48 protein-coding genes, 1 pseudogene and 1 riboswitch (1 of these 50 running past the window's edge) are annotated in these 57,671 nt (G+C 65.5%); of the genes and pseudogenes, 19 read left to right on the top strand and 30 right to left on the bottom strand.

From position 1 onward, the window contains the following. A protein-coding gene (locus QDT69_RS35015; RefSeq protein WP_279711022.1) for an iron-containing alcohol dehydrogenase crosses the window boundary here: on the bottom strand, positions 1-596 show its 5' portion. The gene continues 559 nt to the left of window position 1, outside the view; 596 of the gene's 1,155 nt are visible here — the first part of the coding sequence; its start codon is at positions 594-596; its stop codon lies off the left edge, out of view. Between the two features lie 415 nt (positions 597-1,011). On the opposite strand from QDT69_RS35015, the gene QDT69_RS35010 reads away from it, so the two are divergent. Then, positions 1,012-1,314 (top strand): hypothetical protein, encoded by a 303-nt coding sequence (locus QDT69_RS35010; protein ID WP_279711021.1) that lies wholly within the window; start codon positions 1,012-1,014, stop codon positions 1,312-1,314. On the opposite strand, the gene QDT69_RS35005 is transcribed toward QDT69_RS35010, so the two are convergent. The 5 genes from QDT69_RS35005 to QDT69_RS34985 form a co-directional block, all read right to left on the bottom strand. Further along, complete coding sequence (locus tag QDT69_RS35005) at positions 1,296-1,772, bottom strand: GNAT family N-acetyltransferase (protein ID WP_279711020.1); 477 nt, start codon at positions 1,770-1,772, stop codon at positions 1,296-1,298. The genes QDT69_RS35010 and QDT69_RS35005 overlap by 19 nt on opposite strands. Before the next feature lie 88 nt (positions 1,773-1,860). Beyond that, complete coding sequence (locus QDT69_RS35000; RefSeq protein ID WP_279711019.1) at positions 1,861-2,394, bottom strand: tail fiber protein; 534 nt, start codon at positions 2,392-2,394, stop codon at positions 1,861-1,863. A gap of 12 nt (positions 2,395-2,406) precedes the next feature. Beyond that, complete coding sequence (locus QDT69_RS34995) at positions 2,407-2,901, bottom strand: tail fiber protein (RefSeq protein ID WP_279711018.1); 495 nt, start codon at positions 2,899-2,901, stop codon at positions 2,407-2,409. Positions 2,902-2,943: 42 nt separating this feature from the next. Beyond that, the gene (locus QDT69_RS34990; RefSeq protein WP_279711017.1) at positions 2,944-3,444 is read right to left on the bottom strand and encodes a tail fiber protein; all 501 of its coding nucleotides are present in this window, start codon (positions 3,442-3,444) and stop codon (positions 2,944-2,946) included. 270 nt (positions 3,445-3,714) lie between these two features. Continuing rightward, complete coding sequence (locus QDT69_RS34985) at positions 3,715-11,118, bottom strand: hypothetical protein (RefSeq protein ID WP_279711015.1); 7,404 nt, start codon at positions 11,116-11,118, stop codon at positions 3,715-3,717. Between the two features lie 874 nt (positions 11,119-11,992). Between QDT69_RS34985 and QDT69_RS34980 the strand changes: the two genes are divergently transcribed. From QDT69_RS34980 to QDT69_RS34970, 3 genes are all read left to right on the top strand, one after another. Beyond that, positions 11,993-13,168, top strand: a complete 1,176-nt coding sequence (locus tag QDT69_RS34980) for an efflux RND transporter periplasmic adaptor subunit (RefSeq protein WP_279711033.1) — start codon at positions 11,993-11,995, stop codon at positions 13,166-13,168. Continuing rightward, positions 13,165-16,335 (top strand): multidrug efflux RND transporter permease subunit, encoded by a 3,171-nt coding sequence (locus QDT69_RS34975; RefSeq protein WP_279711014.1) that lies wholly within the window; start codon positions 13,165-13,167, stop codon positions 16,333-16,335. Before QDT69_RS34980 ends, QDT69_RS34975 begins: the two co-directional genes overlap by 4 nt. Before the next feature lie 282 nt (positions 16,336-16,617). Beyond that, on the top strand, positions 16,618-17,808 hold the full coding sequence (locus QDT69_RS34970) for an ABC transporter substrate-binding protein (RefSeq protein ID WP_279711013.1): 1,191 nt from the start codon (positions 16,618-16,620) through the stop codon (positions 17,806-17,808). 168 nt (positions 17,809-17,976) lie between these two features. Here the strand turns inward: QDT69_RS34970 and QDT69_RS34965 are convergent, their stop codons facing one another. The 5 genes from QDT69_RS34965 to QDT69_RS34945 form a co-directional block, all read right to left on the bottom strand. Further along, positions 17,977-18,366, bottom strand: coding sequence for an MAPEG family protein (locus QDT69_RS34965; protein WP_279711012.1), 390 nt, complete (start codon positions 18,364-18,366; stop codon positions 17,977-17,979). Between the two features lie 107 nt (positions 18,367-18,473). Continuing rightward, entirely contained in the window at positions 18,474-19,559 is a 1,086-nt protein-coding gene (locus QDT69_RS34960) for a lipocalin-like domain-containing protein (protein WP_279711011.1), read from the bottom strand. Further along, on the bottom strand, positions 19,549-22,020 hold the full coding sequence (locus QDT69_RS34955; protein WP_279711010.1) for an ABC transporter permease: 2,472 nt from the start codon (positions 22,018-22,020) through the stop codon (positions 19,549-19,551). Before QDT69_RS34955 ends, QDT69_RS34960 begins: the two co-directional genes overlap by 11 nt. Next, positions 22,017-22,670, bottom strand: a complete 654-nt coding sequence (locus QDT69_RS34950; RefSeq protein WP_279711009.1) for an ABC transporter ATP-binding protein — start codon at positions 22,668-22,670, stop codon at positions 22,017-22,019. Before QDT69_RS34950 ends, QDT69_RS34955 begins: the two co-directional genes overlap by 4 nt. Positions 22,671-22,706: 36 nt before the next feature. Continuing rightward, positions 22,707-23,468, bottom strand: a complete 762-nt coding sequence (locus QDT69_RS34945) for a class I SAM-dependent methyltransferase (protein ID WP_279711008.1) — start codon at positions 23,466-23,468, stop codon at positions 22,707-22,709. A gap of 222 nt (positions 23,469-23,690) precedes the next feature. Here QDT69_RS34945 and QDT69_RS34940 point away from each other — a divergent pair, with 222 nt between their 5' ends. After that, entirely contained in the window at positions 23,691-25,001 is a 1,311-nt protein-coding gene (locus tag QDT69_RS34940; RefSeq protein ID WP_279711007.1) for an MFS transporter, read from the top strand. Positions 25,002-25,215: 214 nt separating this feature from the next. Here QDT69_RS34940 and QDT69_RS34935 read toward each other — a convergent pair whose 3' ends face one another. The 3 genes and pseudogenes from QDT69_RS34935 to QDT69_RS34925 form a co-directional block, all read right to left on the bottom strand. Then, a complete protein-coding gene (locus QDT69_RS34935; protein WP_279711006.1) occupies positions 25,216-26,934 on the bottom strand; it encodes an amidohydrolase family protein in 1,719 nt (572 codons plus the stop codon). 163 nt (positions 26,935-27,097) lie between these two features. Further along, a pseudogene (locus QDT69_RS34930) lies at positions 27,098-28,595 on the bottom strand (chloride channel protein). 353 nt (positions 28,596-28,948) lie between these two features. Next, complete coding sequence (locus tag QDT69_RS34925) at positions 28,949-29,167, bottom strand: hypothetical protein (RefSeq protein ID WP_279711034.1); 219 nt, start codon at positions 29,165-29,167, stop codon at positions 28,949-28,951. Here QDT69_RS34925 and QDT69_RS34920 point away from each other — a divergent pair. Then, entirely contained in the window at positions 29,063-30,538 is a 1,476-nt protein-coding gene (locus tag QDT69_RS34920; protein WP_279711032.1) for a CYTH and CHAD domain-containing protein, read from the top strand. The genes QDT69_RS34925 and QDT69_RS34920 overlap by 105 nt on opposite strands. A gap of 72 nt (positions 30,539-30,610) precedes the next feature. Here the strand turns inward: QDT69_RS34920 and QDT69_RS34915 are convergent, their stop codons facing one another. Further along, the gene (locus QDT69_RS34915) at positions 30,611-30,799 is read right to left on the bottom strand and encodes a hypothetical protein (RefSeq protein ID WP_050419894.1); all 189 of its coding nucleotides are present in this window, start codon (positions 30,797-30,799) and stop codon (positions 30,611-30,613) included. Positions 30,800-30,933: 134 nt separating this feature from the next. Further along, complete coding sequence (locus QDT69_RS34910) at positions 30,934-32,160, bottom strand: MFS transporter (protein WP_279711005.1); 1,227 nt, start codon at positions 32,158-32,160, stop codon at positions 30,934-30,936. A 172-nt stretch (positions 32,161-32,332) separates the two neighbouring features. On the opposite strand from QDT69_RS34910, the gene QDT69_RS34905 reads away from it, so the two are divergent. Next, the gene (locus tag QDT69_RS34905) at positions 32,333-33,580 is read left to right on the top strand and encodes a hypothetical protein (RefSeq protein ID WP_279711004.1); all 1,248 of its coding nucleotides are present in this window, start codon (positions 32,333-32,335) and stop codon (positions 33,578-33,580) included. A 165-nt stretch (positions 33,581-33,745) separates the two neighbouring features. Here QDT69_RS34905 and QDT69_RS34900 read toward each other — a convergent pair whose 3' ends face one another. Further along, positions 33,746-33,919 (bottom strand): hypothetical protein, encoded by a 174-nt coding sequence (locus QDT69_RS34900; RefSeq protein WP_167351836.1) that lies wholly within the window; start codon positions 33,917-33,919, stop codon positions 33,746-33,748. 111 nt (positions 33,920-34,030) lie between these two features. Beyond that, positions 34,031-36,244 carry a TonB-dependent receptor gene (locus QDT69_RS34895; protein WP_279711003.1) on the bottom strand — a complete coding sequence of 738 codons (2,214 nt, stop codon included), beginning with the start codon at positions 36,242-36,244 and terminating at the stop codon, positions 34,031-34,033. A 158-nt stretch (positions 36,245-36,402) separates the two neighbouring features. After that, positions 36,403-36,601: riboswitch (cobalamin riboswitch) on the bottom strand. Between the two features lie 112 nt (positions 36,602-36,713). Here QDT69_RS34895 and QDT69_RS34890 point away from each other — a divergent pair. The 3 genes from QDT69_RS34890 (at position 36,714) to QDT69_RS34880 (ending at position 39,543) form a co-directional block, all read left to right on the top strand. Continuing rightward, on the top strand, positions 36,714-37,757 hold the full coding sequence (locus QDT69_RS34890; RefSeq protein WP_279711002.1) for an iron ABC transporter permease: 1,044 nt from the start codon (positions 36,714-36,716) through the stop codon (positions 37,755-37,757). Then, the gene (locus QDT69_RS34885; protein WP_279711001.1) at positions 37,754-38,527 is read left to right on the top strand and encodes an ABC transporter ATP-binding protein; all 774 of its coding nucleotides are present in this window, start codon (positions 37,754-37,756) and stop codon (positions 38,525-38,527) included. The genes QDT69_RS34890 and QDT69_RS34885 overlap by 4 nt, the downstream gene beginning before the upstream one ends. A gap of 224 nt (positions 38,528-38,751) precedes the next feature. Beyond that, positions 38,752-39,543, top strand: a complete 792-nt coding sequence (locus QDT69_RS34880; protein WP_279711000.1) for an ABC transporter substrate-binding protein — start codon at positions 38,752-38,754, stop codon at positions 39,541-39,543. Between the two features lie 172 nt (positions 39,544-39,715). Here the strand turns inward: QDT69_RS34880 and QDT69_RS34875 are convergent, their stop codons facing one another. The 9 genes from QDT69_RS34875 to soxX all read right to left on the bottom strand — a co-directional run bounded on the left by QDT69_RS34875 (position 39,716) and on the right by soxX (position 46,434). Further along, positions 39,716-40,756 carry an MBL fold metallo-hydrolase gene (locus tag QDT69_RS34875; protein ID WP_279710999.1) on the bottom strand — a complete coding sequence of 347 codons (1,041 nt, stop codon included), beginning with the start codon at positions 40,754-40,756 and terminating at the stop codon, positions 39,716-39,718. A 323-nt stretch (positions 40,757-41,079) separates the two neighbouring features. Beyond that, on the bottom strand, positions 41,080-41,523 hold the full coding sequence (locus tag QDT69_RS34870; protein ID WP_279710998.1) for a DsrE family protein: 444 nt from the start codon (positions 41,521-41,523) through the stop codon (positions 41,080-41,082). 162 nt (positions 41,524-41,685) lie between these two features. Next, on the bottom strand, positions 41,686-42,141 hold the full coding sequence (locus QDT69_RS34865; RefSeq protein WP_279710997.1) for a hypothetical protein: 456 nt from the start codon (positions 42,139-42,141) through the stop codon (positions 41,686-41,688). Further along, positions 42,138-43,886: a thiosulfohydrolase SoxB gene (gene soxB / locus QDT69_RS34860; RefSeq protein WP_279710996.1), complete on the bottom strand. Its 1,749-nt coding sequence runs from the start codon at positions 43,884-43,886 to the stop codon at positions 42,138-42,140. Before soxB ends, QDT69_RS34865 begins: the two co-directional genes overlap by 4 nt. Positions 43,887-43,920: 34 nt before the next feature. After that, positions 43,921-44,235 (bottom strand): hypothetical protein, encoded by a 315-nt coding sequence (locus QDT69_RS34855; RefSeq protein ID WP_279710995.1) that lies wholly within the window; start codon positions 44,233-44,235, stop codon positions 43,921-43,923. Continuing rightward, positions 44,232-45,089, bottom strand: a complete 858-nt coding sequence (gene soxA, locus QDT69_RS34850) for a sulfur oxidation c-type cytochrome SoxA (protein WP_279710994.1) — start codon at positions 45,087-45,089, stop codon at positions 44,232-44,234. The genes QDT69_RS34855 and soxA overlap by 4 nt, the downstream gene beginning before the upstream one ends. Continuing rightward, positions 45,086-45,397, bottom strand: a complete 312-nt coding sequence (gene soxZ, locus QDT69_RS34845; RefSeq protein ID WP_050419904.1) for a thiosulfate oxidation carrier complex protein SoxZ — start codon at positions 45,395-45,397, stop codon at positions 45,086-45,088. Before soxZ ends, soxA begins: the two co-directional genes overlap by 4 nt. A 219-nt stretch (positions 45,398-45,616) precedes the next feature. After that, on the bottom strand, positions 45,617-46,111 hold the full coding sequence (gene soxY / locus QDT69_RS34840) for a thiosulfate oxidation carrier protein SoxY (RefSeq protein ID WP_279710993.1): 495 nt from the start codon (positions 46,109-46,111) through the stop codon (positions 45,617-45,619). Positions 46,112-46,143: 32 nt separating this feature from the next. Continuing rightward, on the bottom strand, positions 46,144-46,434 hold the full coding sequence (gene soxX / locus QDT69_RS34835) for a sulfur oxidation c-type cytochrome SoxX (RefSeq protein ID WP_279711031.1): 291 nt from the start codon (positions 46,432-46,434) through the stop codon (positions 46,144-46,146). Between the two features lie 407 nt (positions 46,435-46,841). Here soxX and QDT69_RS34830 point away from each other — a divergent pair, with 407 nt between their 5' ends. The 5 genes from QDT69_RS34830 (at position 46,842) to QDT69_RS34810 (ending at position 51,693) form a co-directional block, all read left to right on the top strand. Then, positions 46,842-47,516 carry a DUF938 domain-containing protein gene (locus tag QDT69_RS34830; protein ID WP_279710992.1) on the top strand — a complete coding sequence of 225 codons (675 nt, stop codon included), beginning with the start codon at positions 46,842-46,844 and terminating at the stop codon, positions 47,514-47,516. A gap of 129 nt (positions 47,517-47,645) precedes the next feature. Then, on the top strand, positions 47,646-48,101 hold the full coding sequence (locus QDT69_RS34825) for a hypothetical protein (RefSeq protein WP_279710991.1): 456 nt from the start codon (positions 47,646-47,648) through the stop codon (positions 48,099-48,101). Between the two features lie 161 nt (positions 48,102-48,262). Beyond that, positions 48,263-48,760, top strand: a complete 498-nt coding sequence (locus QDT69_RS34820) for a type II toxin-antitoxin system HicB family antitoxin (protein WP_279710990.1) — start codon at positions 48,263-48,265, stop codon at positions 48,758-48,760. Positions 48,761-49,061: 301 nt separating this feature from the next. Then, positions 49,062-50,306: an MFS transporter gene (locus QDT69_RS34815; protein WP_279710989.1), complete on the top strand. Its 1,245-nt coding sequence runs from the start codon at positions 49,062-49,064 to the stop codon at positions 50,304-50,306. Positions 50,307-50,475: 169 nt separating this feature from the next. Next, positions 50,476-51,693 carry an MFS transporter gene (locus tag QDT69_RS34810; protein WP_279710988.1) on the top strand — a complete coding sequence of 406 codons (1,218 nt, stop codon included), beginning with the start codon at positions 50,476-50,478 and terminating at the stop codon, positions 51,691-51,693. An 85-nt stretch (positions 51,694-51,778) separates the two neighbouring features. Here QDT69_RS34810 and QDT69_RS34805 read toward each other — a convergent pair whose 3' ends face one another. Further along, complete coding sequence (locus tag QDT69_RS34805; protein WP_279711030.1) at positions 51,779-52,219, bottom strand: helix-turn-helix domain-containing protein; 441 nt, start codon at positions 52,217-52,219, stop codon at positions 51,779-51,781. A gap of 82 nt (positions 52,220-52,301) precedes the next feature. On the opposite strand from QDT69_RS34805, the gene QDT69_RS34800 reads away from it, so the two are divergent. Both QDT69_RS34800 and QDT69_RS34795 read left to right on the top strand, forming a co-directional pair. Then, positions 52,302-53,165, top strand: a complete 864-nt coding sequence (locus QDT69_RS34800; protein ID WP_279710987.1) for a class I SAM-dependent methyltransferase — start codon at positions 52,302-52,304, stop codon at positions 53,163-53,165. Continuing rightward, entirely contained in the window at positions 53,158-53,661 is a 504-nt protein-coding gene (locus QDT69_RS34795) for a DUF2938 domain-containing protein (RefSeq protein WP_279710986.1), read from the top strand. The genes QDT69_RS34800 and QDT69_RS34795 overlap by 8 nt, the downstream gene beginning before the upstream one ends. A 107-nt stretch (positions 53,662-53,768) precedes the next feature. Here the strand turns inward: QDT69_RS34795 and QDT69_RS34790 are convergent, their stop codons facing one another. Continuing rightward, a complete protein-coding gene (locus QDT69_RS34790; protein WP_279710985.1) occupies positions 53,769-54,263 on the bottom strand; it encodes a VOC family protein in 495 nt (164 codons plus the stop codon). A 132-nt stretch (positions 54,264-54,395) separates the two neighbouring features. Continuing rightward, positions 54,396-54,941 (bottom strand): carboxymuconolactone decarboxylase family protein, encoded by a 546-nt coding sequence (locus QDT69_RS34785; protein WP_074130966.1) that lies wholly within the window; start codon positions 54,939-54,941, stop codon positions 54,396-54,398. A 168-nt stretch (positions 54,942-55,109) separates the two neighbouring features. On the opposite strand from QDT69_RS34785, the gene QDT69_RS34780 reads away from it, so the two are divergent. Both QDT69_RS34780 and QDT69_RS34775 read left to right on the top strand, forming a co-directional pair. Beyond that, entirely contained in the window at positions 55,110-56,294 is a 1,185-nt protein-coding gene (locus tag QDT69_RS34780; protein ID WP_279710984.1) for an acyl-CoA dehydrogenase family protein, read from the top strand. Positions 56,295-56,423: 129 nt separating this feature from the next. After that, positions 56,424-57,563, top strand: coding sequence for an acyl-CoA dehydrogenase (locus QDT69_RS34775; RefSeq protein ID WP_279710983.1), 1,140 nt, complete (start codon positions 56,424-56,426; stop codon positions 57,561-57,563). Positions 57,564-57,671 lie beyond the last annotated feature (108 nt).

Here is a 57,671-nt window from a genome sequence, read left to right as displayed (position 1 = left end):
GTCGACAGGAACAGCCAGTCCGGCGTGTGCACCGACAGCTCCGGATCGAGGATGGTGGCGCGCGGCATCACCAGGGGATGGCGCAGCATCTCCTTCTGCCGCTTGGCCTCGTTGGTGACGCCAGCGATCGACGAGAACTCGCCGCCCGCGATCGTGGTCGGCACGCTGATCTGACGCACGGCCGGCGGATTCATCTCGGGCGAGACGCCGCCACGGGTGCGGATCGCGTCGATGCCGTCGGATGTCGTGACATTGTTGGCGAGGCAGAGCTGCACCGCCTTGGCGCCATCGGTGATCGAGCCGCCGCCGATGGTGACGATCAGATCGGCCTTCGCATCACGCGCCTGTTCCGTCGCCGCGATGACCGCGGCACGCGGCGTGTGCGCCGGCATCTTGTCGAAGGTGCCGATGCAGCGGGCGCCGAGCGCCTCGCGGATCTTTTCGATCTCATCGGTCTCGCGGTTCAGCGTGCCCGATACCATCAGGAAGGCGCGCTGTGCGCCCAACCGGTCCAGTTGCTCGACGATGGCCTCACGGGCGGGCCGCCCGAACACGACCTCGTCCATGGCGCCGAATACGACACGGCCTCGATGCACGCGCCTCTCCCTCAAAATGCTCCGCCTTGCCGGCGGTGGCTTGGGCGGAGGTTAGCGGAGGAAAGCGGGGCCGTCATCAGTCCTTGGGCCGGTGGTTTGGCAGGGTCGTGCCGCTTGTTCTGCTGTCATCACCAGCGAAGGCGGGTGATCCAGTATTCCAGAGACGGTCGTTATTGAACCGATGGGCCGCGGCGTACTGGATCGCCCGGTCAAGCCGGGCGATGACGGATGAAAATGGGATACAGCTTCGCATTCTCGCGACATGATCTGTCCGAGTCTTGCGTTTACTTGCCCCGCTCTTGGAACAGAGGGTGCAGAGAGAGCAGCTCCGGAATGACCGCGAGAGAGCGCGGCAGAAACCTTGACCGCATCGTCGCGGCGTGTGTTACACGTCGGCAGCAACAGGGACGTGCGCATGTCATCCACCGTCGATCTCGCAAAGCTGCATATTGATGACTTCACGCCGCACCAGCATGCCGGGTTCGAGATGCAGGCGGCGGATCGCGTCGTCGATTTGAAGCTCGCCAAGGTCGAGCCCGCGGGCAACAGCGGCCGGCCGGGTGGCGCGTTCTCTCTGCTGTTCGTGGGGCCGAAGGGCGCATGGCTGCCGCAGGCGATCTATCCGGTGCGGCATCCCGCGCTCGGCGTGATCGAGATCTTCCTGGTACCGATCGGCCCGCTCGGCGACGGCAACGGCTATCAGGCGATCTTCACCTGACGCTCGGTTCCTCCGGCTGCGCGCCAGCGCATCAGGTCGTAGACGCCCTTGTCTTCCTCGGTGACGAAGCCAAGCCGACGGTAAAGCCGCATCGCCGGGTTGAGCTTCTCGACATGGATCGAGACGTCCTTGCCGGCGGCGTCAGCCTCGTCCATCGCATCGCGCAGCAACGCCTCGCCATAGCCTTTGCCGCGATGCGCCGGCATGAAGGCGATGTCGATGATGCGGTGCTGGCTCGGCCAGCGCTCGATGTAGAACCGGCCGATGTCCTCAGCGCCATGGGTGATCACCAGCCAGTCGGAGTTCGGATAGTATTGTTGATAGTGTGTGTGCTGGGCGCGGAATTGCTGCTCGAGGAATGCCGCCTTGTCCGCCTCGCTCCACGGCACCACCGCCAACTCCTCGGCACGCGTCGAAGCATAGAGCCGGCCGAGGAACGGCAGGTCTGCCTCTGACATCCGACGAAAGCCGCAACCGGCTTCGGCCGCACGCACCCAACCGAACGCGGGCATGCCAGTGGCGGGAACGTGGAGCGTCAAGGCGATCTCAGCTCCGTGGCGGATACACGCCCTGCAGCGCGATGCAGAAGTTCAAGGTGAGGTAAGGCTGCATGTTGTTGTGTGGGAGGCTTCCGCCCGTCATGCCGATCATGGCGACGTTCATCTGAACCAGGGTTGGTGCCGGGCTCGCGGGCACATAGGCGAAGGCGTTGGCCGACTTGCCCAGGATGCGGCTCGGGCTGGGCACCTGGATGTCGGCAACGTCCTGGGTGCCGACGTTCACGAGATGGTTGTGAGACGGTATTTCGCTTTGCAGCAGCGTCACATTGGGAGTGCCGGTGGTCTCCCCGAGGTCGTACAGCGACAGCCCCGGGCCCTGTCCGGGCGCCACTGCGGCGTTGCCCTGCATGTTGGGCAGCGCGAAGTTCGACTTGCCGTCACCGCCATAGGTGGTGCCGAGCAGCGAGAACAGCGCCGTATTCTGCGAGAGCGGCAAGATCTGACCGGCGCAGAAGGCCCAGCCCTTGGGGGCAAAGTTGAACGGAAAGATGCGGATTTCCGCGACGAAGGGATCGGCCATGTTGTCGCGCTCCTAGGTCTGGCTCGGGAAAATGCCGAACAGCGAAATGATGAAGGTGACGCAGAGGAGCGGCTGCAGATTCTCGTGCGGCTGGCTTCCGCCGGTATTCGTCAGCATACCGCTTGCCATCGGGCCATCGGGCGGCTGGCCGTCGATGTATATGGCGATGGTGCCGGACACCTGATCGAGGACATTTCCTTGCGGGTTCTGCCCGGTGCCGGTCTGCGTCGAGGCGACGAAGGCGTGCGAATGCTGCGGGATGGTCTGCGTCGTGAGCGTTACGGTCTCGACGCCGCCCGTCTCCCCGATGTTGTAGCTCGTGCCGCTGCTGGCAGTGCCCATGTGAATCGGCACGCGGCCACGCAGATCGGGTACTTGGAAGGTCGACTGGCCGTCGCCGCCATAGGTGGTGCCGATCAGATTGAAGAGCGTCTCGTATTCGGAAATCGCCAACAGGCTGCCATCGCAGAATTGCCATCCCGCCGGGGCAAAACTGCCGCCGAACATACGGATCTCGCCTACATAAGGTTGTGCCATCGGCGCTTCTCGTCAGGTCTGCGAGGGGAAAATACCCTGGAGGGCAATGCTGAAATTGATCGTCAGGAACGGCTGCATGTTCTGATGGGGCTGGCTGCCGCCGACATTGCCCACGGTCAGGGGATTGAGCGTGGTGATGTTGGTCGTCGACGTGCTGTAGCCGTTGTTGAAGGCGCCGAGATAGGCGCCCGCATCGATCGGCTGGGTACCGTTGCTGTTGGTGGCGTTGGCCAGATGATTGTGCTGCGCCATCTCGCTGATGGTGAGCGTGTGGCCCTCCTCACCGCCGCGTTGGCCGAGCGTGTAGCCATTGCCCGTACTGATCGGCACCCGGCCCTGCAGGTCGGGCAGACCAAAATTGACGCGCCCGTCGCCGCCATAGGTGGTGCCCAGCAACGAGAACAGCGCCTGATTCTGATTGATCGGGAGCAACTGGCCGTTGCAGAACGCCCAGCCCTTGGGCGGAAAGTTGAACGACATCATGCGGACTTCGGAAAGAAACGGATCGGCCATCGGTCCTCCGCGAATAAGTCGTACGATTTGTGAAAAATGCGAGACAATGAATGCAGCGTTGATACGCTGAGCACGATAGCGTGTTTTATGCCAAGTGCAACCTCAACGATTGTCGGGCCTTTGTGAATTTTTTGTTTGGCGCGCGATCTTCCGCGTCGTTATTCCGACGCGGAAGATCGCTATCGTTCTCGGCTCGAATGCGTTCCGACCGATTGAACGACGCCCGCCGGATAGCTCCGGCGGGCGTGTCCTCGTCGGCGTGACGTTCGATCAAACCACCAGATCGTGATGGGTCTGGAGATGATTGTCGGTCGGCGTGCCGCCCATGGCGACGAACGTCGTCTCGTGGCCGAGCCACCAAGGGGCGGCGACATTGGAATGCCCGCTGAACAAATCAGACAGGGTCTGGTTGTTCGCGGCCAGATCCACCTGGCTGGTGTTGGTCTGCGACGACGTCTGGGTGAACGACGAGAAGTCGAAGCCGCCGCTGTTGGTCGCCTGCTGACCTGAGGTTGCGTCGCTTTGCGTCGGCATCGCCTTGACCGATCCGACGTTGGCTTGAGCGACATCCGTAGCAGTCGGCAGCCGCCGCTCGCCGTCGGCGAGATCGATATACATCAGGTCGTTGGCATCGGATGCCGACGTCAAGTCGGGGAGCCCGAGCACGTGTCCCAATTCATGGACCACGGCGGTCAGCAGATCGAGATGTCCCGCCGCTGCTGTTGACGGATCAGTCTGCAGGCTGGAGCCGGAAGCATTCAGCGCGTGCGTGAACTCGAAATTGTCCGACGGTGTCGGATCGACGAACCAGCCGTGGCCCGCGGCATCGGTATCGATCGTAATGTGGCCGGCGCTTTCCAGGCCGACGATCTGGCCGGCGAGGTCCGCGACGCTGAAGGTGACCGCATGCAGCGCGGCGAGTTGATCCGAATCGACGCCTGCTTTCACCCATTGGGCAATGGCCGCCGACACGACCGAGTTGAGCTCGCTCTGCGTCAGGTGGGTTTCGCCCGGCGTCGCGACAGCGGCCTGCACGCCGCCATCCGCCGCGAGCATCGGCGATGCGCCGAACCCGTTGACGCTGCCCGCCGTGACGCTGAATGTGGGCGCCGTGGTGACGGTATTGTGCGCCAGCACATAGGCCGAGATCGCGGCGGTATCGGTCGAGCCGCCGCTGTAGGACGTACCGTCGCCGGCGTGCAGGCCGACCGTGGTGTCGAAGCGATCGCGCAGCCGGATATCGGTGCCGCCATTGGCGCCCGAACCCAGGAACTGATTTTCCTGGGCGCCGGTGCCGCCCATCGTCAGAGAGACACTCTGCGCATCACCCGTTACCGTGCCGGCGTTGAGCTCGAAGCCGTGATTGCCGAACGTGCCGGGGTTGGACACCGTGTTGCCCATGACGATCGCGGTCAATCGCGCGTTGCCGCCATCCACGGCGTCGCCGGTCTGCACCTGGATGCCGTCGTTATTGTACTGATACAGATGGTTGTTGGTGATCGTGACGCTGGAATTGGCGCCGCCGTCGGTGATGAAGCCGATGTCGCTGCCTTGGGAGGAGCCGCTGTTGGTGACGCCGGCCACGCCGATCGTGTTGGAATCGATCGTGCCGGTGAACGAGCTTGCTCCCGATCCGGTGCTGATGCCGAGCGCCGTGCCGACGGCATCGCGCATGGTGTTGTTTGCAATGTTGAAGGTCAGGTTGGCGTGGTCGCCGGTTCCGCCGGAACTGATGGTGATGCCGCCGCCGCCCGAGACGATGTTCTGGTTGTTGTTCGAGAAGCTGTTTCCGAGACCGGCACTCGCGCCGCCCAGCGCGAGGTCCGAGCTGACGCCGCCATGCAGATCGAGCTGGAACAGGTCGCCGCGCGCCGACGTGAATGTCGAGCTCTGGATCGTCGCGTTGAATGTTCCGTCGGTGGCTTGAAACACCAGGGCATCGCCCGACTGATTTCCCGCCGCCGTATTGGTCGCGAAAGTCGAGCCGGTAATGGTGATGCGGTTGAGCGTCTGGCCAGAGTTGTTGAAGACATGGAACGCATCGAGCGCCGCGCCCGTGAAGGTCGAGTTGGTCACCGATGCCGTACCGGAAAGGCCGGTGAAGTAGACGTCGCCTTCGCCGATACCGCCGACATTGTCGCCGTTGGTGCCGGTCACCGTGGTGTTGCCGAGCGTGAAGCCGGTGACGTTGGTGCCGACGATGCCGTAGTTCTGGAAGTCGTGCATCGCCAGGTAGGAGATCTGAACGTCCTTGGTGTTGTTCAGGAAGATGCCGCTGCCCTGCGTGGTGCTGCCGTCGGCGCCGGTCTTGCTGGCGATCGTGCCGCCGCTGCCGGCGGTCGAGCCATCGCCGGTGACGTGCAGGCCGCCATTGCCGGCGGCGGTGCCGGTGTTGGAGAGGATGATGCCGTCGTTGGAGCCGCCGCTCGAGGTGATGCTCTTGAAGGTGAGGTTGCTCGAGCCGATCTGGGTATTCTCGACATCGAGCGCGGTGCCGGTCGTCGACGTGATGGTGTTGCTGCTGCCCGTGACGGTGATCGTGCCGCCATGGGTGAAGCTCATGCCGGCGCCGCTGGCGGTCTTGACCGCGATGTCGGACATCGCGACGGTGCCGACATTGTTGCCGTCGTCGCTGATGCCGATGCCGGTCGAGGCCGAGGTGTCGATGCTGACACCGGTAATGGTGTGGCCCGACGTGCCGAGCAGGTCGATGCCGTTGTGGGCGCCGGTCACCTGGATGACTGGATCGGTGCCAGAACCGACATTGGCGGTGACCGTTACGCCGGTCACCGGATTGGTGAACTGCAGCGTGTGGCTGCCGCCGATCAGGTTGACGCCGTTGGCGAGACTGATGCCGTTGGCTTCGCTGTAGGTGCCGGTGCCGTGTTCGAGCACGACGTAGTCGCCGGAGCCTGCCGGGTTCGCCGCGTTGAACGCTGCGATCGAGGTGTAGGGGTCGGCCTGGGTGCCGAGGTTGTGGCTCGTGGTGGCCGAGTTGTCGATGTAGAACACCTGGGGGACGACGCCGACATGGAAGCTCTGGCTCGCCGAGAGCGGACCGCCGACGCCGGTGTGGTCGTTGTCGTTGATGTTCAGCGTGACGGTGTCCGAGCCGGTGAAACCGTCGTCGCTGTTGTAGTTCAGCGTCGCCAGCGCGGTGTTGATCTGGGCGATCGTGCCTGTGAGCGTGACGGTGTGGGTGCCGTTGTTGGTGAAGCTGGCGAGACCGGTGGTGTCGAAGTTCAGCGCACCGTGGTTGGACGTGATCGTTGCGGTTTCATTGCGGCCCGCGGAATCGATATCGCCGACCGAGAGCCCCGAAATCGCGAGGTTGGTGTGCGAGAATGCAGTCCCGACCGATGAATCCGACGGCACGGTCGCGGTCGGCGGATCGTCGATCGCGGTGACGGTCTGGGTTGCGCCTGCCGAGCCGGTGTCGTGGCCACCATTGGCGGTGCCGCCATCGTCTTGCGCGGTCACGGTATATGTGCGCGCCGTGGTGTCGGGGGGCTCGCCGGTGTTGTTGAACTGCACGGCATCGAGCACGGAATTGTAGTGCGCGATCGTGTCGGTGCCGGTCAGGGTGACGGTTTCGGTGGTGGCCGTGCTGCTGATGGCGAAGTGGATGTTGCCGATGTCGCCGCTCGAGCCGGAATGGCCCGCGATCGAGAGCGCATCGGACGGCTTGAGGTCGTTCAGCACGAAGGTCGCGCTGATCAGGTTCGTGCTGTCGACGTCGGTGATCGTGAGATTGGGGGCGATCGTGACCGGGACGGAATTCGCCGGCGGCGTGCCGACTGGCGGCTCGCTGAAGTTGGTGATCGCGCCGAATGTCACCACCGGCGGGTTGTTGACCGGCGTGACGTCAATGGTGTCGGTCACAGGCGTGCTGTCGACGATGCCATCGTTGGTGATGATGGTGACCGTGCGAGCGAGGCCGGACGGGTTGTTGCTGGTGTTGAAATAGGTCACCGCCTCCAGTGCCGCCTGGTAATGCGCGACGGTGTCGCTGCCGGTCAGCGTCAGAATGCCGTGTACGGCATCAAACGACCCGGTGATGGCGCCGATGGTGCTGAAGGCGAGCACGTCCTGGCCGGCGACATAATTGCCGGTGATCTGGACGGTGGCGTGAGCGAGATTGGCCGAATCGGAATCCGTCACGGTCAGCGCCGGATCGAACGCGGTCGCAGGCTGCGCCTCGATGTAGCTCAGGGTATGGCCGGCGGTGACGACGGGCGGCGCGTCCGGAGGCGCCACCGTCTCGGAATTCGAGGTGCCGGTGATGCCGGAATTCACCGTGTCGGTCGCGGTGATGGTCTGGGTGCCGGCGGTTCCGAAGGTCTCGCTGAAGCTGCCGGTGCCGTTGGTCAGCGTCATGTTGGAGGGCAGCACCGCGCTGCCGTCGCTCGAAGTGAAGTGCACGGTGCCTGAATAGCCGGTGGCGACGTTGTTATGGGCGTCGAGCGCGGTGACGGTGACCGTGCCGGGAATGTCCGCCCTGCCGTTGGCCGGGATGGTGACCACAAAATGCGTGGCGGCACCTGGCGCGACGGTTTCAGTATTCGAGGTGCCGTTGATGGCGGTGGCGACCGTATCGGTCGCGGTGATGGTCTGGCTGCCTGCGGTGTCGAAAGTCTCGCTAAAGGTGGCGATGCCATTGGTCAGCGTCATGTCGGCCGGCAGCACGGCGCTGGCGTCGGTCGACGTGAAGTGGACGGTGCCCGAATAACCGGTGACGACATTGTTGAAGGCATCAAGCGCGGTCACGGTGCCCGAACCGGCCGTTCCGGCCGTTCCGTTGGCAGGGAGGGTCACCGCAAAATGCGTGACGGCGGCGGCCGTGACCGTCTCCGTGTTCGAGGTGCCGGTGATGGCCGAACTAACCGTGTCGGTCGCGGTGATGGTCTGGCTGCCGGCGGTGTCGAGCGTTTCGCTGAAGCTGGCGGTGCCATTGGTCAGAGTCATGTTGGCCGGCAGCACGGCCTGGCCGTCGGTCGACGTGAAATGCACCGTGCCTGTGTAGCCGGTGGCGATGTTGCCGAAGGCATCATATGCGGTGATCGTCGCCGATCCGGCGACACCAGCCGTTCCGGCGGCCGGGAGGGTGACCACGAAATGCGTGGCCGGGCCCGGCGCCACCGTTTCGGCGTTCGAGATGCCGGTGATGCCGGCACTGAGCGTGTCGGTCGCGGTGATGGTCTGGCTACCGGCGGTCTCGAAGGTCTCGCTGAAGCTGCCGGTGCCGTTGGTTAGCGTCATGTTGGCCGGCAGCACCGCGTGGCCGTCGCTCGAGGTGAAATGCACCGTGCCCGTGTAGCCGGTGGCGACGTTGCCGAAGGCGTCGAGCGCGGTGACGGTGACCGTGCCCGGCGTGCCGGCGGCGCCGTTGCCCGGAATGCTGACCACGAGGAGCGTGGCGGCCGCTCCCGCCACCGTCTCGGTATTCGACGTGCCGGTGATTGCGGCATGGAGCGTGTCGGTTGCGACGACGGTCTGGCTGCCTGCGGTTTTGAACGTCTCGCTGAAGGTGCCGGCGCCATTGGTCAATGTCATGTCGGCCGGCAGCACAGCGCTGGCGTCGGTCGACGTGAAGTGGACGGTTCCCGTGTAACCGGTGACGACATTGTTGAAGGCATCGAGGGCGGTCACGGTGCCCGAACCTGCCGTTCCCGCCGTTCCGCCGGCCGGGATGGTCACCGCAAAATGCGTGACGGCACCGGCCGCGACCGTCTCGGCGTTGGACGTGCCGGTGATGGCCGAGCTTACCGTGTCGGTCGCCGTAATCGTCTGGCTGCCGGCGGTGTCGAGCGTCTCGCTGAACAAGGCGGTGCCGTTGGTCAACGTCATATCGGCCGGCAGAACGGACTGGCCGGTCGACGTGAAATGCACCGTGCCAGCGTAGCCGGTGGCGATATTGCCGAAGGCATCATATGCGGTGATCGTGGCCGAGCCGGCAACGCCCGCGGTTCCACTGGGTGGGATGCTGATCACGAAATGTGTGGCGGCACCCGCCGTCACGGTCTCGGCGTTCGACGTGCCGGTGATGCCGGCGGTAACCGTGTCGGTCGCGACGATGGTCTGACTGCCGACGGTCTCGAAGGTCTCGCTGAAGCTACCGACGCCGTTGGTTAGCGTCATGTTGGCCGGCAGCACCGCATGGCCGTCGCTCGATGTGAAATGCACCGTGCCCGTGTAGCCGGTGGCGACGTTGCCGAAGGCATCGAGCGCCGTAACGGTGACCGTGCCCGGCGTTCCCGCCGCGCCGTTGGCCGGGATGCTGACCACCAGATGCGTGGCGGCGCCCCCCTTCACCGTCTCGGCGTTCGACGTGCCGGTGATGGCGGCGGCGACCGTGTCGGTCGCGGTGATGGTCTGGCTGCCGGCGGTATCGAGGGTCTCGCTGAAGGTGCCCACCCCGTTGGTCAGCGTCGTGTCAGCCGGCAACACGGCGATGCCGTCGGTCGAGGTGAAGTGCACGCTTCCCGTGTAACCGGTGGCGACGTTGCCGAAGGCGTCGAGCGCGGTGACGGTGACCGAGCCCGGCGTCCCCGCCGTGCCGTTGGCGGGGAGACTGACCGAAAAATGCGTGGCGACGCCGGGCGTCACGATTTCGGCATTCGACGTCCCGGTGACGGTGTGGTCGACCGTGTCGGTCGCGGTGATGGTTTGGCTGCCGGCGGTATCCAGCGTTTCGCTGAAGCTGCCGGTGCCGTTGGTCAACGTGACGTCGGCCGGCAGCACGGCGTGGCCGTCGCTCGACGTGAAATGCACCGTGCCTGTGTAGTTGGTGACGACGTGGTTCAACGCATCGAGCGCGGTGACGGTGACCGTGCCTGGCGTGCCCGCCGCGCCGTTGGCCGGGATGCTCACGGTAAAGTGCGTGGCGGCGCCCAGCGTCACCGCGATCGTGAAGGTCTGCGAGCTGGACAGGGTGCCGTCGCTGGCCGTTGCGGTGACGGTGTAGGCGTGACCGGGCGCAGTCGCGTAGTCGATCTTGCTCGGATCGGCGACGGTGATGACGCCGGTGTTGGGGTCGATCTTGAACCCGCCGCCGGAGGTGTCGCCGGTCAGGGTATAGGTCACGGCGTTCATGTCGGCCGCGGACGCCGTGATGCCGACAAGCGTGCCGGCGGCGGATCCTTCCGCGACCTTGTTGGGGGCTGCGTTGCTGTCGACCGGTGTCGACGGCGCAACGTCAGTGACGCCGATGACGAAACTCTGCGAGCTCGTCGCGATGCCGTCGCTCGCCTGAACCGTGATGGTGTAGGCGTGACCCGGGCTGGTCACGTAATTGACCTTGGTGGGGTCGGCGACCGATACCACGCCGGTGTTCGGATCGATCTTGAAGCCGCCATGGGAGGTATCGCCGGTCAACGAATAGGTGACGGGATTGCCGCTGCTGCCAACGGCTTGCGCGGTGATGTTGACCAGCGTGTTCGCTGCGGCACCCTCGCTGACCGTGTTGTTTCCCGAATTGGCGTCAAACGGCGTCGACAGCGAGTCGCCAACCGGCGGCCATGGCGTGCCGGGAGGGCAGCCGAGATAGAGATATTGCAGACCATATGTGTCGGCGAACGCCTGCGCGGCCGAGTCGAGGATGATATGACCGGTCGAATCAAGCTGAAGTTCGGGGCGCGTTAAACCACCGATTGTATAGGCAGGTATGGTCGTCATGAGCGCTCCTGCGACCGGCGTGGAAGCCGATCAATAATTACAATTGTTGGGGACGATGACGTGTGAAGCCGTTCACACGCTGAAGTTGATCGCCCGCGACCGGGGTTGGCACCGAGTCGCCTGCAACATGGGAAAACCGCGATGTCCGCGGAGCCGTGACATCAGCAAGATCAAATGCGCTTGCCATTACGTAGTCGCCTTTACACACTCACGCCGCGACGAAAACACAATGAATGTTCGAGAAATATGCGGCGGCCAAGAATATTCATGCTTTGGCAACCATGACCGTATTGGCGATGCTTCCGAGTGTCAATGTGCGCACGGATGACAACCGCGCAGTTAATGATGATTCTTGCTGTACAGCGGGAGGTAGAGTGATGGAACCTGGCCGGTCGTGACGTCCGCGGGCCGGAGGTTCTGTGTCAAAGGTCGAATCAGGGGCGGTGTGACGAATCTGTGAAGCGAATTCGCGTTGTGATTGATTCCGGACGATCCGTCTGTGACCTCACGCCTCGGATAGGCCAGCGAATCTGCCCCTTTTCGTCGTCACGGTTTCGCGAGCGTGTCGTAAGGCTTTCAGACTCCGCAACTATTCGCTTGATCCGGCGGCCATCTTGAACAGACTGGGGTGCGGCTACATCTGTGACGTCCGCCGCCGCGGCATCGCGGTGGTCCATCCGCGCTGAAACACCGCAAATTCAATTGCGACTTTCGTAGCCCTGCTTTGGTCGGCGTGCTTCGTGGTCTTTTGGGGGAGAGTGAATTGAGTTCGATTGACAGAGCGGAGCGTCCGGCTCCGGTGACCGGCGTCGGGCCTCATTCGCTTCGCCGCCATGCAGCGCTCGGCCCTTGGCGCGGCCTTGCGCCGCTCGGGCTGTTGGCCGCGCTGGCGCTCGGCGGCTGCGACAACAAGAGCGCGCAATCGCAGGCCGCGCCGCCGGCGCCGCCCGTGACCGTCGCGCAGCCGGTCAAGCGCACTGTCACCGATTGGGACGAATTCACCGGCCGGTTCGAGGCGATCGAGGAGGTTCAGGTCCGCGCCCGCGTCGGCGGCTTCGTCAACAGCGTCGAGTTCAAGGATGGTGCGATCGTCCATGCCGGCGATCTGCTTTACATCATCGACCCGCGGCCGTTCGAGGCGGTGGTGCTGCAGGCCGAAGGCCAGCTCGCCGACGCACGGGCCAAGGGCGAGCTTGCCAAGCGCGATCTCGAGCGCGGGCTGAACCTGGTGCAGACCAGCGCGGTCTCGGAGCAGGTCGTCGACCAGCGCCGCCAGGCGTTGCAGGCGGCGCGCGCCGCCGAGACGCAGGCCGAGGGTACGCTGAAGGCCGCGCAGCTCAATGTCGAATTCACCCACGTGCTGGCGCCGATCACCGGCCGCGTTAGCCGGCATCTGGTGACCCCGGGCAATCTGGTGCAGGGCAGCGAGGGCGGCGCGACGCTGCTGACCTCGATCGTGTCGCTCGATCCGATCTACATTTATTTTGACGTCGACGAGGCGACCTATCAGCGCAACAGCAAGCTGTGGTTCGAAGGCCGGCGGCCGAGCTCGCGCGACACCGCGAACCCGGTGCAGGTATCGCTGACCGGCGAGACCAAGCCCTCGCATGAGGGCAAGATGGACTTCCTCGACAACCGCCTCGACGTCTCGACCGCAACGCTGCGCAGCCGCGCGGTGATCCCGAACAAGGATCTCTCGATCCTGCCCGGCCAGTTCGGTCGCGTCCGCTTGATCGGCTCCTCGCCCTATGAGGCGCTGCTGATCCCGGACACCGCCATTGCCACCGACCAGTCGCGCAAGATCGTGTTCGTGGTCAAGGACGACAACACGGTGGAAGCGAGGACCGTCGAGCTCGGTCCGCTCGATGAGGGCCTGCGCGTGATCCGCGAGGGCCTCAAGGCCGAGGACCATGTGATCGTCGACGGGCTGCAGCGCGCCCGAGTCGGCGCCAAGGTGACGCCGAAGATGGCGCAGGCGGCCCCGGCCGACACCAAGGCGGGCGACAAGCCCGCGGCAGCAGACAAGCCTGCGGCAGGTGCGAAGCCATGAATCTCGGCAGGCTCTCCATCAACCAGCCCATCCTCGCGATGGTGCTGTCGATCGTGCTGCTGATCGTCGGCGCGATCGCCTATCCGACGCTGCCGGTCTCGGAATATCCGCAGGTCGTGCCGCCGACCGTCACCGTCACCACGCAATATCCCGGCGCCTCGGCGCAGACCGTGTCCGATACCGTCGCGGCTCCAATCGAGCAGGAGATCAACGGCGTCGAGGACATGCTGTATCTCTACAGCCAGGCGACCTCGAACGGCCAGCTCACCATCACGGCGACCTTCAAGCTCGGCACCGACCTCGACAAGGCCCAGGTGCTGGTGCAGAACCGCGTCGCGATCGCGCAGCCGCGGTTGCCTGAAGAGGTGCAGCGCAACGGTGTCGTCACCCGCAAGAACTCGCCCGACATCCTGATGGTCGTGTTCATGCTGTCGCCCGACGACACGTTCGACCAGCTCTATATTTCCAACTACGCGCTGCTGCAGGTTCGCGACCAGCTGTTGCGGCTCGACGGCGTCGGCGACATCCAGATGTTCGGGGCGCGCGACTACTCGATGCGGCTGTGGCTCGATCCCGACAGGATCGCCAATCTCGGCCTGACCTCGAGCGAGGTGCTGGCGGCGATCCGGGCGCAGAACCTGCAGATCGCCGGCGGCCAGATCGCCGAGCCGCCGATCGCCGACCGCGCCTTCCAGCCCAACCTCGTGTTCACCGGCCGCCTCAAGGACATCAGGCAGTTCGAGGACATCGTGGTGAAGGCCGGCTCCGACGGCCGCACCGTGCGGCTGCGCGACGTCGCGCGCGTCGAGCTCGGCGCGCTGTCCTACGCCACCAACAGCTTCCTGCTGCGCAAATCGGCGGTCGCGCTGCTGGTGACGCAGCGGCCCGGATCGAATGCGCTGGCGACCGCCAAGAGCATCTCCGACACGATGGAGCGGATGAAGGCGAGCTTCCCGAAGGGGCTCGACTACAACATCGGCTACAACCCGACCGAATTCATCGCCCAATCGGTCCATGAGCTGATCAAGACGATCTACGAGGCGATGGCGCTCGTCGTCATCGTGGTGCTGGTGTTCCTGCAGGGCTGGCGGCCGGCGATCATCCCGATCATCGCGATCCCGGTGTCGCTGGTCGGCACCTTCGCGGTGATGGCCGCGCTCGGCTTCTCGATCAACAATCTGACGCTGTTCGGCCTGGTGCTCGCGGTCGGCATCGTGGTCGACGACGCCATCGTCGTGGTCGAGAACGTCGAGCGGCATCTCGAGCACGGCATGAGCAGGCGCGAGGCTGCGCTCAAGACCATGGAGGAGGTCGGCGGCGCGCTGGTCTCGATTGCGCTGGTGCTGTGCGCGGTGTTCGTGCCGACCGCCTTCCTCGGCGGCATCTCCGGGCAGTTCTTCCAGCAATTCGCCGTGACGATCGCGGTCGCGACCGCGATCTCCTGCTTCTGCTCGCTGACGCTGTCGCCGGCGCTGGCCTCGCAGATCCTGATCCCGCATGAGGAGAAGCGGCCGCCGGCGCGCTGGAACATCATCGCCCGCGGCTGGGACAGCTTCACCGCGCTGTTCAACCGCGCGTTCGACCGGCTGGCGCACGGCTATGCTGGTGTCGCCGACTTCGTGATCCGGCACACGGTGGTGATGGTCGCGATCTACCTCGTGCTGATCGGCAGCGCCGGCTGGCTGCTCGCGACTACGTCGCAGGGCTTCATCCCGGCGCAGGATCGCGGCTACGTCATCATCTCGGCGCAGCTGCCGGGCGCAGCGTCGCTGGCGCGGACCACGGCTGTGGTGCGTGAGATCGAGCGGATCGCGCTGGATACGCCGGGCATCGTTCGCGTCGCGGCGTTCGCCGGCTTCTCCGGCGCGACGCGCACCCAGGCGGGCAACGCCGCGGCGTTGTTCCCGGTGTTCGACGAGCCTGAGGCGCGCCTGAAGAAGGGGCTGACGGCGACCGCGATCACGGCCGAGCTGCGCAAGCGGCTGTCGGTGATCCAGGGTGCCTTTATCATCGTGATTCCACCGCCTGCCGTGCCCGGCATCGGCACCGGCGGCGGCTTCACCATCCGCGTCCAGGACCGGCAGGGGCGCGGGCCCGAACTGCTGGCATCCGCGACCGACGAACTGGTTTTGGCCGCGCGCAAGTCGCCGAGCCTGACCTCGGTGTTCTCGCCGTTCTCCGCGAACACGCCGCAATTGTTCGTCGATATCGATCGCGTCAAGGCGCAGAAGCTTGGCGTCCCGATCGCCAACATCACCGACACGATCGAGACCTATTTCGGCTCGACCTATGTCAACGACTTCAACCTGTTCGGGCGCACCTATCACGTCACGGCCCAGGCCGATCTGCCGTTCCGCAAGGAGACCACCGATCTTGCGCGGCTGCGGACCCGCAACGCCAATGGCGACATGGTGATGCTCGGCAGCGTCGTCGACTTCAAGAACATCTCGGGTCCCGACCGCGTCGCGCGCTACAATCTGTACTCGGCCTCCGAGCTGCAGGGTGAGCCGGCACCCGGCGTCAGCTCGACGACGGCGCTCAACACCATCAAGAAGCTCGCCGACGAGACGCTGCCGTCGGGCTTCTCGTTCGAGTGGACCGACCTGTCCTACCAGCAGGTCAACGGCGCCAATGCGGGCCTCTACGTGTTCCCGATCTGCGTGCTGTTCGTCTACCTGGTGCTGGCCGCGCAATATGGCAGCTGGACATTGCCGTTCGCGGTGATCCTGATCGTGCCGATGTGCCTGTTCGCGGCCACGATCGGCGTGCGCATCATGGGCCAGGACGTCAACATCCTGACCCAGATCGGCTTCGTGGTGCTGGTCGGCCTCGCCGCCAAGAACGCGATCCTGATCGTCGAGTTCGCGCGCGACATCGAACTCGAGGGCAGGCCACGGCTGGAGGCGGTCATCGAGGCCTGCCGGCTCCGCCTGCGGCCGATCCTGATGACGTCGTTCGCCTTCATCCTCGGCGTGCTGCCGTTGGTGCTGTCGACCGGCTCGGGCTCGGAAATGCGTCAGGCGGTCGGCGTCGCCGTGTTCTTCGGCATGCTCGGCGTCACCCTGTTCGGCCTCGTCTTCACGCCGATCTTCTACATGGTGGTGCGCAACCTCGCGGAAGGAAAGAACGAGGGCAAGCCGAAGGAAACGGCGGCTGTGGCGGGGTAGTGGGGCGGAGCCGGCATTCCGCAGCGGCACGTCCTTCCCCGTCATCGTGAGGAGCCTGCGAAGCAGGCGTCTCGAAGGATGTACGGCCACCAGCTGGGCCGTCGACCCTTCGAGACGCGCGTTCCGCGCTCCTCAGGGTGACGGGAAACTGCAAAGCGCGTGTCGCCCCAATCCCATACTTTTGGCTGATCGGGCCGCGGCGGAAATCGATGGGCAGCAGCTAGGTTATAAAATAATGTCGCGCCGATTTTTCCTGATAGAAACTGCTGGGAGAGCATAACAATGAAATCGGGATTTTTGGTTGCGGTCACGGCGTGCAGCGTAATGCTGGCGGCGCCGGCGATGGCCCAGGGTGTCAAGATCGGCGTCCTGAACGACCAGTCCGGCGTCTACGCGGATTACGGCGGAAAGTACTCGGTCGAAGCCGCCAAGATGGCGATCGAGGATTTCGGCGGCGAGGTGCTCGGCCAGAAGATCGAGATGGTCACTGCCGATCACCAGAACAAGCCCGATCTTGCGACCTCGATCGCGCGGCGCTGGTATGACGCCGACGGCGTCGACATGATCACCGAGCTGACGACGTCGTCGGTCGCACTCGCGGTGCAGGAGCTGTCGAAGGAAAAGAAGAAGATCGACATCGTGGTCGGCGCCGCGACCTCGGCGATCACGGGCGCGTCCTGCACGCCCTACGGCTTCCACTGGGCGTTCGACACCCATGCGCTCGCGGTCGGCACCGGCGGCGCGCTGGTGAAGGCCGGCGGCGACAGCTGGTTCTTCCTCACCGCCGACTATGCGTTCGGCTACGCGCTGGAAAAGGACACCAGCGAGATCGTCACCGCCGCGGGCGGCAAGGTGCTGGGCTCGGTGCGCGTGCCGCTGAACTCGTCGGACTTCTCCTCGTTCCTGCTGCAGGCGCAGAGCTCGAAGGCGAAGGTCATCGGCCTCGCCAATGCCGGCCAGGACACCACCAACTCGATCAAGCAGGCCGCCGAGTTCGGCATCGTCAGGGGCGGCCAGAAGCTCGCCGGCCTGCTGATGACGCTGGCCGAGGTGAACGGTCTCGGCCTCGATGCCGCGCAGGGCCTGGTGCTGACCGAAGGCTTCTACTGGGATCATGACGACAAGAGCCGCGCCTTCTCCGAGCGTTTCTTCAAGCGGACGGGGCGGATGCCGAGCATGATCCATGCAGGCACCTATTCGGCGACGCTGAGCTATCTGAAGGCGGTCAAGGCCGCCGGCACCAAGGACAGCGATGCGGTCGCCAAGAAGCTGAAGGAGCTGCCGGTCGACGACGCCTTCGCCCAGGGCAAGGTGCAGGAGAACGGCCGCATGGTCCACGACATGTATCTATTCGAGGTCAAGAAGCCCTCGGAATCGAAGAAGCCGTGGGACTACTACAAGCAGCTCGCCGTGGTGCCCGGCGATCAGGCCTTCCCCAAGGCCAAGGACTCGGGCTGCCCGCTGACGAAGTAGCGAGCCAATCCATAGGTGGTGTCGTCCTGGCGAAAGCCAGGACCCATTACCCCAACTGGATGGCGGTGCACCACGCTGTAGCCAGCGGATTGCCCATAACCGCGTCCTGTGGTTATGGGTCCTGGCTTTCGCCAGGACGACAGTAGTGGGTGTGGCGCGATCGCGCCTTCAATGCGCCAGCCGCCACACCGCGCCGCCGATCGCGCCGACCCACAGGACGATCGAGGCGACCGCCTGGATGGCGAAGCCGGGGCTGCGTTTCGCCACCGCCTCGCGATAGCCGATGAAGTAGACGATGCGGCCGATCACCCAGATCGCGCCGATCGCCGCCGCCGGGGCATCGCCGACATAGATCGCGAACAGCCAGAGCGACGGCAGGAAGATCGGCATCCACTCCAGTGTGTTCATCTGGATGCGGAAGATGCGCTCGAAATCCGGGTTGCCTGAAATCGCCGGCAGCTTGACGCCATAGGCGGCACGGGCGCGCGCGACTTGCGTGGAGGTGAAGAAATAGAACGCGACCGCAAGGCAGGTGACGATGGCCGTGAAGTGGTACATGTCAGGCGTGTCCTCTTGTTCTGTTGGCCCCGATGTCATGACGCGGCGGGGCCGCGCGGTGTGACAGGCAGGGCTGTTCTGGGCGGCGCCGATCTTCCGTCGACGTCCTAGTACCCGGTCATCTCAAGATAGCCGAATCCGGCGTGGCTGCCTGAAAAGCGGATCGGGCCTTCCCAATAGGGGAAACTGGTTCCCATCCAGCTTCGTGGATTGAGCGGCGTCGTTTCGATGGCAAGGCCGCGCGCTGGCAGGGTCACGTGCCACGAGGTCGGCAGCTTGCGGCCGTCGATCTCGGTGGTCGCCGTCGGCGTGATGCTGTTGCCGCTGGCGGCGATCTCGGTCGAGCGGCCATCCGGCGTGATCCAGTTGCCGAACAGGTTTTCGCGGCCGTCCTTCTGACGCAGCCGGTACAGCATCAGCTTTTCGTCGCCGGGCAGATGCAGCGAGAACCAGTCCCAGCCGGTTTGATCCGCCGCCAAGGGCTGGCTGCTCCACTCGCGATCCATCCAGGCGACGCCGGTGACGTCGACCGGCCTGTCGTCGATCACGATGCGGCCGGAGGCCTTGTAGAACGGCTGGCTGTAGTAATAGGAGGCCTGTCCGCGATCCGACTTGCGGCTGTAGCCATGGTCGCCCTGCAGCACCAGCGCGCGATCGGCGTCGAGGCGGAGCGTGGTTGAGAAGTCGGCGGCGGAGGCCTTGAGCTCGATCGGGGCGATGTGCTGCGCGTCGAAAGCGTCCAGCCCTCGCATCTCCCAGGCGTCGATCCAGGCGTGGAACGGCATGGCCACGACACCGGCCTGCTCGACGCCGCCGCGTGCAAACGTCTCGCTGAAACGATGCGTGGTGGCGCTGGTCACCGCGGCGTGGCCCATCCAGAGCTGCTGGTTGGCCCAGCCTTCGGCCGGTCCGCCCGGCTTCATCGTCTGGCGGAACAACGTCCATTGCGCGCCGTAGGCCGCGCCGCTGGTGTCGGACAGGTTCGCGGTGACGTACCACCATTCGATCCGGAACTCCGGATGCGGGCCGTGATCGACGGGGAAAACGAACGGCTTGCCCGGCGTGACGGCGGCAAAGCCTTCGGCATTCTCGCCGAGCCCGGCAAAGCCCTGCGCGAACGTCTTGCCGCCCAGTGCCAACGCCAGCGCGCCGCCGGCAAAGGCGCGGCGCGTGATGGTGCCGCTAGCGCTCATTGACGAAGGTCCGGATCAGGGTGGCCGGCTGCATGCGGGCCAGTCTAGCGACCGGCAGCGCCGCAGCACAGAGCGCTGCGGCCATCGCTACCGCGAGCAGCTCGATCAGTTGCAGCGGGAAGACGTGGAACGGCAGCCGCCAGCCGAACGCCTTGACGTTGACGATCGCAAGCAGGCACCACGCCACCAGTAGCCCAAGCGGCAGCGCGAACAGCGCGGTGATCAGCGCGACCGCCATGGTCTTCAACAGTTCGAGCGCAGCGAGCCGCCGCCGCGTCAGGCCGATCGCCCACAGCGGCGCCAGCTGCGGCAGCCGCGAATTGGCCAGCGTGAGCAGGCTGGTCAAGAGCGCGATGCCGGCGACGCCGAGCGTGAAGGCGTTGAGCGCTGCGGTCACCGAGAAGGTGCGGTTGAACACCCGCTTGGATTCCCGCTTCATCGTCGCCTGGTCGGCGACGCTGCGGTCGTCGAGCCCGAACGTCGCCTGCAACGCCGTGATCAGCGGCGCGATCTTGTCCGGCGCGACGCGCAGGCCAAGGCGCGTCTGCGGCGTTTGCGGGAAGCGGCGCGTCAGCGCGGCGAAGTTGACCGCGATCTGGCCCTTGGGGTTGCCGTAATCGGCATAGATGCCGACGATCTCGAGCGGCCAGTCGCCGCCGGGCGCGGGCACCTCGATGTGATCGCCGATCGCAAGCTTCATCCGCCGCGACAATTGCTCGCTGACGAGGCAGGCGTCGCCGGGGCGTAGCCTGACCCAGGCATTCGCCGTGCTTTCCAGCAACGGCCAGTTGTCGCGATAGGTGGCGTGATCGGGCAGGCCGAGCACCTCGATCGGCGCGCCGTCAAGCTGGGTGTCGGCGCGGCCGCCGGGCAGGATCGCCTCAACCTCCGGCCGGTCGTGCAGCCAGGCCTTGATCTGCTTGGCCTGCGTGTCGCTGGCGGCGCTGATATAGACGTCGGCAGCGAGCCTTCCGTCGAGCCAGACCAGGAAGGTGCGGCTGAAACTCTCCACCATGGTGCCGACGCCGACATTGACCGCGAGCGCGAGCAGCAGCGCCATCAGCGCCAGCGACAAACCGGAAAGCTGCTGGCGGCTGTCGGCCCAGAACCAGATGCCGACCGGCGCTCGCGCACTGCGCTGGCCGATCGCGAGCGCGATTTGCAGCACCATCGGCAGGATCAATGCCGCGCCGAGCATCAATGCGGCCAGCACGGCAAAGCCCGCGATCAGGGAATCGCCGAACTGAATGAGCGCTGCTGCGACAGCGAACACCGCGAGCGCCGCCGCGCTCTGGAAGATCAGCCAGCGCCGCTGCGCCTGCTGCCAGGCCTGCGGCTGCGCGGTTGCCAGCACCGGCATCCGGATCGCCTTGGCAAGGCTGGCGGCCGCGGCAGCCAGCGCGCCGAGAATGCTGATGGTGATGCCGGCGAACCACCAGACGGGTTTGAGCGAAAGCTGGCCGGCAATCTGCGCGCCATAGAGCCCGCGCAGCGAGGCCGCGACATCGGGCAGCAAGGCTGCCGCGATGAAATAGCCGCACACCAGGCCGATCAGGCCGGCGACCAGCGCCAGCGACACCAGCTCGATGACAAGCACCGTGTTGAGCATCCGCGCCGAGACCCCGCAGGCGCGGAGCGTGCGTAACATCGGCAGCCGCTGCTCGAAGGCGAGGCCGATCGCGGAGTTGACGATGAACAGGCCGACGAAGAATGACAGCAGGCCGAACGCGGTGAGGTTGAGATGGAAGCTGTCGGTGAGGCGTTCGAGATCGCTCTCCGCGCTCGGCTCGACCAGACGCAGCTTGTCACCCGCCACGCTCTCGAGCGTGGCATGCGGCGCCTTGGACTTGCCTTTGGATTTCCCGACCAAGAGGCGCGACACCTGGCCGGGCATTTTCAAAATGTCCTGCGCGATGCCGATATCGACCACCAGCACGCCGGGCGCGAGCTCGGCCTGCACGCGCAGCGGCGGCAGGCTCGTGCCGCTCGCCTGCGGCCGCTCGCCTTCCTTGAGGCCGAGATCGCGCAGCGTCTCGCCCGCCACCAGCATTTCGCCGGGCGGCGTAACGAACGTTTGCAGGCTGCCGCGCCCGACCGCCGGTGCATTCCCGACCTCGGAGGGCAGCGTCACCGGCTCGACGCCAAGCAGGCGGAAGCTGCGGCCATCGATCTGGACCCGGCCTTCCAGCATCGGCGACACCGGCCAGCCGGCGCGGCGCAGATCGACGAACAGCTGTTGCGGAAAGGTCGCGCTGTCTTTGCTGACGAGGACAGCGGTGCGCGCGCCGCCGAAGGTCGCGGCGGCGCGGTCATAGGCGATGCGCGCCTGCTGGTTCAACGCCTGCACGCCGCTCCACAGCGCGGTCGCCGATATCAGCCCGATCAAGAGCGTGGCAAGCTGCATCGGATGCCGCCGCCAGTGGCTGAGCAGCACGGCGAGGATCCACAGCGGGCGCCTCACGCAATGACTCCAGCATGCAGGTTGATCTGGCGGTCGAGCGTCGCGGCGAGCCGGGCGCTGTGGGTGACCATCAGGAAGCCGCAGCCGGTGCGAACAACCAGATCGCGCGCGAGATGCAGCACCTCGTCGGCGGTGTCCTCGTCGAGATTGCCGGTCGGCTCGTCGGCGAGCAGCAGCAGCGGCTTCGGCGCCAGCGCGCGGCCGATCGCGACGCGCTGCTGCTGGCCGCCGGACAATTGCTCGGGATAGCGCCTGAGCAGGTTCTTCAAGCCGAGACGCTCGACCAGCTCGTCATGCCAGGCCGCATCGTGCCGGCCGGCAATGCGCGACTGGAACACGAGATTGTCCGCGACCGACAGGCTCGGGATCAAATTGAACTGCTGGAACACGAGCCCAAGCCGGTCGCGGCGCAATTCGGCGCGGCCGGCGTCGCTCAGCCCGGAGACCACGGTATCGGCAAGGGCGATCTCGCCGCTGTCGGCAGCATCCAGCCCCGCGATCAGATGCAGCAGCGTGCTCTTGCCGCTGCCGGATTCGCCGGTCAACGCCACGCTCTCGCCTGTTGCAACGGCAAGATCTACGCCGCGCAGCACCGCGACGTCTTCCCCGGCAGAGCGGTAACTCTTGGTCAGGCCGGTGACGCGAAGCACCGCGGCGGTCTGGTCAGGTGAAGCGATGGCCGTGCCTCATTGCGGCTTCTGGTATTTCAGGACGAACTCGTCGATCGGCACCGGGGCCTTGAAGACGGGAATGTCCTTCGGGTCCTCCGCATGATGCAGGAAATCGCCCTCGGCTACCAGCTTGAAGCCGGCCGCCTCGATCTCCTGCTTCAAGGTGCTCTCCTCGATTCGGTGCAGGGTCTTGGCGACATTGGTGCCGTCGCCCGGCTTGGCCGAGTGGTCTGCGATGACGAGGAAGCCGCCCGGCTTGAGCGCTGCTAACATCTTCTTGTTCATCGCGGCACGATCGACCGGCAGATAGCTGATGTCGTGATAGAAAAAGAAGAAGGTGATCATGTCGAGGTTTTTGACGTCGGGCGGGATCGGGTCGTCATAGTCCCGCACCACGTGGACGACGTTCTTCATCGCGGGCGACTTGGCGCGGGTGTCGAACTTGTCCTTGACGAAGCGCTCGAGCACGCTGGCCGAATCCTGCGCGTAGACCTTGCCCGACGGGGCGACGGTGCGTGCCAATAGTTCGGTGCTGTAGCCGGCGCTCGCCGCCATGTCGAGGATGGTCATGCCGGGCGTGACGCCGGCAAAGGCGAGCATCTTGGCCGGCTGGCGGCGCTGATCGACCTGGCGATCCGCATCGCTGCGATCGGGCGCGGCCACGATCGCCGCGTAGTCGGGACTGGCGGTGCCTTCCGCGCGGACAGCCGTCGCAGCGAGGAGGGCGGTGGACGCGAGCGCAGTGCAGGCGATCGCGCGAAGCATCGATCTGTTCATGAAATAACCCCGGCTTTTCGTTGCCCCCGAGCATAGCAGCCGGCCCATGACAGATCACCGCTTCGCGGCCGCGCCGACGCGATCGTGATCGGCCGTTACAACTGCGCCGGGACCTGCGACCCCGAGGAAATGCGGTGTTGCGTTGCGCGGCGAGGCGTGGCTAGCATCGCCAATTGGGGCCGATTTTACGAAGCCAAAAAACGAAACGACGGGGAGCCAGACATGACGACGCAGCCGACGCCCAAGGGGATGTCGACGCCCAAGGGCGCTTGGACCATCACCTTCCTCCTGTTCCTGTTCATGGTGGTGAACTTTGCGGACAAGATCGTGGTCGGGCTGGCCGGCGTGCCGATCAGGAAGGAGATGGGCCTCACCCCGGAGCAGTTCGGCGATCTTGGCTCGGCCTTCTTCTATCTGTTCTCGATCTCGGCGATCGTGGTCGGGTTCATCGTCAACCGCGTTGATACGCGTTGGGTGCTGCTGATCCTGGCGGTGATCTGGTCGCTGGCGCAATTTCCGATGATCGGCACCGTCAGCCTCACGACACTCACGATCTGCCGCGTCATCCTCGGCGCCGGCGAGGGGCCGGCCTTCTCGGTCGCCGCGCACGCGATCTACAAGTGGTTTCCGGACGAGAAGCGCACGCTACCGACCGCGATCCTGTCGCAGGGCTCGGCGTTCGGCGTGATCCTCGCGGTGCCCGCGCTGAACTGGATCATCGTCAATCACAGCTGGCATCATGCCTTTGGCGCGCTCGGCATCGTCGGCCTGCTCTGGACCGTCGCCTGGTTCGCGCTCGGCAAGGAAGGGCCACTGGTGTCGACGACTACTGTCGTCGCCGACGAGCCGCGGATTCCCTATTGGAAGCTGCTGTCGTCGCGCACCTTCGTCGGCTGTGTGATTGCGACCTTCGGCGCCTATTGGGCGCTGTCGCTCGGTCTCACCTGGTTCACATCCTTCATCATCGAGGGGCTCGGCTTCTCGCAGCAGCAGGCCGGCTTCGTCTCGATCCTGCCCTGGATATTCGGCGCGACGATCGTGATTCTGACCGGCTGGATTTCGCAGTTGATGCTGGCGCGCGGCTTCACCACCCGCGGCGCGCGCGGCGTGCTCGGCTCGGTGCCGCTGATCATCGGCGGCGCCATTCTCGCGACCTTGCCCTACGCGCCTCCGGGCGGGCTGATGATCGCATTGCTGGTGATCGGCTCCGGCCTGTGCGGCTCGATCTACGTGGTGTGTCCGCCGATGCTCGGCGAGTTCACGCCGGTGTCGCAGCGCGGCGCGATCATCGCGATCTACGGCGCGCTGTACACGATCTCGGGCATCCTGGCGCCGATGGTGATGGGCAGTGTGATCCAGCACGCAGCCACGCCGATGGCGGGTTACATGTCCGGCTTCACCATCAACGCCGCGATCATGGCGGGCTCCGGCCTGCTCGGGCTGTTGCTGCTGTGGCCGAACACCGAGCGCGCGCGGCTGACCGGGCAGGCTCAGCCCGCCGACACGATCAAGGGCGCGATGTCGCCGACATAGGGTAGGTGCGCTTTACCCTCCCCTGGAGGGGCAGGGTCGACGCGAATGAAATGAGCGGCGGGGTGGGGTGATCTCTCAACACGGGCAGTGCCCGAATGGAGAGATCACCCCACCCCGCTGCGCATTCCGCTTCGCTGCATGCCCAGCGGCCCTCCCCCTCCAGGGAGGGTGAAGTGGCGACTGTATCCGGGCTACGAGCCGACTCCGACGGCGATCAGTTCAAGCCCTGCGCGCCGCGAACGAGTTTGCCGGGCCGCGCGCCGGTGGCCTTGCCCTGGCGCTGGGTCACGACGCCCGAGACGATGGTGGCATCGTAGCCATCGACCTGCTGCAACAGGCGGCGGCCGCCGACCGGCAGGTCGTAATGCACCTTCGGCGGATGCAGGTGCAGCCGGTCGTAGTCGATCACGTTGACGTCGGCCTTGAAGTCCGGTGCGATCACGCCGCGATCGGTGAGGCCGACCGACAGCGCGGTCTTGCGCGACTGTGCCGCGATCACGAACGGGATCGAGAGTTTTTCGCCGCGGCTGCGGTCGCGCGTCCAGTGCGTCAGCAGATAGGTCGGGAAGCTGGCGTCGCAGATGATGCCGCAATGCGCGCCGCCGTCGGACAGGCCCGGCACTGCGCTGGGTTCGCGCAGCATCTCGTGCACGGCGTCGAGATTGCCGTCCGCATAATTCAGGAACGGCACATAGAGCATGCCGCGGCCTTCGTCGGTCAGCATCGCGTCATAGGCGAGCTCTTCCGGCTGCCGGCCCTGGCGGCGCGCCTGCGGGCCGAGCGCCTTTTCCGGCGGCTGTTCATAATCCGGCGGATTGCCGAGCAGATACATCTTGTCGTAGTTCGGCCGGAAGAACAGCGGATCGTCGGTTGCCGTCGCGCTCTCGCTCAGGATCGCGGCGCGCACCTCGGGCCGCCGCAGATGCGTCAGCCGCTCGGCGAGCGGCAGCTTAGCGATCTCACGATAGCTCGGATGGGTCTGGAACGGGTTGCGTGACAATTCGAGCCCGAGCAGCAGCCCGACCGGCCGCGCCGCGATCTGGGTCGTGATCGACAGGCCGCGCGCGGCGGCTTCATTGATGGTGTCCATGGTCTGCCGCCAGCGCCGCGGCGCCTTGTCGGCCTGCGCGACCGAGAACGAGATCGGGCATTTGGTGGTTTCGGCGACCCGCAGCATCATCGGCAGGTCTTCGTGCACGGTGCTCTGGTCGAGCACGAATTGCAGCACGCTGCGGCCGACGCCGTGCATCGCTCCGGCGATCGCGGTCAGTTCATCCTCGCCCGCCTTCAGCGTCGGCGTGTAGTCGCCGGTCGAGGTGCGGTGATTGAGCGTGCGCGAGGTCGAGAAACCCAGCGCGCCCGCGCGCACCGCATCGCCTGCGAGCGCCGCCATCGCCTTGTTGTCCTCGGGTGTTGCGGGATCGCGGCGCGCGCCGCGCTCGCCCATCACATAGACCCGCAGCGCCGCGTGCGGCAGCTGCGCGCCGATATCCATGTCGAAACTGCGCTTCGACAGCCATTCCATGTAGTCGGGAAAGCTCTCCCACGCCCAGGGAATACCGGCCGAAAGCACCGGCTCCGGAATGTCCTCGACGCCCTCCATCAGCTGGATCAGCCTGTTGTGGTCGCTCGGCCGGCACGGCGCGAAGCCGACGCCGCAATTGCCCATGATCGCGGTGGTGACGCCGTTCTGCGATGACGGCGTGATGTCCTGGCTCCAGGTCACCTGGCCGTCGTAATGGGTGTGGACGTCGACGAAGCCGGGCGCCACCAGCTTGCCGCGCGCGTCGATCTCTTCCTTGCCTTTTGCAGTGACCTTGCCGACCTCGGTGATCTTGCCGCCTGAGATAGCGACATCGGCTTCATAGAGGTCGCCGCCCTTGCCATCGGCGATGGTGCCGCCGCGGATCACGAGGTCTGGGGTCGAGGTCATGGCATTTCATCCCGAGGCTGTTCTTGGTTATGCGGCATCATGGGTGAGCCCTTGATGCTGTCAACCATCGCCGATGAAGCTCTGGGATGCGCTGGCCGTTCTGCGCGCTTTGGCGTTGCCGCCCGGCGGAAATTTGTTCCGCCAGGCAAGCCATCGCGGTCTATCATGCGCCGAAGAACGCCGTCTTCTGGGTCTCCTCGGCCTGCAGCCTGGCGCGCACGCGCATCAGGTCCTTCCAGCCGATATAGCCGACCAAGCGCTGGTCCTCGCGCGAGATCACAGGCAGATGCGAGATGTTGACCTGCATCAGGCGGTCGGCGAGCCGGTCGAGATATTCGTCGGGATAAGCAACGGTGATCTTGCTCCCCGCCAGCAACTGCTTGAGCGTCGCGGTGCGATGCTTGCCGGCACGGTATCAGCAGCACCGTGACGCCATGCGCGCTACAATTGGCCGCGATCAGCGGCAGCAGCACGTGGGTGTTGCCGGTGAGCTCGACCGCGAAGAAGGTTGCGGTCAATGGCGAGCGCATCGTGCCGCCCATCGTCGCCGCCATCGCCAGCAGCGCCCAGAAGCCGGGGCTCGCGGTCGGCATATAGCCGCTCAGCGCCGTGTCCATCGCGCCGCCCATGATCAGCAGCGGCGCCAGCACGCCGCCCGACGTGCCGGAGTCGAGCGCGACCGACCAGATCACGGCCTTCACCACGAGCAGCAATAGCGCGGCCTTCAGCACCACGTCGCCGCTCACCATCGATGCGAGGTTGTCATAGCCGACGCCGAGCGCCTGCGGCTCGATCAGGCCGCCGAGGCCGACGACCAGGCCGCCGATCAGCGGCCACCACATCCAGTGGATCGGCAGCTTCAGGAACAGGTCCTCGAATCCGTAAACCAGCTGGGTGAGCACGCCCGACAGCAGGCCGGAGAGGATCCCGATCAGCATCCAGGCGCCGAGCTGCAGCACCGAGATGTCGACACTGCCCGTGAACGGAAACAGCGGCGCCGGCATGTGCAGGAAGGTGCGCCCGACCGCCGCCACCACGGCGGCGACGGTGACGGGAATGAAGCTGCGCGGCGTCCATTAGAACAGCAGCAGTTCGACCGCGAGCATGATTGCCGCAATCGGCGTTCCGAACACGGTGGTCATGCCGGCCGCGGCGCCGGCCACCAGCAGGGTCTTGCGCTCGTTGTCCGTCACCGGGAGCATCTGCGCGATCAGCGAGCCGATCGCGCCGCCGGTCATGATGATCGGGCCCTCGGCGCCGAACGGGCCGCCGGTGCCGATCGAAATCGCCGACGACAATGGCTTGAGGATCGCCACCTTGCGATCCAGCCGGGATCGACCGAGCAGGATGGCTTCAATGGCTTCCGGAATGCCGTGCCCGCGGATCTTCTCGCTGCCGAAGCGCGCCATCAGGCCGATGATCAGCGAGCCCGCGACCGGCACCAGCACGGTCCAGAGGCCAAGCGGTGAGTCCTGCAATTTCAGGTCGGCGAAACTGAACTTGCCGAAATAGGCGATGTTGGTGGCGAGCTTGATCAGCTCCAGCAGACCTGCGCCGGCCAGCACGCCGGCGGCGGAGACGAACACGGCGATCGCCGAGATCACCACGACGCGCGGATCGGTGGTGAAGTCGCTCAAAAGGTGACTCGCCTTGTCGCCGATCTTGGCACTGGTCTTGGCAGCTGTGCTCGATTTGGTGAAATGACGCTCATCGGTGGCGTAAGGCTCGCATGTGAAGTGGACGCGCGCGTCGAACTGTCCGCGGTGCATCTCGATGAGCTGTCGCGGATCGAGCCGCTGTTGAAGCAGGTCCTGTCGCGACGATCGGAATGAATGGGTCGTGTACGACGCTTCGCGCGGAATGGGTCGTCCTCGCCCTCGGCTAGCGGTGCGCGGTCAAATGCAACTTGATCGTGTTAATCTCGATACAATCTGCGGCTAATGCGCGGTGCAATACGGGAATATGCCTTGTCATTGTCATGAAACCTTCATACACCATGTCGGGGGCGTTACCATTACATAAGCGGCAGCCGGTCGTGACCGATGCGGGCAATGCCATTGCCGTCGGGCATGGCGATCAGGCGGAAGTCGAACTCAAGCTCCTTGCGCCGCAAGGAAGCCTCGAAAAACTGCGCGAGGCACCCTGCATCGTGCAGCATGCGCGCAATCGCGGCGCCTTTCACCGGCTGGAAACAGTCTATTACGACACGGCCGAGCGCCTGCTGTTTCAGCATGGCATGTCGTTGCGCGTCCGCCACAGCGGCAAGACCTTCATCCAGACGCTGAAGCTTCCTCCCAATGCCGCGCAGCCCCTGATGCGCCGCCAATGGGAGATGCCTGTTGGGAGCATGACCCCCGATCTGGCGCTCTTCCCCGCCGACGAGGTCGGCGATCCCGTTGCGGGGCTGAGCAAACACGCGCTGGCGCCGGTTTTCGAGACGAAGGTGCGCCGGCACGCCCGACAGCTCGATCTGCCCGATGCGTCGGTTGAAGTCGTATTCGACGAGGGGACGATCGAGGCCGCTTCGCGCCAGGAAGTGCTGTCGGAAATCGAGATCGAGCTGAAGAGCGGCAATGCCGGCGTCCTGTTCGATCTCGGAACGCAGTTGCTCGACGCGGCGCCGCTGCAGATCGGCACGCGAAGCAAGGCGGAACGCGGCTATGCGCTGGCGTTCGATGTCGCGCCATCCGCAGTGAAGGCCGAGTTGTCGGGCATCACCGCGGAGCTTGCGGTCGACGACGTCATCGCACTGCTGGTGGGCTCCTGCTGGCATCATCTCCTGAAAAATCACGCGGTGGCCGAGCAGGGGACCGATCCCGAAGGCGTGCACCAGATGCGCGTGGCGTTGCGGCGCTTGCGGACGATCTGTGCGCTGTTCCGGCGCGACATTCCATCGCCGGCATTTCTGACGGTCAACGCCGAAGCAAGATGGCTGATGCGGCAGCTCGGCAAGGCCCGGGATTGGGACGTGTTCGCCGAAACGACGATCACCCGCCTGGTCAGCGCGGTTCCGGATATCGATCTCGATGGCCTTCGCCAGGCGGTCGAACAGCGTCAGAAGTCGAGCTACGGCGCCTTGCATGGCGTTCTGGCCGATCCTCGTTGCAGCCGCTTCCTGCTCTCGCTGGGGCAATTGGTGGAGCGCCGCAGCTGGCGCAACGAGATCGACAGCGAAGCGCTCGCGATCCTGTCGCAACCAATGCCGGTGCTTGCCGATCGAATTCTGCAGCGGCTGCATCGCAAGACGTTGAAGCGTGGTGCGCGCTTCCGGCGGCTCGATATCCACGCGCAGCACAATCTGAGGATCAACCTCAAGAAGTTGCGCTATGCGGCGGAATTCTTCCTGCCGCTTTATGCCGCTCATGCGCCGGCGAAGCGCTACGTGAAGCGGCTTGCCAGGTTGCAGAACAGCCTCGGGCGGGTGTGCGACATCGGCAGCACGCGGGTGCTGCTCCACACCATCGCGCAGGATGACCAGCCTGCGCTGCATCTCGGCATCGGCGCGATGGCCGGCTGGCTGGCCCGCGATCAGATCGCGGTGGCAAAAACGCTGCGCAAGAGTTGGCGGCGGTTCAAGACGACGCCCGTATTCTGGGGCCGCTGAGTCTGGCAGCGGCAGCCGTCAGCCATCCCTCTTGTTGAGGTTAGGTCGGCGCGCGGTTAACCCGGCGCACCATCAGGGCGTCGGAGGTCGGACTTCGTCGTCGGGCAAGGCGGGCTCCAACGACGCGTCTGCTCCAGCGCTGTCCAAAGCTGTTTCCTGAACAATCGGAATATGCGGCACGCTGCTGACCACGACCGGATTGTCGTCGGCGGCGTGGCTTATGAGCGTTTCAAGAAACAGGAAAAATTTCTCGGAAAGCACAATAACCTCCCCCGGTTCGGAAGAGTCGAAATTAGGATAATCCTCCCGGGCGGCAGGCGCCAGTTGCCGGGGCGCGAAATCCCGTCAACAAACGGCGATTGTCGGCAGTTCAAGGGTCGGAGCGATAGCGCGCGCTAGGCCTGGATTGTAACCTCGGAAGCCTGCTGCGGCTTGCGCTCGGTGACCAGCGCGAGCAACACGGTCAGCACCATGAACACCACCGAGGCGCCGAACACCCAGTGCGGCATGTGCTGGTCCATGATCCAGCCGAACAGCAGCGGGCTGACGATGCCGCCGAAGTTGAAGCCGGTGGAGACGATGCCGAAGGCGCGGCCGGCGGCGCCGGGAGGTGCGGCGTTGCGTACCATCATGTCGCGGGACGGCGCGATCACGCCGCCGAGGAATCCGGCAAGCCCCATCGCGAGCGTCAGCACCACCGGCGGCAGGTCCATCAGCGCAATCAGCAGCACCAGCACGGCATTGACCGCGAAGCAGGCCGCGGCGAGCTGGCTGTGGCGATGGGTCCAGTCGGCGAGATAGCCGCCGGCGAGCACGCCCGCGGCGCTGGCGCCGAGGAATGCGGTCAGCGCGATGTTGGCGGTCGAGAACGACGCGCCGTAACCGCCCATCAGCGCGACCACGCCGAAATTGTTGATGCCCGAGGTCGACAGGCTGAGCAGCGTGAAGAACGCGGTCAGCACCATGAGCGCCGGCGTGATCACGCTGGCCTTCGGTGCGGTGTCGTCCTTCGGCTTGTTCTTGTTGGCGCCGGCATCGGGAATGCCGAGCACGATCAGGAACAGTGCCACCAGCGGGCCCACCGCGCCGGCCACGATCAGCGCGCCGAGGCCGCCGGTCGAGGCGACCAGCGCCGCCATGATCGCAGGCGCCACCGCGCCGCCGAGGAAGCCGGCAAAGGTGTGGATCGAGAAGGCGCGGCCCATCCGCGCCTCGTCCATATGGGCCGAGAGGATGGCGTAGTCGGCCGGATGATAGACGCTGTTGGCGAGGCCGAGCAGCACGGCGCAGACGATCAGCGAGGTATAGCTCAGATGCAGGCCGAGCCCGATCAGCGCGCAGCCGCCGACGGTCAGCCCGACCAGCAGGATCTTGCGCGCGCCGATATGGTCGGCGAGGTAGCCGATCGGCGCCTGGGTCAGGCCCGAGACCACCGCGAACACCGTCAGCGCGAATCCGAGTTCGACATAGCCGACGCCGAGCTGCTGCTTCAGGAACGGGAACAGCATCGGCAGCACGAAGATATGGAAATGGCTGACCCAATGGGCGACCGAAATCCCGGTCAGCGTGCGCAGCGCGCTGTCGGTTTTCGCTTGCTGCGGTGCGGCCAGAATATCGACCATGTCTGCGACAACCCACTTTTTCCAAAGCCCGGCAGGGCCGGCCGAAAATAGAGGCTGGCCGCTAATTGTCCATGAACGCAGGCGCATGGCTGCCCCCGGCGCGGGCGTGCCGGATCGACACATGCGGCATTAAAGGCGGCGACAAAGTGCGGCGGTGCGGTGATGATCGGCCATGATCGACGCCAAAAAGCCGCTCCGCGTGCTGGTGTCGGAGGGCTCCAGCACCTCCGGCCGCGAGGCGATCACGATCCTGGGACTGGCCGGCCATCACGTCGAGGTCTGCGATCCCTCGCGCTGGTGCCTGGCGCGCTATTCCCGCTTCGTCCGCAAATACCACCATTGTCCGCCGCTGCGGTCGGATCCGGCCGGCTACCTCGGCTTCGTCGAGCGGCTGCTGGCGTCGTGGCATTTCGATGTGCTGCTGCCGACCCATGAGCAGGGCTTCCTGTTCGCCCGCGCCGCGGCGCGGCTGACGTCGCGCACCGGCCTGGCGCTGCCGGACTTCGCCTCCTATCGCAAAGTGCACAGCAAGGCCGGCTTCAGCCGGCTGCTCGATGAGCTCGGCCTGCCGCAGCCGCCAACCCGGATCGTGAGCTCGGCCGACGACTTGCGCGACGGCCTGCGGTTTCCATCGGCGGTCAAGACCTCGGTCGGGACCGCGAGCCGCGGCATCTGGTTCGTGCGCGATGCCGGCGATCTCAACCGCGCGCTCTACGACCTCGAATCGTCAGGCGATCTTGCCGGCGAGGTGCTGGTGCAGGATCTCATCACCGGCACGGTCGAGAAGGCGCAGTCGGTGTTCTGCCGCGGCACGCTCATCGGCTTCCACGCCTACCGGCAGATCGCGGCCGGGGTCGGCGGCGGCGAGGCGATCAAGGAGAGCGTGAGCCGGCCGGCGATCCGCGCCGCGCTCGAGAGGATCGGTGCGCATCTTCGCTGGCATGGCGCGCTCTCGGTCGACGTCATCATGCCGCTCGACAGCGCAACGCCGCTGTTGATCGATTGCAATCCGCGGCTGGTCGAGCCGATGAACGCGTACCAGTCCGGCACCGATCTGGTCGATCTCCTGCTGCGCGTCTCGCGCGGCGAGACGCCGGCGCCGCTGGCCGAGAGCCGCGCCGGCGTGCGGACGCATCTTGCGATGCAGGCGCTGCTCGGCAGCGCATCGCGCGACGGCACGCGGCGTGACCTGATCAGGGAATGCGGCCGCATCGCCGCGGGCGAAGGTCTCTACCGGGGCAGCGCCGAGGAATTGACGCCGGTTCGGCTCGATTGGCTCAGCGCCGTGCCGCTTGGGATGACGGCCGCTCTGCTGCTCGCCTCACCGCCGATCGCCGCATCGCTGGCCCGCGGCGGCTTCGGCGCGCATCTGCTCGATCGCGGGAGTATCAGGAAGATTGAGAGTGAGGATTTCGGCTAACTCCATCCCCACGTCGTCCCGGGCAAGCGAAGCGCGACCCGGGACCCATAACCACCGACATTCATTTTGCGCAACGCTGGGGCCACAGCGCGCTTCAACGATTCAACCCTGTGGTTATGGGTCCCGGCTTTCGCCGGGACGACGGGGATGGGTCTCGTGCAACCCCTACAACGGCTCATCGTCATTGCCGTAGCGGTCGAGCTTCGGCGTGGCGATGTCGCCATCCTCGTAATAATCGTCGTCCTGCGACGCTGCGGGCGGCGAAGGCTTTTTTGCCTTGTCGTCGGTCTTGTCGTTGATCTTGGCTCCGCCCTTGCTCTGCTTTCCGGCCTTGGCCATGCGTTTCCCCTGCGCGGGTCAAATTACATGCCGGAATTCTACTCCAGTTCCGGCGCGCTTGTAACGTGAGGAGACGGTGTGGCCGCGTCATACCCGGCCACACCGGATACCTCAAAACGTCGCGCCGGCCTTGACCATGTAGGTGCGGCCGGGCAGCGGATAGGCCGAGAAGCGGCCATCCGTGAACGTGCTGGCGATCGCGTAATCGTAGTAGAGCGCGTTGAACAAATTGTTCACGCTGAGCGACCAGAAGAAGCGGTCGACTTGCCCGCTCAGCTTGATGTCGGCGGTGGCGTTGCCGGGAATCCGGCTCTGGGTGTTGGCCTGGTCGTTGTCCATGATGCGCGCGCTCCAGGCGCGCACCGTCGCGTCGAACACCAGATAGTTCTGCCAGATGTTCCAGGTCACGCCGACATTACCGGTATAGCGCGACACCAGCGGCACGTCGTTGCCGGCCCACATGCCTTCGCGGAACACGGCGCGGGTGATCGCCATGCCGCCGCGCAACGTCACGGTGTCGCTGACCTTGAGCGAGGCGCTGGTCTCGGAGCCATAGCGGCGGGTCGGGTCGAGGTTGGTATTGTAGAACAGCACCGGGTTGAAATGGATCTCGTTCTCGAGATCCATCAGATAGACGCTGGTCTGCACCTGAAACAGATTGGTCTTGACCCGGAAGCCGCCTTCGACGTCCTGCGAGGTCTGGGTCTTGAGCTGGAAGGTCTGCGGGATCGGGGCGAAGGTCAGCGGATCGAATGACGGACCCGATGCGACGCGCTCATCGACATCGGGCGTGCGGAAGGCGCGCGCGGCGCGGCCGAACACCGAGAAGGTGTCGGTGAAGCGATGTTCGACGCCGACATGGGCCGCGTATTGCGTCTCGTTGCTGTCGAGCGGCGCCGCCTGGGTGTCGAAGGCGAACGGCGCGTTCGGATCATAGCGGTCGCGCGCCGAGACATTGGTGTTTTGCACGCGCGCGCCGTAGGAGAAATCGGTCGTCGGCAGCAGGCCGAGCGTGTGCTGCCAGTACCCGGCGACGCTCTGCTGCTCGATATTGTAGATGTGGTAGGGATCGACGCCCTGATAGGCGCCGCGGGCCTCGCGGAACGTCGAATCATAATAGTCGATGCCGGTCAGGATCGTGGACGGCATCCCCAGCACGACGTTCTTGACGCTGAGCCGCGGCGTCAGCGACCAGGTCTGCAGCGCGGCGTCATTGTAGGTCGAGGCGAAGCTGATGGTCGGCACCGTGCCGAAGAAGCCGCTTTGCGTCTCGCGTTGCCGCCAGCCGCCATCGACGATGAGGTCGACGCCGTTGATCAGCGTTTTGGTGAAGCCGGCCGTGACGCTCGCAGTCTGCTGGTTGGCGTAGTCGAAGGGCGTCGCCGCGCCGCGGCGATCGGTGAGCAGCTCGTTGACGCCGATCAACGGATCGACCAGCCGTCCGCCGGGCAGGCCAAGCTTCTGGTCGCTGCCGGTGACGGTGAGGAAGGCCGTGAGATCGGATGTCGTGTAGTTGACGTTGCCGACGGCATTGCGCTGGTCGAGCGCATTGTTGACGCGGTAGCCGTCGGACTTGATGCCATTGCCGTAGAACGATGTGGACCAGGGTCCGGAATTGAGCGCCGCGGAGACCGCGGCCATCCGCGTGTTGAACGAGCCAAATCCACCCTCGGCGCGTATCGTGGCCGGCGGGCCGCCGGCGCCGGTCTTGGTGATGATGTTGACCACACCGCCCACGGCGTTGTCGCCGTAGAGCACCGCGCCGCTGTTGCCTCTGACGATCTCGATGCGCGCGATCGAATCGAGCGGAATCGTGGTGAGGTCGAAGCCGGCCTTGTCGACGTCGTTGAGGCGGCGGCCGTTGAGCAGGAACAGGGTGTTGTCGGAGGCGAACGCGCCGAAGCCGCGCAGATCGACCGCGGTCTTGGCGCCGTTCGGTCCGCCATAGGGCGTTTGCAACTGCACGCCCGGCACCTGCGCGAGAATCTCGGGCAGCGACTGCATCGGCGCATGCGCGATGTCGTCGGCGGTGATCACGGTCGAGGAAGAGCCGACGATGCCGGCGAACTGGCGACCGCCACCAGCGCCGCCCGTTCCGGTGGCGAGGCCGGTCCCCGTCGTGCCCGATCCGCTGCCGCTGCCCGTGTTGCTGCTCTGAGTGGTGCCCGGGGCAGGGCGGCGCGGCGCCGGCGTTTCGTCAGTGGCCGGCTTGGCGCGCGTGAAATTCTGGTCACCCGGCTTGGTGACTTCGATCGCGGGAAGCTGATCGGGAGCGGGCGCCTGCTGCGCCCGCGCGGTTGAGATGATGATTGCCGGCACGATCATCGTCGACGCGAGCAGAAGCGCGCGGCGCCGACGGGCAGGGAAGGAGAACATAGGCGAGACCTCGGTAACGTCAGTGGCACGTCACCGCGAACCAGTCTCACCATGTGCTTGCAGCATCAGGTGAAGCTCATGCCTGTACTCCCCGACCGGCATCCTCGCGTGTGACCACGGCTGACGGCAGGTCTCCTGGCTCGCGGGTCGTTACCCTTCGTCGCCTTCCCAGGACCGAGATTCCCAGTGGCATCTGACGAAGGATTCACCGCATACAGTTGCGGGGGCAGCCGCGGCATTGGGGAGGTTTCCCCGCACCGCATTCCCTTTTCATCTCATCAAAGAACCGTCATGGTCATCTAGGGTTCGGCCGGGCAGCAAAGTCAATCCGGCGGATGTCGGGCGGGGGCGAGGCGGCCACGCTTTTTGTCGAGTGTCGCTTGTCTGCCACGGCGATCGCTGTAAGAGCATGGATCCAATGAGCGTGCAGGATTTTGCCTTGGCGGCCGAGGTCGCCGCGCGGCGCCGGTGGAGCGCTACCGCAGCGCTGCTCGTGCTCGTGGTGCTGCTGTGCGTGCTCTCGCTTGGCATCGGGCCGGTGCGGCTGTCGCCGCTTGCGGTGATCGAGGCGCTGTTCGGCGGAGGCAGTGACGTCGCGCAGGTGATCGTGCGCGAGATCCGCCTGCCGCGCACCATCCTGGCGTTCGCGATCGGCGGTATTCTCGGATTGTCGGGTGCGGCGCTGCAGGGCCTGCTGCGCAATCCGCTGGCTTCGCCGTCGCTGTTCGGCGCGCCGCAATCGGCGGCATTCGGCGCGGTGCTGGTGATCGCGCTGGGCCTCGCCGATGTACGCTCCTACGCGCTGCCGGTGACGGCGATCATCGCCGCATTCGGCTCGGTGTTCGCGCTGCTCGCGATTGCCGGCCGCAATGCCGGGCTGTTGATCCTGATCCTCGCCGGGCTCGCGATCTCGAGCTTTGCCGGCGCTGCCACGGCGCTGGTGATGAACCTCTCGAGTAATCCGTTCGTGGTGCTGGAGATCGCGTTCTGGCTGCTCGGCTCGCTGGAGGATCGCAGCTTCCAACACGTCGCGCTGGCGCTGCCTTTCATCATCGCGGGCGGAGCCATCCTGCTGAGCCAGGCCAGCGCGTTCCGCGCGCTGACACTCGGTGAGGAGGCCGCGCAAAGCCTTGGCGTCGATGTCGGGCGGCTGCGGCTCTTCGTCATCACCGGCGTTGCGCTCGGCGTCGGCGGCGCGGTCGCCGTCACCGGCACGATCGGCTTCATCGGCCTCGTCGCGCCGCATCTGATGCGGCCGGTGATCGGCCACGATCCGGCGCGGCTCCTGGTGCCGAGCGCGCTCACCGGCTCGGCGCTGCTGCTCGCGGCCGATATTGCGGTGCGCATCATCCCGTCGACCTCGGACATCAAGGTCGGCGTGCTGACCTCGATCATCGGCGTGCCGTTCTTCCTTTACCTCATCATGCGCGAACGCCGCGCGCTCGGCGGAGGCGTGGCATGACGCTGCTCTCTGCCACCGGCCTCAGCACGTCGCTCGGCAGCCGCAAGGTGCTGCACGAGGTCTCGCTGTCGCTTGCTGCGGGCCATCTGGTGGCGCTGGTCGGGCCGAACGGCGCCGGCAAGACCACGCTGCTGCGTGCGCTGGCGGGGCTGATCCCGTCCGACGGCGAGATTCGGATCGGCGGCGACGCGCTGGCGTCGCTTTCGCTGCGCGAGCGAGCGAAACGTTTCGCCTATCTGCCGCAGGGGCACATGGTGCATTGGCCGCTGCCGGCGCGCGATATCGTGGCGCTCGGCCGCTATCCGCATGGCGCGACCGATCCGGCGCGGCTGTCATCGAGGGATGTCGAGGCGGTGCTGCGGGCGATGCAGGCGGTCGATGTCGAGGCGTTCAGCGACCGCCGTGTCACCGAGCTATCCGGCGGCGAACGCAGCCGCGTTGCACTGGCCCGCGTGCTCGCGGTGGAAGCGCCGGTGATCCTCGCCGACGAGCCGACCGCCTCGCTCGACCCGCGCCATCAGATCGATGTGATGCAGAAGCTGCGCAACGTCGCCGACACCGGCGTGCTCGTCATCGTGGTGACCCACGATCTCGGGCTTGCCGCGCGGTTTGCCGATCATGTGCTGGTGCTGTCGGAGGGACGGCTGGCGGCGCAGGGCGCGCCTGATGAAGCGTTATCGGAGAGCGTGCTCGCGAGCGTGTTTCGAGTCAGCGCCTATCGCGCCGAATTTCAGCGCGAGGCGGTCATCGTGCCATGGGCAGACGTGTGATGATGTGGCGTTGCCACGAACTCGCTGCACCTCTCCCGCTTGCGGGGGAGGTCGCATCGCATCAAAGATGCGATGCGGGTGGGGGCTCTCTCCACAATGCGATTCGCGGAGAGAGCCCCCACCCCAGCCCTCCCCCGCAAGCGGGAGAGGGGGCGCAGTTCCGGCGCCACGGGCATCGAGCTTCGTTTCGCTGCGCTCTGATCTTCTCGTTTCTGACTTGGGCGATGTCTGCCAGCATCGCCTCCGCAGCCGGGCCGCGCATCGTCTCGATGAATGTCTGCAGCGACCAGCTCGTGCTGTCGCTCACCGATCCGGACCAGATTCTCGGGCTCAGCCGCTTCGCGCGCGATGCCTGGCAATCCTGGGCCGCCGAAAAGGCGCGAAACTTTCCGCTTCTGTCCGGCGGGGCCGAGGATGTGCTGCTGCTCAAGCCCGATCTGGTCGTGGTCAGCCTGTTCGACAAGCGCGCGACCCGCGACTTGCTCAAGGCCCACGGGCTGCATCTGGTCGAGTTCGCCGTGCCGCGCACGCTGGACGAGGTGAGGGACCAGATCCGCGCGATGGGCGATGTGGTGCAGCATCCGGACCGCGCAGAAGCCGAGATCGCGCGACTCGACGCGGCCATCGCGCGAGCGCGGGCGATAGCGAGCGCGCATCACTATCGCGTGCTGCCGCTGGAGCGGCGTGGCTTTGTCTCCGGTGACAGCAGCCTCATCAGCTCGCTAATGGCTGCAACCGGCCTCTCCAATGCGGCCGGCGAGCTCGGCCTCGGCGCGGGCGGGTTTGCGTCGCTGGAGGCGATCGTGAAGCTGCGGCCGGATTTCATTCTGGTGTCGGAGGCCGGCGATCGCGCCGAGGATGAAGGCCGCGCCTTCCTGCTGCATCCGGCGCTGGAGCGGTTCTATCCGGAGAACAAGCGCATCGTGCTGCCGGAGCGGCTCACGGTGTGCGGCGGCGTGATGCTGGCGGATGCGCTGGATCGGTTGACGGCGGAGCTGCAGCGGATGACCCGATGACTCCTCGTAATCCGTCATCCTGAGGTGCGAGCCCTTGCGAGCCTCGAAGGATGCACGGCCCGGATATTTCCAAGCGCTCGCGGAAGGAGTTGGGCCGTCGCCCTTCGAGACGCGCTGCGCGCTCCTCAGGGTGACGGTGAGAAATAATGCGCGCCCGCCAACGGCTGGACGCCTATCCCATCACCACCGGCCCGCCGGCCTTCTTCCAGGCGTCGATGCCGCCTTCGATATGGGCGGTGTTGGCCAGCCCCGCCTTCTTCGCGGCGGCCACCGCCATCGCGGAGCGCTCGCCGAAGGCGCAGAAGAACACGACGCGGCGGCCGGTCGCGGCGGCGACTTCGCGCAGCATGCCGCCGGGCTGCAAGGTGGCGCAAATCTGGGGATAGGGCGCGTGCATGGCGCCGGCGAGCGTGCCGTGCTTGGCGCGTTCAGCGCTCTCGCGCAGATCGACCAGGAGGATATCGGGCCGGCCGAGGCTTGCGATGGCATCGCGCGCATTGAGCGCAAGGCCTTCCTTGGCGAGCTCGTCCTGGTGCAGGCCGACATGCATGTTAGCGGGCACCACGACGTCCATCAGCTTCGGGTTCGGCAAATTGAGGTTGTTCATCAGCTCGACATAGTCGTCGATCGATTTCACCTGCAGCCGCGGATTGTAGCGCTTCTCCTCGCCGATCGTGGAGACGGTGTCGCCCTTGTAGTCATGCGCGGGGAACACCATGGTTTCCTCGGGCAGCTTGAGCAGGCGGTTGAAGATCGAATCGTATTGCGCCCGCGCGCTGCCGTTCTGGAAATCGGTGCGGCCGGTGCCGCGGATCAACAGCGTATCGCCGGTGAAGACGCGGTCGCCCATCAGGTAGCTATATGAATCGTCGGTATGGCCGGGCGTGTACATCGCCTCCAGGCAAAGCCCCTCGATCGTTACCCTGTCGCCGTCGGAGACGCGCATCGACACCACGTCGGCCTTGCTCTGCTCGCCCATGATGGTGATGCACTGGGTGCGGTCGCGCAGCTCGCCGAGGCCGGTGACGTGGTCGGCATGCAGGTGGGTATCGACGGCCTTGACCAGCCGGAGGTCGAGCTCCTGCAGCAGCTTGCAGTAGCGGTCGGCCTTTTCCAGCACGGGATCGAGGATCAGCGCCTCGCCACCGGCGCGGCTCGCGAGCAGATAGCTGTAGGTGCCGGACACGCTGTCGAAGAGCTGGCGAAAGATCATGACGGCTTACCTGTTCTCCGGGTCGAGTTACATGGAGGATATTATTCCATAAATATGGGCGATTCAAAGCAAATCCATCCCCGCGCGATTCCGTATCCGTCGCCTTCCAATCTACCCCCGTCACCCTGAATCTACCCCCGTCACCCTGAGGAGGCTGCGTAGCGGCCGTCTCGAAGGGTGGACGGCCCGGCTGTTTCCGCGAAGCTATCGGCGTGTGGAGGCAGTGGGGCCGTGCACCCTTCGAGACGCGCTGCGCGCTCCTCAGGGTGACGGATCGCATTTCGGGCGCGGGGCTAACGCGGCAAACCAATAAGAGATGCCGCCTACGGCCTCACGTAACTCCAGCCCTGCTCCTGCAGCTCCATCAGATGCACCACGCCCGACGGTACGATGGTGGCGTCGGGCACGACGGAGATCGCGTGGCCCTCGGCCTTCTTCATGCCCTGCCTGGTGTTGTTGCAGGCGGAGAACTGGATCTTGCCCGGGAAGACGAAATCCTTGAGCCGCCTGATGCGGTCCTGCACCGGTGAGGTGTCGCTGCGCAGCATGTGCAGGCCGGGACCGTAGGTGACGATGTCGATCTCCACGTCCTCGTTCTTCGCACGGTAGTATTCGATCACGTTGGTCGCGTTGTTGAGCGCGAGATTCATGACCTGCGGATCGTTCTGGTCGACCTGGATCGCAATTCGGTGCGGCTTGTCACCGGCGAGTGCGCTCGCAGTGAAGGCAAGCGAAAGCAGCGCGGCAGAGACGAGACGGCGAAGCATGGAGGGGCTCTCGGAGGGCTTTGCTGTCACCCCGTCATTGCGAGGAGCGAAGCGACGAAGCAATCCACCTTTCTTTCTCGCGACAAAGCTGGATTGCTTCGCGGAGTTTATCATCGGGCGCGCGTTCGCGCGACCCGTTGGCTCGCAATGACGGTGGGGGCGTTACGGCCGCACCAGCGTGTAGCCGTTCTCGGTGAGCAGCAAGATCTGCGCGACGCCGACCTGCACCGGGGTGGCGGCGGCGATGTAGTCCGGCCGCTTGCCGGTGTCGCGCTCGATGGTGTCGACGGTGTTGAGGCAGATGTCGACCCGCGCGCCCTGCGCGACCAGGCTCTCGACCAGCTTGCGGTTGGCGTTGTCCGGCTTGAGCAGCTCGATGCCGGGGCCGAAGGCGACGATCTCGACCGCGACCTTGTCCGGGTCGTAGTGCTTCATCAGATTGCTGGCGACGCTGAGGACGAGGCCCTGCTTCTTCGGATCGTTGTCGGACAGCTGCAGCACGACCTTATGCTCGGCGAACGGCTTGTCCTGCAGCGGCGCCAGTTGGGCGCGGGCGAACGGCGTCGCCAGCGCGATCGCCGCAAGGCCGAGTGCCGCGATGAGCGCGCGTCGCATCATCCGTGCCTCGCAATGCCCAAATTGTCGTCGACGCCTTTCAGCGTCACGCCGGGCTCGTTGAGGTTCGGCGGCCGGCCGGCGCGCAGGTGCCTGGCGACGACATCCCAGATCGGCGCGCCGTTCTGCTGGTTGACCGAGGCCCAGCCTGCGACTTTGTAGTGCTTGCCGGCCTCGAGATGCTTGCCGTTGCCGAGCTTCAGCTCGGAGATGCGCTTGCCGACGCTCTCGCCGGGCGTGCAGGTGTAGGCGAGGCCGCCGACGCGGACCATGTCGCCGCCCTGCTGATAATAGGGATCGGCGTTGAACAGATTGTCGCAGACGTCTTCCAGCACGTCCTTGATCTGGCTGCCGGTCATCGTCGCGACGTAGGTCTCGGGATAGGTGATCGCGGTTTCCGACAGCACGTCTTCCATGGTCAGCGGCTGACCGGCCAGCGTGGTGAGGCCCCAGCGGAAGCCGGGCGACAGCGCGATCTCGGCGTTGAGCTCGTTCAGCAGCGCATCGCAGATCAGCTGGTCGACGGTGCCGGAGAAATTACCGCGGCGGTAAAGCAGCCGGTTGGCCGTGCCGAGCTTGTCGCTCCATTCGTCGATATGCGGATCGCGCATCTTGTCGATCAGCGCCTGCATCGCCGGATCGGGCTTCAACAGCTCGGCGAACACAGGCAGCAGGCGGTAGCGGATATTGGCGACCTTGCCCTTGGCAAGATCGAGATCGAGCACGCCGATGAACTTGCCGTTGGAGCCGGCATTGGTGACCAGCGTGACGCCGCCGGCATTGGTCACCGTGATCGGGATCGGGATCGCGTCATGGGTGTGGCCGCCGAGGATGACGTCGATGCCGGTGACACGGCCGGCGAGCTTGAGGTCGACGTCCATGCCGTTATGCGACAGCAGGATCACCGCCTCGACCTTGTCGTTGTTGCGGTGGCCGTCGACGAGCTTTTGCAGCTCGTCGTCGCGGATGCCGAACTTCCAGTCCGGGGTGAAACGCTTGGGATGCGCGATCGGCACATAGGGGAAGGCCTGGCCGATGATCGCGACGCGATGGCCGCCGATCTCCTTGATGATCGACGGCTTGAACACCCGCCCCGAGGCCGGATCGAACGCCTTGGCGTCGTTGAACGCGGCTTCCTCGGTCAGGAATACGTTCTGCGCCAGGAACTCGCCCTTGAAGCGCGAGAGATTGTCGCGCAGCACCTGCTCGCCATAGGTGAATTCCCAGTGCCCGGTCATCGCCTCGATGCCGAGCAGGTTGGCGGCCTCCACCATGTCGGCGCCGTTCATCGCATTGGCAAGGCCGGTGCCCTGCCAGAGATCGCCGCCGTCGAGCAGGATCGCGCGCTTCTCGCCGACATCGGCGCGCAGCTTGTCGACCAGCGTCTTCAGATGGGCAAAGCCGCCGAGCTTGCCGAAGCGGATGGCGGCCTTCTCGAACTCGACACAGGTAAAGGCATAGGCATCGGCGCTGTCGGGCCGGATGCCGAAGCGGTCGAGGAACGCCTTGCCGACCAGATGCGGCGGCTGGCCGGCCATCGCGCCGACGCCGATATTGACGCCGGGCTCGCGGAAGAACACCGGCTTCAGCTGCGCATGGGTGTCGGTCAAATGCAGGATACGGGCGTTACCGAAGCGCTCGAGGTCGTAGACGCTGGCGGTATCGGCGCTGCGCGCAAGGCGGGGCAGCCCGCCCACAAGCGTCGCGGCGGCCGAAGCTATCAGGAAATCCCGGCGGCGGATGATCATCATTCTCTCCGCGCGGCCCCTGGCCAGCGCGCCTTTAACGAACTTCCATGTCCTTCCAGCGTTCCTTTTCGCTGGTCGCCTGGAAGATCGATGCCTTTGCCAGCGCCTCGGCCTCCTTGGCCTGGGCGACTGCGGTGTCGAAATCACCAGCCTCACCGGCCTTTTTTGCGGCGGCGAGCGTCGAAGCCGTGGTGGTCCACTGGTTGCGCAGGGAGCCGGCTTCCTTGTCGGCGGCTTCAGCCGCGGCATAGGCTGCCTTGTAGTCGGCCTCGGAGGCGGCGAGGGCACCGGTTGCAGTTGCGAGCAGCAGGGCCGACGCTGCGAAGATCGCTCTGACGGCAGCCCTCATGGCCGTGCTCCCGGCCCCGAAATCGGCAGGCCATTGCTGACATAGGACAAATAATATTCGAGGTCGCGGTACTCGTCGTCCTGCGGATTGAGCGGCACGCCGCGGATCTGGCTGTTGCAGGTGGTGAAGCGGCGGCTGGTCGTGCCCATGCCTGACCATTCCGAGCGGTAGATCGGCATCGCGTTCAGGATGCCGAGCGCCGGCGCCAGCACCTCGGCGCGGATCCGCTCGCCCGGGCTCTGGATGTGGCAGGTGGCGCAGGAGAAATTGAGCTGACCGCGGCGAGTGTAGAAATACTCCTTGCCCTTCTGATAGGCCTGAAGCGCGCGCGGATCGTTCGGGATCTTGATGTCCATCGGCTTGCCTCGCGAGGTGAAGGCCATATAGGCGGTCAGCGCCGCCATGTCGTCCTTCACATAGGAGAACGGTGCCTCGCCATTGGCCTCGCGGCAGCGGTTGAGCGCGAGCTCGAGCGTGACGACCTTGCCTTCCTTCTCGTCGAAATAGGGATAGTTCTGGCGGATGCCGATGCCCTTGTTCGGGAAACAGTCGGCATAGGTCTTGCCGTTCTTGAACGGCGTCGAGAACATCTCCTTGCCGGCTTCGAGCGAGAACTCGTAGGGCGGAAACTGTTCCTTCTCTTCCCACTGCTTGTGCAGGTCCTCATTCATCGAATACGGACCGTTGACGAAATCCTCGAGCTTCAGCTTGGGGAATTTGTTCGTGAAGAACTTCTGGAACGCGGCCTTGTCGGCGGCGGGATCGATGCTGTCGGCCGCGCGCGCCGGTGTGCACGCCAGCACGCCCAGCGTGAGCGTGGCGATTGCTGCGCGGATTGCGAAGCGCGCCGTCATTGAATCTTCGCCGTGGTGGTGTCGGTCGCGCCCTTGTTGTCGACCCAGCTGACCTTCAAATCGTCGCCTTTCTTGCCGCCTTTGAAGGCGAACTTGACGTAGGGGTCCTTGGAGACGCCGCCGCCCCAGTCGGCGACGAACACCGGCTTGCCGTCATATTCGAAGGTCAGCACCTGGATGAAATGCGGCGGGATGATCTCGCCCTTGGCGTCCTTGACGAAGCCGGAATCCATCGGGTGCTGGATCAGCGCCTGCACCTCGGTGGTGTCGCCGTTTGAGGTGGCGCGCACGCGAATGCTCGATGCCATCGGTTTAGTCCTCTGTTGTCGCAACGGCCCATCGGCGGGCTCGCTTCACCTCTCCCGCTTGCGGGGGAGGTCGGATCGCATCGTTAGATGCGATCCGGGTGGGGGTTCTCTCCAAACGAAGAGTGTCCAGCGTGGCGATACCCCCACCCCAACCCTCCCCCGCAAGCGGGAGAGGGGGCCCAGCGAGTTCGCGGGTTCGATCGACGCTCATCATATGCACTAGCCGCCGCAGCCGCCGACGGTGACCTTGATTTCCTTGCTTGCGCTGTAGAGCTTGCCGCCGGCCTCGACGATCACGGTGACGTTGCTGGTCTTGGCCATCTTGATGCGGTTGGCGACGCTCGGCAGCGTGCCGGCCGGAATCTTGTAGGATGCGATCAGCGAGATCGGGTTCTCGCTGACCAGGAACGAGATCGAGGTGACGTCGGCCAGCGTCGTGGTGGCTGAGATCGGCACCACGGCGCCGTTCTCGGCGATCTCGGGCGCGTCCATCTTGACCTTGTCCGACGGCTCGGCGGTCTTGCCATAGAGCGCCTTGATCGCGTCGGCCTCGTTCTTCTGCTTGAACGCCTCTTCCGGATATTTGTCGTTGGCGGCGGCGAGCGCCTGCGGCAGGTCGAACGGAATGACGCCAAGGCCGATCAGCGCGGCGACACCCGCGCCCTTCAGCACCAGGCGGCGGTTCGCAAGAAGTTCGCTGGTCGTGATGCTCATCGAAAAAATCTCCTCAAGCAGATGTCGCCGCGTCACAGCGTTTGCAGGAAGTCCACCACCGCGTTGATTTCCTTCTCGCTCAAGATCCGGTTTCGGCCGAACGGCGGCATCACGGTCTGCGGGTTGCGCTTGGTCTCGTCGGTCACGATCGCGATCAGTTCGTCGCGGCTGTATTTCGCCTTCAGACCGGTCAATTCGGGGCCGATGGTGCCGGGCAGCTCGCCGCCCTTGATGACATGGCAGGTCAGGCAATTGCCCTTGCCGCGGTCGAAGGCGAGCTTCTGGCCCTCGACGGCGGATTGAGCCTGCGCGGGCGCAGCCACGGCGGTGCCCGCCAGCAGCGCCAAGACAAGGGCTGGCTTTAAGAAAGTGGCGATCAAGGACGTTTCCCGGGCTTCAATCTCGATGATCCCATCGCAATATAAAGAGTGGAAAGCACAAAGGCCATCGGCTGGCAACACGGAGAATAGGCGCGTTGCGACGGGGTTAGTGGAAGCGTGGTGGTCCGCGGGGGCATGATCAGATCCGTCATCCTGAGGAGCGCGTAGCGCGTCTCGAAGGATGGACGGCCCGGCTGGTGGACGTGCATCCTTCGAGGCTCGCAAACGCTCGCACCTCCAGCGACAAAGGCGAAGCCTTTGCGCGGGGGTGACGGATCAGGCAATGTCGGCGAGCCGGTTCCGGCTTTGCCGATAGGAGCGATCTAGAGGCGGTTACAAGGAGAAGCACGGTGGCGGAGTTTGTGGCGGAGTTCGGCAAGGACGGCAGCCCCGTCGAGGCCGACGGGCGGCTCGATGCGGCGGCATTCCACCGCAATCACCAGCCGATCTGGGCGGTCCTGAAGAATTACCTCTCAGGCCAGTCCGGCGATGTGCTGGAAGCCGGCAGCGGCACCGGCCAGCATGTGGTCTATTTCGCTCGCCAGACGCCCGACATCATTTGGTGGCCGAGCGACCTCCATGCCGCGCATCTGCGCAGCATCGAGGCCTGGCGCGCGCATGCCGCCCTTGCCAACATCCGGCCGCCGCAGCCGATTGATCTGTCCGATCCGGCCTGGTCGCCGGCGCCGTCGGACGGCAAAGGTCCGGACGAGCTGCTGGCGATCTTCTGCGCCAATGTGATTCACATCGCGCCGTGGCACGTCGCCGAGGGCCTGTTCGCCGGCGCCGCGCGGCATTTGCGCGCCGATGGCCGGCTGTTCCTGTACGGCCCGTTCAAGCGCGGCGGCAAGCACACCGCGCTCAGCAATGCCGTGTTCGATACGTCATTGCGCGAGCGCGATGCCGAGTGGGGCGTGCGCGACATCGCCGATGTCGAGGCGCTTGCCGAGAGCGTCGGGCTGAAGCTTGCCGGTAGTTTCGAGATGCCCGCCAACAACATGATCCTGATGTTCGTGCGGAAGTAGCCGCGATGAAATTGCGCTCGCTTTCCTACCTGCGGGAAGGGCCGTCACTGCGAACCTTTACCTGAAGCGCGAGTCGATGAGCGACGAGACCGAGACCTCGGTCATTGGTATCTATCGGGCAGGAAATCAATGAATCGAGCCGCCTTCAAGAAGTATCTATTCGAAGCACTGCTGCAGCAGAGCTTCGAGCGGCGTCGAGACGTGATGCGCATTTCGAATGACCGAAGGGTCACGCTCGTGGGAGTCGAGAAAGGCTTTGGCCGTCAGTGGTTCATCAATGTCGGTTTTTGGTTCACTTGGGTGGGATTTGCGGAGCTCAATCGCGTTGAGCAGGCGCATCTGTATTTTAGGCTGGAAAGGCTCTTTCCTCAGTATGCGGAGATCATTCGTGCCGCGGGTGAGTTAGGCGACGCAGGTCCACCAGAGGCATACGAAAGACTCACAGGGCTGCTCAGCAGTGAAATTGCAACGGATGTAAAGCGACTGGGCACGGAAGAGGGACTCGTTGAAGCTTATCGTGCCAGTCGTTTGGAAGGCGGCCTAGTGACTAAGGTTGCCAGGGAATGGCTTTTGACAGCGAGCTAACTTGGGAGCGCCACGCCTTGCATCACGGCTCGGGATGCTGGCGGAGGGCATCGGGCTGAAACTTGGCGGCACCGGGTCCATCGCGGTGCGCTCTCCTGCTTGTTGTGCTATTTGACACACCTAGGTGTGTGAAATAGCATACCTGAACGACGGAGGCCAGAATGAAGAGACGGCTTTATCCGGCTGTGCTGGAGCGCGGTCCGCGCGGCGCGTTCGGGGCGTGGTTTCCGGATTTCCCCGGCTGCGTCGCCGGCGGCAAGTCGCAGGAAGAGGCGATCGAGCGCGCCGAGCAAGCGCTGGCGCAGGCGGTGGACGGCTGGGTCGAGCAGGGCCACGCGCTGCCGGAGCCAACGCCGATCGAGCGGATCGTGCCGCCCAAGGGCTCAGACGTCGCCGCCTTCTTCATGGTCGGCGTCGATCCGCCCGATCCATCCGAACGCGTCAATGTCTACCTGCCGAAAAGCCTGATCACGCGGATCGACAAGCGCGCCGCCGAGCTCGGCATGAGCCGTTCGAGCTTCTTCGGCTTTGCGAGCTCGCTCGCGCTCGAATGGCCGGGCGGCTATCCGCGCGGCGCCCCGATCGCGCCGCGCTCGAAGGTGCACAAGACCGGCGCGCTGCGCGCCGAGAAGCGGCCGGGCAGGAAGCCGGCGCGGTAAGTGACGTGTGTCGCTAGCCCTGCTCTTGTTCTATCACCGTCACCCTGAGGAGGCCGCATAGCGGCCGTCTCGAAGGGTCGACGGCCCGGCTGGTGGCCGTGCATCCTTCGAGACGCGCTACGCTCGCACCTCAGGATGACGGGGCTGGCAAGTGCGCCAGACCTCCGTCGCGTGCAAAGCGATCCCTCGTGCGCCTCCCGCATGGCCTACGTCCGTTTGCGCCGGTTGATCGGCTGCTACCCGCTCTCCATAGTGCGCGCGATTTGGGGGCTCCCGCCGGGGCTTCAGCGCGGGAATGCCGATGATCGACGTGACAGCTGCGGATGAGGCGAGCGATGACGCGCGGGCGCGCGGCAATGTGTGGCGGCTTGCGGCGGCGCAGGCGCTGACCGGGGCCAATTCGGCCGTGATCTTCGCCACCGGCTCGATCGTCGGCGCGTCGCTGGCGCCCGATATCTCGCTCGCGACGGTGCCGCTCTCGATGTATGTGCTCGGCCTCGCGGCGGGCACGCTGCCGACCGGGGCGATCTCGCGCGCCTATGGACGGCGCGTCGCCTTCATCGTCGGCACCTTCTGCGGCACGCTCACCGGCGCGCTCGGCGCCTTCGCGATCCTGCACTCATCGTTCTGGCTGTTCTGCGGCGCGACCTTCCTCGGCGGGCTCTACGGCGCCGTCGCGCAGTCCTATCGCTTTGCCGCGGCCGATGGCGCGAGTGTCGCGTTCCGGCCCAAGGCGGTGTCGTGGGTGATGGCCGGCGGCGTGTTCGCCGGCGTGCTCGGGCCGCAGCTCGTGCAATGGACCATGGACATCTGGCCGCCCTATCTGTTCGCGTTCTCCTTCGTGATGCAGGCGCTGGTCGCGCTGGTGGCGATGGCGGTGCTGTCCGGCGTCGACGCGCCGAAGCCCGCGGCGGCGGACCTGCATGGCGGCCGTCCCTTGCTCGAGATCGCAAAGCAGCCGCGCTTCATCGCCGCGGCGCTATGCGGCGTGATCGCCTATCCGATGATGAACCTGGTCATGACCTCGGCGCCGCTCGCCATGAAGATGTGCGGGCTCACGGTCAGCGATTCCAATTTCGGCATCCAGTGGCATATCGTGGCGATGTATGGCCCGAGCTTCTTCACCGGCTCGTTGATCGCGCGGTTCGGCGCACCTCGCATCGTCGCGCTCGGCCTTGCGCTGGAGGCGGTGGCCGCCATGATCGGGCTGTCGGGCATCACCGCACCACACTTCTGGGCCACGCTGTTCGTGCTCGGCGTCGGCTGGAATTTTGCGTTCGTCGGCGCCTCCGCGCTGGTGCTGGAAACCCACCGGCCGCAGGAGCGCAACAAGGTGCAGGCGTTCAACGATTTCCTCGTGTTCGGCATGATGGCCATCGGCTCGTTCTCGTCAGGCCAGCTGCTCGCGCATTACGGCTGGAACGCCGTCAACATGGTGGTGTTTCCGCCTGTTCTGCTCGGGCTCGTCGTGCTGTCGCTGGCCTCGTTCGCCAAACGGCGTGCGAAATTGCGCGCGGTGGATGAAATCCCGGACCCAAGCATCTAGGCATGTTCCGGAAAAGTGTGTCGCGGTTTTCCGCAAGAACATGCCCAAAAGAGTCCTGCTGCCAATTGCTGACACTTCGATCGGCTTCGAAATGATCGGCTTGCACGGCTCCTTACATCGTGAGAACGGATGAACCCGGTCATGACGATGTCAGAAGCAAGAGCAAGAAATGGACGCATCCTCACCCACGCTGCCTGACGAATCCTCGCTTGGTTACGAAGGCTGGCGCATCGTCGTCGTTTGCTTCCTGCTTGCGACCTTCGGCTGGGGATTGGGCTTCTACGGCCAGAGTGTCTATGTCGCCGAGTTGCAGCGGCTGCACGGCTGGCCGGCGTCGCTGATCTCGTCGGGCACTACCTTCTTCTATTTGTTCGGCGCCGCGCTGGTCGCCTTCGTCAGCGAGGCGATCAAGGCGTTCGGGGCGCGCAGTTGCCTGATCGCGGGCACCTTCGCGATGGCGATCGCGGCGGTTGCGATCGGCGAGGTGCGCGCGCCGTGGCAGCTCTATCTCGCCGATGCGCTGCTGGCGTTCGGCTGGGCCGGCACCAGCCTCGGCATCATCACCAACACGCTCGGCCTGTGGTTCGACAAGAAGCGCGGCATGGCGATCAGCCTGGCGCTGAACGGCGCCAGCTTCGGCGGCATCGTCGGCGTGCCGCTGCTGGTGGCGGGCATCGGCACGTTCGGCTTCTCCGGCGCGATGATCGCGGCAGCTGGGTTGCTGATCGTGGTGATGGTGCCTGTGATCCTGATCTTCGTCGGGCGGCCGCCGGTGCATCTGCATGCAGTGACTTCTGCCGCGGCCGATGCGCCGTCGGCGACCCAGGTGCGCGCCAATGCGCTGCGCGACATCCGCTTCCTCTCGGTCTCGATCGCCTTCGCGCTGGTGCTGTTCGCCCAGGTCGGCTTCATCGTCCATTTGATCGCCTATCTCGACCAGGTGATCGGCCGCGAGCGTGCGACGGTGGCGATGGCGCTGTTGACCGCGATGGCCGTGGTCGGCCGCGTCTCCTTCTCCTTTGTGATCGACCAGCTCAACCAGCGGCTGGCGTCGGCGCTGTCCTTTGTCAGCCAGGCGATCGCGCTCGTCATCATCATCAACGTGCACAACGATATCGCGCAGATCGCCGCCTGCGCGCTGTTCGGCTTCTCGGTCGGCAATCTGATCACGCTGCCGGCGCTGATCGTGCAGCGCGAGTTCGACCCGCGCGCGTTCGGCGTGCTGGTCAGCCTGATCACCGCGATCAACCAGATCACCTACGCGTTCGGCCCCGGCGTGATCGGGCTGCTGCACGATCTCTCCGGCAGCTACACGCTGCCGTTCTACGGCTGCATCGGCCTCGAACTGATCGCCGCGGTGACGATCATGACGAAGGGAAGCAAGTAGCCCGGATGGAGCGAAGCGCAATCCGGGGACGGTATTGCCGCTGGGAACGAACCCCGGATTTCGCTGCGCTGCATCCGGGCTACGGTTATGATTTGCGGCGCGACTTTGCCGGCTCCTTCTTCGGTGTCTCCATCTTCCCGGCCGCGGCGACGCGCAGCAGGCGGCGGAAGGTCGGACATTCCATGTGGCTCGGCGCGGGGCACACGGCGGCGTGGCGCAGGCCGTCGCGCATCGCGTTGAGCCGGCGGATGGTGCGGTCGAGTTCGTCGGCCTTCGTCGCCAGCATCTTCCGGTCGATGCGCGGCCTGCCGTCGGGCGCGAACATCCTTCCGATCTCGTCGAGGGTGAAACCGGCGGCGCGCCCGAGCGCGATCAGCGCCAGCCGGTCGAGCACGGCCGGATCGAACAGGCGGCGCAGCCCGCGCCTGCCATGCGAGGCGATCAGTCCCTTTTCTTCATAGAAGCGCAAGGTCGACGCACGAACGCCCGACAGTCCCGCCACCTCCGCGATATCGATGTCCCGCATGGCCCTTGACCTCAAGTTCACTTGAACTGGCAGTGTGCAGCCTACCGCTTGGGTAAGGCAGGCATCAAGAAGGACGAAAATCATGGACGTCGCATCGCAGGCCGACGACGAGCAGTGCAAACTCTGGAACGGCACCGCCGGACGCGCCTGGGTCGAGACACGCGACGTGCTCGAAGGCATGTTCAAGCCGCTTGAGGATCTGCTGGTCCAGGCAGTATCCGATGCCGCGGCGAGCTATGTGCTCGATATCGGCTGCGGCACCGGCGCCACGACCTTCGCCGCGGCTCGGGCGCTCGGCCTGGATGGGCATTGCACCGGCGTCGATATCTCCCAGCCGATGATCGCGGCAGCACGCGCCCGCGCGGAGGGGGAAGGGCGGCCGGCCGACTTCATCTGCGCCGACGCGCAGACCTATCCGTTCGCCCCCGCGAGTTTCGACATGGTCATCTCACGGCTCGGCGTGATGTTCTTTGCCGATCCGGTGCAGGCCTTCGCCAATCTGCGCCGCGCGGCCCGGCCCGGGGCTGCGCTCCGCTTCGTCGCATGGCGTGGCGCCGCCGAGAACCCGTTCATGACGACGGCGGAACGGGCGGCGAAACCGCTGCTGCCGCAGCTTCCGCCGCGGCGGCCCGACGCGCCGGGGCAGTTCGGCCTCGCGGACCGCAAGCGGATCGAGAGCATCCTGAAGCACAGCGGCTGGGATGCGATCGCGGTCGAACCTGTCGATGTCGGCTTGAGCTTTCCGGCAACAGAGCTGACCCGTTACGTCAGCTGGCTCGGCCCGGTCGGCACCATGCTGCAGGGGATGGAAGAGCCGCTTCGCGCAGAGGTGATCGACACCGTGCGCGGTGCCTTCGACCGCTATCTCGATGCCGGCGAGATTCGCTTCACCGCGGCCTGCTGGATGGTCGCGGCGCGAGCGCCAGTGGAGGCTGCCAATGGCTGACGCCGTGGACTATCTGGTGAGTGCGGTGCGGATCGGCGCCGGCGCGACCATCGTGATGGACATCTGGGGAATGGTCCGCACGCATCTGCTCGGCATGCCGTCGCTGGACTACGCGTTGGTCGGCCGCTGGCTCGGCCATCTCGCATCCGGGAGGGTGCGTCACGACCGCATCGCCGCCTCGCCGCCGGTTGCGGGCGAACGGGTGATCGGATGGGCCGCGCACTATCTGATCGGGATCGGCTTTGCCGGCGTGCTGCTCGCGATCTTCGGCCTCGATTGGGCGCGACAGCCGGCCATCGGTCCGGCATTGCTGGTCGGGATCGGCAGCGTGGCCGCGCCGTTCCTGGTGATGCAGCCCGCGATGGGCGCCGGCTTCGCCGCGAGCCGTATGCCCCAGCCATGGGCCGCGCGACTGCAGAGCCTGGTCACGCATGCGGTGTTCGGGGTTGGGCTCTATGCGGCCGGCTGGGTGATGCGCCTATTGCTGCACCCGTAGCCCGGATGAAGCGCAGCGCAATCCGGGGACCGTCTCCGCGCACGCAGGTTTCCCGGATTCGCTTCGCTGCATCCGGGCTACGAAATTGCAATTATCGGGCTGCGGAATTACGCCACCCGCTGCTTCAGCAAATCCTCCAGATCCAACCGCCGCGTGAACATCGCGAGCTTGCCGTCGGCGCTGCGCGGCCATTCGGCTTCGGGCCGGTCCCAATAGAGCTCGACGCCGTTCTCGTCGGGATCGCGCAGGTAAAGCGCCTGGCTGACGCCGTGGTCGCTGGCGCCGTCGAGCTGGATGCCGGCCGACAGCACCCGATGCAGCGCATCGGCGAGCGCCGGGCGGCTCGGATAGAGAATGGCGGTGTGGAACAGGCCGGTGGTGCCGGGCGGCGGCGGACGGCCGCCCTTGCTCTCCCAGGTGTTGAGGCCGATGTGGTGGTGGTAGCCGCCCGCGGAGATGAAGGCCGCATCCGCACCCAGGCGCTGCTGCAGCTCGAAGCCGAGCACGCCGCAATAGAAGCCGAGCGCGCGCTCGAGATCGGCGACCTTGAGGTGGACATGCCCGATCCGCGTGCCCGCGATGATGGGAGGATTTTGCGGCATAGTCCGGCTCCGTTCGGGTCAGCGCCCTGCATCGGGCAAGGCTTCTGCCGTTGATATAGTCCGGATTTGCCGGGGCCGGAGCGATCCATCCGGAAACGCAGCGTTTCCGAAAGACGCCACGGCCGGCCGGGTCTAGCAGAGCTCCGACAGCTCGCCGCCGGGCAGTTGGAACTCGAACGTGTTCAGCGTCATCGACACCATGGTGTAGTAGCCGCAGAGACCGATCACCTCGACCAGGCCGCGTTGGCTCAGCACCTCGACCGCCTCGTCATACAGTCCCTTGGGCAGGCCGTGACCTTCGTGCAGCGCTTTGGCGACGTCGTAGATTACCCTGGCCTTGGGATCGTCGAAGGTCGGCGTCCGGCGCACGCGAATGTCCTCGATGATCTTCGGATCGAGGCCGCCCTTCAGCGCGAGGCGCTTGTGGGCATACCATTCGTAATGCGCGGTCCAGTGCCGCGCTGTGACCAGGATCGCGATCTCCGACAGTTTTGGGGGGAAGATCGTGTCGAAGCGCAGCACCTCGCCGAGCCGGGTGGCGTGCCGCGCCATCTCCGGGCTGTTCAGCCAGGCCATCATCGGCGCCGGTGGCGCGCCGCGCTTGCCGGCGATCGACTCGTCGTAGGTTTCTTTCTGGGCGGCGTTCATTTCGCTAGGCGAAAGCAGCTTCAGCCGCATGTCCGTTTCCTCTTGTTTTTCAAACGTTACCCCATCTCGGCGATACACCCGATCCCGCAAGCTGAGTAGCGACGCCAGAGCATGGCGCAGCCGCGAGGCATATTGAATTCGGCGGCTGCGTAGGTCTAAGGTCGAATCCAATTCGTCGATTTTGACTGGAAACGCACCATGGCTGACCTCGAGAAATTCCGCGCAGAGACCCGCGCCTGGCTGGAGCAGAATTGCCCGGCGGAGATGCGCAAACCGATGACCTCGGATGGCGACACCTTCTGGGGTGGCCGCAACGCGAAATTCTCGTCGGACGCGCAGCGGGTCTGGTTCGAGCGGATGCGCGACAAGAGCTGGACCGTGCCGCATTGGCCCAGGGAATATGGCGGCGGCGGCCTCGACGGCGAGGAAGCCAAGATCGTCCGCCAGGAGATGGCGGCGATCGGCGCGCGTCAGCCGCTGACCTCGTTCGGCATCTCGATGCTCGGGCCGGCGCTGTTGAAATACGGCACCGAGGAGCAGAAGAAGGAGCACCTGCCGAAGATCACCGCGGGCCTGATCCGCTGGTGCCAGGGCTATTCCGAGCCGAACGCCGGCTCCGATCTCGCCTCGCTACAGACCCGCGCGGTCGGTGACGGCGACGACTACATCATCAACGGCCAGAAAATCTGGACCTCTTACGCCAACTACGCCGACTGGATATTCTGCCTGGTGCGTACTGACCCTGCGGCCAAGAAGCACGACGGCATCAGCTTCATCCTGTTCGACATGGCGTCGAAGGGTGTGTCCACAAAACCGATCCTCTTGATCTCCGGCTATTCGCCGTTCTGCGAAACCTTCTTCGACAATGTCCGCGTGCCGAAGTCGCATGTTGTCGGCACCGTCAATCGCGGTTGGGATGTCGCGAAGTATCTCTTGCAGCATGAGCGTGCGATGATCTCGGGCATGGGCGAGCGCGGCGTCGGCCGACCGCTCGGCCAGATCGCGGCGGACTCGGTCGGTGCGGATGCGCAAGGCAAGCTCGACGACGCGCAGCTCCGCAGCCAGATCGCGAACTTCGAGGTCGACGAGGCCGCGCTCGCCGCGGCCGCGGAGCGCGCGGTCGACCTCGCCAAGGCCGGGCAATCGCATCCGGCGTTCTCCTCGGCGATGAAGTATTACGGCACCGAGCTCAACAAGCGGCGCTACGAGATCCTGATGTCGGCCGGCGGCATCGATGCGCTGGAATGGGAGAGCGACCGCTCCCGCGGCGGCGCCCGCCCGCGCGCCTGGCTGCGCACCAAGGCCAACTCGATCGAAGGCGGCACCTCGGAGGTGATGCTCGGCATCGTCGCCAAGCGCATCCTCGATCTGCCGGGCGCGTAGCTCCCCGTCGTTCCGGGGCGGCGCGAAGCGACGAACCCGGAACCTCGAGATTCCGGGTTCGATGCTGCGCATCGCCCCGGAATGACCAACCTACAGACAGTTGCTTAGAACGTTAGATCGGATTCCCGAATGGCCCTCGTCCTCACCGAAGAACAATCCATGCTGCGCGACAGTGCGCGCGGTCTTATTAGCGACAAGGCGCCGGTGGCGCATCTGCGCGGCCTGCGCGATGCCAAGGACACCACCGGCTTCTCGCGCGAGCTCTGGAAGACTTTTGCCGAGATGGGCTTCTCCGGCCTGTTGGTACCGGACCAGTTCGGCGGCAGCGGGCTCGGCTGCGTCGAAGCCGGCATCGTCATGGAGGAGATCGGCCGCACCTTGATGCCGTCGCCGTTCCTTTCGACCGCAGTGCTCGCCGCCTCGGCGCTGTCGCGCGGCGGGAGCGAAGCGCAGAAGGCGCAGCATCTGCCCAAGATCGCCGACGGCTCGCTGCTGGCCGCGCTCGCGATCGATGAAGGTGCCAAGCATCGCCCGCTGCAGACCAAACTGCAGGCGACGCGTTTCGGCAACGGCTTCAAGCTGTCCGGCGACAAGGCCTTCGTGGTCGACGGCCACACCGCCGATCTCCTGATCGTCGCCGCGCGCAGCGCGGGCAGCGCCGGCGACAAGAACGGGCTGACGCTGTTCCTGGTCGATCCCAAAGCGAAGGGCCTCGCGGTCGAGCGCACCGCGATGGTCGATTCGCACAACGCGGCGCGCATCGTGTTCGACAATGTCGAGGTCAATGCCGACAGCGTGCTCGGCGAGGTCGATCAGGGCTTTGGGCTGCTCGAGGGCGTGCTCAATATCGGCCGCGGCGCGGTCGCATCCGAAATGGTCGGACTCTCCGACGAGGTGTTCGGCCGCACCGTGACGTATCTCAAGGAGCGCAAGCAGTTCGGCAAGGCGATCGGCGAATTCCAGGCGCTGCAGCACCGTGCCGCCCAGCTCTACATCGATATCGAGATCACCCGCGCCGCCGTGCTGAAGGCGCTGCAGGCGCTCGATACGGATGCCGAGAAGGCCGCCACCGCAGTCGCGGTGGCAAAGGCGCGCGCCGGCACCACCGCCACGCTCGCCGTGCAGGAGGGCGTGCAGATGCATGGCGGCATGGGCATGACCGATCAGTTCGACATCGGCTTCTTCATGAAGCGCGCCCGCGTCTGCCAGGAGCTGTTCGGCGACAGCAATTTCCACACCGATCAGCTGGCGAGCGGCAAGGGATACTGAGCCGACGCATCATCGTCGCCACGTCCACGCAAAAACTGTCATCGCCCGGCTCGACCGGGCGATCCAGTATTCCAGAGACGGTTGTGCTTGAGCCGAGAAGCCGCGGCG

Origin of the sequence: Bradyrhizobium sp. CER78 (genome assembly GCF_029846235.1) — a bacterium.
Taxonomy (GTDB): Bacteria; Pseudomonadota; Alphaproteobacteria; order Rhizobiales; family Xanthobacteraceae; genus Bradyrhizobium.
This window is presented reverse-complemented; position numbering and strand designations above follow the sequence as displayed.

Coding starts and splice junctions, on each gene's coding strand:
- QDT69_RS35010 (WP_279711021.1), top strand. CDS start 1,012: ATGTCATCCACCGTCGATCTCGCAAAGCTGCATATTGATGACTTCACG.
- QDT69_RS35005 (WP_279711020.1), bottom strand. CDS start 1,772: ATGTCAGAGGCAGACCTGCCGTTCCTCGGCCGGCTCTATGCTTCGACG.
- QDT69_RS35000 (WP_279711019.1), bottom strand. CDS start 2,394: ATGGCCGATCCCTTCGTCGCGGAAATCCGCATCTTTCCGTTCAACTTT.
- QDT69_RS34995 (WP_279711018.1), bottom strand. CDS start 2,901: ATGTTCGGCGGCAGTTTTGCCCCGGCGGGATGGCAATTCTGCGATGGC.
- QDT69_RS34990 (WP_279711017.1), bottom strand. CDS start 3,444: ATGGCCGATCCGTTTCTTTCCGAAGTCCGCATGATGTCGTTCAACTTT.
- QDT69_RS34985 (WP_279711015.1), bottom strand. CDS start 11,118: ATGACGACCATACCTGCCTATACAATCGGTGGTTTAACGCGCCCCGAA.
- QDT69_RS34975 (WP_279711014.1), top strand. CDS start 13,165: ATGAATCTCGGCAGGCTCTCCATCAACCAGCCCATCCTCGCGATGGTG.
- QDT69_RS34970 (WP_279711013.1), top strand. CDS start 16,618: ATGAAATCGGGATTTTTGGTTGCGGTCACGGCGTGCAGCGTAATGCTG.
- QDT69_RS34965 (WP_279711012.1), bottom strand. CDS start 18,366: ATGTACCACTTCACGGCCATCGTCACCTGCCTTGCGGTCGCGTTCTAT.
- QDT69_RS34960 (WP_279711011.1), bottom strand. CDS start 19,559: ATGAGCGCTAGCGGCACCATCACGCGCCGCGCCTTTGCCGGCGGCGCG.
- QDT69_RS34945 (WP_279711008.1), bottom strand. CDS start 23,468: ATGAACAGATCGATGCTTCGCGCGATCGCCTGCACTGCGCTCGCGTCC.
- QDT69_RS34940 (WP_279711007.1), top strand. CDS start 23,691: ATGACGACGCAGCCGACGCCCAAGGGGATGTCGACGCCCAAGGGCGCT.
- QDT69_RS34935 (WP_279711006.1), bottom strand. CDS start 26,934: ATGACCTCGACCCCAGACCTCGTGATCCGCGGCGGCACCATCGCCGAT.
- QDT69_RS34925 (WP_279711034.1), bottom strand. CDS start 29,167: ATGCTGAAACAGCAGGCGCTCGGCCGTGTCGTAATAGACTGTTTCCAG.
- QDT69_RS34910 (WP_279711005.1), bottom strand. CDS start 32,160: ATGGTCGATATTCTGGCCGCACCGCAGCAAGCGAAAACCGACAGCGCG.
- QDT69_RS34905 (WP_279711004.1), top strand. CDS start 32,333: ATGATCGACGCCAAAAAGCCGCTCCGCGTGCTGGTGTCGGAGGGCTCC.
- QDT69_RS34900 (WP_167351836.1), bottom strand. CDS start 33,919: ATGGCCAAGGCCGGAAAGCAGAGCAAGGGCGGAGCCAAGATCAACGAC.
- QDT69_RS34895 (WP_279711003.1), bottom strand. CDS start 36,244: ATGATCGTGCCGGCAATCATCATCTCAACCGCGCGGGCGCAGCAGGCG.
- QDT69_RS34890 (WP_279711002.1), top strand. CDS start 36,714: ATGAGCGTGCAGGATTTTGCCTTGGCGGCCGAGGTCGCCGCGCGGCGC.
- QDT69_RS34885 (WP_279711001.1), top strand. CDS start 37,754: ATGACGCTGCTCTCTGCCACCGGCCTCAGCACGTCGCTCGGCAGCCGC.
- QDT69_RS34880 (WP_279711000.1), top strand. CDS start 38,752: ATGTCTGCCAGCATCGCCTCCGCAGCCGGGCCGCGCATCGTCTCGATG.
- QDT69_RS34875 (WP_279710999.1), bottom strand. CDS start 40,756: ATGATCTTTCGCCAGCTCTTCGACAGCGTGTCCGGCACCTACAGCTAT.
- QDT69_RS34870 (WP_279710998.1), bottom strand. CDS start 41,523: ATGCTTCGCCGTCTCGTCTCTGCCGCGCTGCTTTCGCTTGCCTTCACT.
- QDT69_RS34865 (WP_279710997.1), bottom strand. CDS start 42,141: ATGATGCGACGCGCGCTCATCGCGGCACTCGGCCTTGCGGCGATCGCG.
- soxB (WP_279710996.1), bottom strand. CDS start 43,886: ATGATCATCCGCCGCCGGGATTTCCTGATAGCTTCGGCCGCCGCGACG.
- QDT69_RS34855 (WP_279710995.1), bottom strand. CDS start 44,235: ATGAGGGCTGCCGTCAGAGCGATCTTCGCAGCGTCGGCCCTGCTGCTC.
- soxA (WP_279710994.1), bottom strand. CDS start 45,089: ATGACGGCGCGCTTCGCAATCCGCGCAGCAATCGCCACGCTCACGCTG.
- soxZ (WP_050419904.1), bottom strand. CDS start 45,397: ATGGCATCGAGCATTCGCGTGCGCGCCACCTCAAACGGCGACACCACC.
- soxY (WP_279710993.1), bottom strand. CDS start 46,111: ATGAGCATCACGACCAGCGAACTTCTTGCGAACCGCCGCCTGGTGCTG.
- QDT69_RS34825 (WP_279710991.1), top strand. CDS start 47,646: ATGAATCGAGCCGCCTTCAAGAAGTATCTATTCGAAGCACTGCTGCAG.
- QDT69_RS34820 (WP_279710990.1), top strand. CDS start 48,263: ATGAAGAGACGGCTTTATCCGGCTGTGCTGGAGCGCGGTCCGCGCGGC.
- QDT69_RS34815 (WP_279710989.1), top strand. CDS start 49,062: ATGATCGACGTGACAGCTGCGGATGAGGCGAGCGATGACGCGCGGGCG.
- QDT69_RS34810 (WP_279710988.1), top strand. CDS start 50,476: ATGGACGCATCCTCACCCACGCTGCCTGACGAATCCTCGCTTGGTTAC.
- QDT69_RS34805 (WP_279711030.1), bottom strand. CDS start 52,219: ATGCGGGACATCGATATCGCGGAGGTGGCGGGACTGTCGGGCGTTCGT.
- QDT69_RS34800 (WP_279710987.1), top strand. CDS start 52,302: ATGGACGTCGCATCGCAGGCCGACGACGAGCAGTGCAAACTCTGGAAC.
- QDT69_RS34795 (WP_279710986.1), top strand. CDS start 53,158: ATGGCTGACGCCGTGGACTATCTGGTGAGTGCGGTGCGGATCGGCGCC.
- QDT69_RS34790 (WP_279710985.1), bottom strand. CDS start 54,263: ATGCCGCAAAATCCTCCCATCATCGCGGGCACGCGGATCGGGCATGTC.
- QDT69_RS34785 (WP_074130966.1), bottom strand. CDS start 54,941: ATGCGGCTGAAGCTGCTTTCGCCTAGCGAAATGAACGCCGCCCAGAAA.
- QDT69_RS34780 (WP_279710984.1), top strand. CDS start 55,110: ATGGCTGACCTCGAGAAATTCCGCGCAGAGACCCGCGCCTGGCTGGAG.
- QDT69_RS34775 (WP_279710983.1), top strand. CDS start 56,424: ATGGCCCTCGTCCTCACCGAAGAACAATCCATGCTGCGCGACAGTGCG.